Source organism: candidate division KSB1 bacterium (assembly GCA_034506255.1).
GTDB classification, from domain to species: Bacteria; Zhuqueibacterota; Zhuqueibacteria; order Zhuqueibacterales; family Zhuqueibacteraceae; genus Coneutiohabitans; species Coneutiohabitans thermophilus.
The window spans coordinates 217,501-275,171 of the sequence record JAPDPX010000009.1 but is presented as its reverse complement, the minus strand read 5'-3'; the positions used below and the strand labels follow the sequence as shown (position 1 = coordinate 275,171).

The 57,671-nt window shown below is 59.8% G+C and carries 36 protein-coding genes, 1 tRNA gene and 2 rRNA genes (2 of these 39 only partly in view); 14 read left to right on the top strand and 25 right to left on the bottom strand.

The window, feature by feature from the left end:
* A protein-coding gene (locus ONB52_18915; protein MDZ7418201.1) for a hypothetical protein crosses the window boundary here: on the top strand, window positions 1-789 show its 3' portion. It extends 291 nt beyond the left edge of the window; 789 of the gene's 1,080 nt are visible here — the last part of the coding sequence; the start codon falls outside the window, past its left edge; it ends in the stop codon at window positions 787-789.
* Window positions 790-831: 42 nt separating this feature from the next.
* On the top strand, window positions 832-1,188 hold the full coding sequence (locus tag ONB52_18910; GenBank protein MDZ7418200.1) for a hypothetical protein: 357 nt from the start codon (window positions 832-834) through the stop codon (window positions 1,186-1,188).
* Between the two features lie 127 nt (window positions 1,189-1,315).
* Here the strand turns inward: ONB52_18910 and ONB52_18905 are convergent, their stop codons facing one another.
* The 3 genes from ONB52_18905 to ONB52_18895 all read right to left on the bottom strand — a co-directional run bounded on the left by ONB52_18905 (window position 1,316) and on the right by ONB52_18895 (window position 5,625).
* Window positions 1,316-1,585 carry a hypothetical protein gene (locus ONB52_18905; protein ID MDZ7418199.1) on the bottom strand — a complete coding sequence of 90 codons (270 nt, stop codon included), beginning with the start codon at window positions 1,583-1,585 and terminating at the stop codon, window positions 1,316-1,318.
* 135 nt (window positions 1,586-1,720) lie between these two features.
* Window positions 1,721-4,483 (bottom strand): AAA family ATPase, encoded by a 2,763-nt coding sequence (locus tag ONB52_18900; GenBank protein MDZ7418198.1) that lies wholly within the window; start codon window positions 4,481-4,483, stop codon window positions 1,721-1,723.
* The gene (locus ONB52_18895) at window positions 4,480-5,625 is read right to left on the bottom strand and encodes a DNA repair exonuclease (GenBank protein MDZ7418197.1); all 1,146 of its coding nucleotides are present in this window, start codon (window positions 5,623-5,625) and stop codon (window positions 4,480-4,482) included. Before ONB52_18895 ends, ONB52_18900 begins: the two co-directional genes overlap by 4 nt.
* A gap of 41 nt (window positions 5,626-5,666) precedes the next feature.
* Between ONB52_18895 and ONB52_18890 the strand changes: the two genes are divergently transcribed.
* On the top strand, window positions 5,667-6,077 hold the full coding sequence (locus ONB52_18890) for a hypothetical protein (GenBank protein MDZ7418196.1): 411 nt from the start codon (window positions 5,667-5,669) through the stop codon (window positions 6,075-6,077).
* A 59-nt stretch (window positions 6,078-6,136) separates the two neighbouring features.
* Here ONB52_18890 and ONB52_18885 read toward each other — a convergent pair whose 3' ends face one another.
* The 3 genes from ONB52_18885 to ONB52_18875 all read right to left on the bottom strand — a co-directional run bounded on the left by ONB52_18885 (window position 6,137) and on the right by ONB52_18875 (window position 11,282).
* On the bottom strand, window positions 6,137-9,061 hold the full coding sequence (locus ONB52_18885; protein MDZ7418195.1) for an ATP-dependent helicase: 2,925 nt from the start codon (window positions 9,059-9,061) through the stop codon (window positions 6,137-6,139).
* Between the two features lie 145 nt (window positions 9,062-9,206).
* Complete coding sequence (locus ONB52_18880) at window positions 9,207-10,040, bottom strand: peptidoglycan DD-metalloendopeptidase family protein (protein MDZ7418194.1); 834 nt, start codon at window positions 10,038-10,040, stop codon at window positions 9,207-9,209.
* Window positions 10,041-10,424: 384 nt separating this feature from the next.
* A complete protein-coding gene (locus ONB52_18875; GenBank protein MDZ7418193.1) occupies window positions 10,425-11,282 on the bottom strand; it encodes a sigma-70 family RNA polymerase sigma factor in 858 nt (285 codons plus the stop codon).
* Between the two features lie 386 nt (window positions 11,283-11,668).
* On the opposite strand from ONB52_18875, the gene ONB52_18870 reads away from it, so the two are divergent.
* Window positions 11,669-12,739, top strand: coding sequence for a hypothetical protein (locus ONB52_18870; GenBank protein ID MDZ7418192.1), 1,071 nt, complete (start codon window positions 11,669-11,671; stop codon window positions 12,737-12,739).
* Here the strand turns inward: ONB52_18870 and rlmN are convergent.
* The 8 genes from rlmN to ONB52_18830 all read right to left on the bottom strand — a co-directional run bounded on the left by rlmN (window position 12,704) and on the right by ONB52_18830 (window position 22,152).
* Window positions 12,704-13,771: a 23S rRNA (adenine(2503)-C(2))-methyltransferase RlmN gene (gene rlmN / locus ONB52_18865; GenBank protein MDZ7418191.1), complete on the bottom strand. Its 1,068-nt coding sequence runs from the start codon at window positions 13,769-13,771 to the stop codon at window positions 12,704-12,706. The two genes, ONB52_18870 and rlmN, sit on opposite strands and share 36 nt — an antisense overlap.
* 394 nt (window positions 13,772-14,165) lie before the next feature.
* The gene (gene cdaA, locus ONB52_18860; protein ID MDZ7418190.1) at window positions 14,166-14,948 is read right to left on the bottom strand and encodes a diadenylate cyclase CdaA; all 783 of its coding nucleotides are present in this window, start codon (window positions 14,946-14,948) and stop codon (window positions 14,166-14,168) included.
* Between the two features lie 56 nt (window positions 14,949-15,004).
* Window positions 15,005-16,222: a dihydropteroate synthase gene (folP, locus tag ONB52_18855; protein ID MDZ7418189.1), complete on the bottom strand. Its 1,218-nt coding sequence runs from the start codon at window positions 16,220-16,222 to the stop codon at window positions 15,005-15,007.
* Window positions 16,219-17,775 (bottom strand): tetratricopeptide repeat protein, encoded by a 1,557-nt coding sequence (locus ONB52_18850; protein ID MDZ7418188.1) that lies wholly within the window; start codon window positions 17,773-17,775, stop codon window positions 16,219-16,221. The genes folP and ONB52_18850 overlap by 4 nt, the downstream gene beginning before the upstream one ends.
* A gap of 50 nt (window positions 17,776-17,825) precedes the next feature.
* Window positions 17,826-19,709, bottom strand: coding sequence for an ATP-dependent zinc metalloprotease FtsH (ftsH, locus tag ONB52_18845; GenBank protein ID MDZ7418187.1), 1,884 nt, complete (start codon window positions 19,707-19,709; stop codon window positions 17,826-17,828).
* Window positions 19,710-19,892: 183 nt separating this feature from the next.
* Complete coding sequence (hpt, locus tag ONB52_18840; GenBank protein ID MDZ7418186.1) at window positions 19,893-20,435, bottom strand: hypoxanthine phosphoribosyltransferase; 543 nt, start codon at window positions 20,433-20,435, stop codon at window positions 19,893-19,895.
* A 46-nt stretch (window positions 20,436-20,481) separates the two neighbouring features.
* Entirely contained in the window at window positions 20,482-21,915 is a 1,434-nt protein-coding gene (gene tilS, locus ONB52_18835) for a tRNA lysidine(34) synthetase TilS (protein ID MDZ7418185.1), read from the bottom strand.
* Between the two features lie 164 nt (window positions 21,916-22,079).
* A tRNA-Met gene (locus ONB52_18830) sits at window positions 22,080-22,152 on the bottom strand.
* 464 nt (window positions 22,153-22,616) lie between these two features.
* Between ONB52_18830 and ONB52_18825 the strand changes: the two genes are divergently transcribed.
* The 3 genes from ONB52_18825 to ONB52_18815 all read left to right on the top strand — a co-directional run bounded on the left by ONB52_18825 (window position 22,617) and on the right by ONB52_18815 (window position 25,333).
* Window positions 22,617-23,309, top strand: a complete 693-nt coding sequence (locus ONB52_18825) for a hypothetical protein (protein ID MDZ7418184.1) — start codon at window positions 22,617-22,619, stop codon at window positions 23,307-23,309.
* Window positions 23,248-24,522 (top strand): T9SS type A sorting domain-containing protein, encoded by a 1,275-nt coding sequence (locus ONB52_18820; GenBank protein MDZ7418183.1) that lies wholly within the window; start codon window positions 23,248-23,250, stop codon window positions 24,520-24,522. The genes ONB52_18825 and ONB52_18820 overlap by 62 nt, the downstream gene beginning before the upstream one ends.
* A 328-nt stretch (window positions 24,523-24,850) precedes the next feature.
* The gene (locus ONB52_18815) at window positions 24,851-25,333 is read left to right on the top strand and encodes a hypothetical protein (protein MDZ7418182.1); all 483 of its coding nucleotides are present in this window, start codon (window positions 24,851-24,853) and stop codon (window positions 25,331-25,333) included.
* Between the two features lie 82 nt (window positions 25,334-25,415).
* Here the strand turns inward: ONB52_18815 and ONB52_18810 are convergent, their stop codons facing one another.
* The gene (locus tag ONB52_18810; protein MDZ7418181.1) at window positions 25,416-26,498 is read right to left on the bottom strand and encodes a DUF2270 domain-containing protein; all 1,083 of its coding nucleotides are present in this window, start codon (window positions 26,496-26,498) and stop codon (window positions 25,416-25,418) included.
* An 890-nt stretch (window positions 26,499-27,388) separates the two neighbouring features.
* Between ONB52_18810 and ONB52_18805 the strand changes: the two genes are divergently transcribed.
* Together ONB52_18805 and ONB52_18800 are read left to right on the top strand one after the other, a co-directional pair.
* Window positions 27,389-28,426: a DUF3298 and DUF4163 domain-containing protein gene (locus ONB52_18805; GenBank protein MDZ7418180.1), complete on the top strand. Its 1,038-nt coding sequence runs from the start codon at window positions 27,389-27,391 to the stop codon at window positions 28,424-28,426.
* A 29-nt stretch (window positions 28,427-28,455) separates the two neighbouring features.
* Window positions 28,456-29,442 (top strand): cytochrome c, encoded by a 987-nt coding sequence (locus ONB52_18800; GenBank protein ID MDZ7418179.1) that lies wholly within the window; start codon window positions 28,456-28,458, stop codon window positions 29,440-29,442.
* 469 nt (window positions 29,443-29,911) lie between these two features.
* Here the strand turns inward: ONB52_18800 and ONB52_18795 are convergent, their stop codons facing one another.
* The 5 genes from ONB52_18795 to ONB52_18775 all read right to left on the bottom strand — a co-directional run bounded on the left by ONB52_18795 (window position 29,912) and on the right by ONB52_18775 (window position 37,346).
* Window positions 29,912-33,013 (bottom strand): efflux RND transporter permease subunit, encoded by a 3,102-nt coding sequence (locus ONB52_18795; protein ID MDZ7418178.1) that lies wholly within the window; start codon window positions 33,011-33,013, stop codon window positions 29,912-29,914.
* A gap of 234 nt (window positions 33,014-33,247) precedes the next feature.
* Entirely contained in the window at window positions 33,248-34,207 is a 960-nt protein-coding gene (locus ONB52_18790; protein MDZ7418177.1) for a ring-cleaving dioxygenase, read from the bottom strand.
* Between the two features lie 370 nt (window positions 34,208-34,577).
* Window positions 34,578-35,009, bottom strand: coding sequence for a DUF1573 domain-containing protein (locus ONB52_18785; protein MDZ7418176.1), 432 nt, complete (start codon window positions 35,007-35,009; stop codon window positions 34,578-34,580).
* Between the two features lie 177 nt (window positions 35,010-35,186).
* Window positions 35,187-36,086, bottom strand: a complete 900-nt coding sequence (locus tag ONB52_18780; protein MDZ7418175.1) for a hypothetical protein — start codon at window positions 36,084-36,086, stop codon at window positions 35,187-35,189.
* Window positions 36,087-36,251: 165 nt separating this feature from the next.
* Window positions 36,252-37,346: an efflux RND transporter periplasmic adaptor subunit gene (locus ONB52_18775; GenBank protein ID MDZ7418174.1), complete on the bottom strand. Its 1,095-nt coding sequence runs from the start codon at window positions 37,344-37,346 to the stop codon at window positions 36,252-36,254.
* Between the two features lie 570 nt (window positions 37,347-37,916).
* Between ONB52_18775 and ONB52_18770 the strand changes: the two genes are divergently transcribed.
* From ONB52_18770 to ONB52_18750, 5 genes are all read left to right on the top strand, one after another.
* Complete coding sequence (locus ONB52_18770; GenBank protein ID MDZ7418173.1) at window positions 37,917-39,146, top strand: DUF5666 domain-containing protein; 1,230 nt, start codon at window positions 37,917-37,919, stop codon at window positions 39,144-39,146.
* A gap of 609 nt (window positions 39,147-39,755) precedes the next feature.
* Entirely contained in the window at window positions 39,756-40,544 is a 789-nt protein-coding gene (locus tag ONB52_18765) for a glycosyltransferase family 2 protein (GenBank protein MDZ7418172.1), read from the top strand.
* 6 nt (window positions 40,545-40,550) lie between these two features.
* On the top strand, window positions 40,551-40,997 hold the full coding sequence (locus ONB52_18760) for a GtrA family protein (GenBank protein ID MDZ7418171.1): 447 nt from the start codon (window positions 40,551-40,553) through the stop codon (window positions 40,995-40,997).
* Between the two features lie 46 nt (window positions 40,998-41,043).
* Window positions 41,044-43,086, top strand: coding sequence for a hypothetical protein (locus ONB52_18755; GenBank protein ID MDZ7418170.1), 2,043 nt, complete (start codon window positions 41,044-41,046; stop codon window positions 43,084-43,086).
* Window positions 43,083-44,399 carry a phospholipid carrier-dependent glycosyltransferase gene (locus tag ONB52_18750; GenBank protein ID MDZ7418169.1) on the top strand — a complete coding sequence of 439 codons (1,317 nt, stop codon included), beginning with the start codon at window positions 43,083-43,085 and terminating at the stop codon, window positions 44,397-44,399. Before ONB52_18755 ends, ONB52_18750 begins: the two co-directional genes overlap by 4 nt.
* Window positions 44,400-44,523: 124 nt before the next feature.
* Here ONB52_18750 and ONB52_18745 read toward each other — a convergent pair whose 3' ends face one another.
* The 5 genes from ONB52_18745 to ONB52_18725 form a co-directional block, all read right to left on the bottom strand.
* A complete protein-coding gene (locus ONB52_18745) occupies window positions 44,524-53,799 on the bottom strand; it encodes a T9SS type A sorting domain-containing protein (protein ID MDZ7418168.1) in 9,276 nt (3,091 codons plus the stop codon).
* Between the two features lie 58 nt (window positions 53,800-53,857).
* Window positions 53,858-54,148: a hypothetical protein gene (locus ONB52_18740; protein MDZ7418167.1), complete on the bottom strand. Its 291-nt coding sequence runs from the start codon at window positions 54,146-54,148 to the stop codon at window positions 53,858-53,860.
* 191 nt (window positions 54,149-54,339) lie between these two features.
* On the bottom strand, window positions 54,340-56,148 hold the full coding sequence (locus tag ONB52_18735) for a protein kinase (GenBank protein MDZ7418166.1): 1,809 nt from the start codon (window positions 56,146-56,148) through the stop codon (window positions 54,340-54,342).
* Window positions 56,149-56,400: 252 nt separating this feature from the next.
* Window positions 56,401-56,517: ribosomal RNA gene (rrf, locus tag ONB52_18730) — 5S ribosomal RNA — on the bottom strand.
* A gap of 87 nt (window positions 56,518-56,604) precedes the next feature.
* Window positions 56,605-57,671 (bottom strand): 23S ribosomal RNA (locus ONB52_18725); it runs 1,939 nt beyond the window's last position.

Genomic DNA, 57,671 nt, shown 5'->3' with positions numbered 1-57,671 from the left:
GCCGGGGAGAACGGCACGACGGATGCCAGTGCACCCGCCCGCGCTGCGGTCGAACCGCTGCTCACCAACAAGACGCCGCTGGCAGAAATCGACTTGATCGAGGCCTCACCGCAGCGCACTGTGGCGACCTACGAAAGTTTGTCTTTGGTGTTTGTGAACGTCCTGCATCTGCTGGCGCCGGAGACGCGCGCCCTCTACCTGCTGACGGACATTCTCGGCGCCAGCGAGGCCCAGGCGGCAAGCGCCCTGCAGCTCAGCACCGAACAAACGCGGGAGCAGCTCACACTCGCACGCCAGACCATTCAGGCGGCGCAAAGCAAGCTGCCGCGCCATCCCCTCCTGCCCAACCATCCCCGGGTGGCGGGAATCATGCGCCGGCTGGCGCGCGCACTGGTGCAAACCAACCCCTTGCAACTCACGGACCTGCTGGATCAACAGGCCGCTCTGGTGATCCCGGCGATCGGCTCCTTTCACGGCCCGGAGGCCATCGCCGTGCAATTCAACCGCCTGTTCGAAGTCGGTCTGGCACCACATGCCACCACGGTCATCGAGGTCAACGGCCAGGCCGGTTTGCTGTGTTATCGCAAACGCCGGGAAAAGAGCGGCCTGCGTTTTTATCCCACCCTGGCTCTCGCGCTGATGATCACTCACACGCTGCCGGCAGGTTGCAAAATCGTTCGCATCGATATGATCACCGATCAAAAAGTCGTGCGCAAATTCGGCAAGCTCGTGCCCTATCGCAAGCCGGCCGCCCCCACCGCAGGTGGCAACGGCACAGCCAGCCCTTGAAACGACGGCGCGCTGGTGTCACGCAAACGCGGGGAGCCTGACATGAGGCAAACCACCAGGAATTACGTGCGCACAGTGGATCTTGGCCATCCGCCACGCCATCCCGACAAAGTCGAAGCAGAGTTGAACCACCTGCTTTCCGAAATCCGCGGCTCAAAGGAATATCGGGCATTGAAAATCGTGCACGGCTATGGCAGCCACGGCCGGGGCGGCGCGACCCGCGAAACCGTGCGGGATTGGGCCTATCGCTTCCAACGTCACTTCCGGGCCGTGATCTATGGCGAGGACTACAGCATCTTTGACGACGACACGCAGGAGATGCGGGAGGAATGCGGACAAATTGATGACCCCGATCTCGGCCAGGCCAATGCCGGCATTACCATTTTGTGGATCAAGTGACTGTCTCATCCTCCGTTTTTGTAATTCGCTTCTGTAAGATTCCCCTGCCAGGGCCGCTCTCCCTCGCCGAGACGCAGCGCAGGCGCCGCCATGCCGGGGAATCAACAAGCCCCTGCAATCATACAGGTTAAGAACAGGATTCCAAACCCCGCCGGGTGGCGCGCCCCTCTGGCGCAACACTGGCATGGCGGTTGCAATTCGAAAAGCCAAAGTGATTCTTGCCGCTGACAGGAGAGTTGGTGCAAGGGAACTTGGCATCCGGCTTAAAACCGTGGCTGTTAACCAAACGTGACATGACTTCCTCCTTACTGCGGAGAGCATGACGCTCGCCGCCCATCACGGTTGACCGGATGCTTTCTTTTTCGGCTTCATCGGAACGCCGTGTGGCGATTGACATAGATCTGGCTCCCCCTCACAGCCAAAAAGGCCTGAATCATCTGATTCGGGCCTTTTTATTTTGTCGGCGGGATGGAAAAGGACTGGCGGGCAGTCGCGGCCGCAGGCTGGCGCTGCACGCTCCGCGACAGAAGATTCAAATCGTGATGATGGCCTCCGCCCCATGACGGGCGCGGAAATAATTCACCACCTGAATATCCTTGGTGAAATAGAAAATCTGGTGGGATTCCGCCAGTTCGGCAAAGATCGCCAGCGCGGCGCGCAAGCGGCTTTCATCGGCGTGCGCCAGCGGATCATCGAGCAGGAGCGGCATGGTTTCACCGCTTTTGGCGAACAATGCAACCACTGCCGCGCGCAGCAGCAAATAGATCTGCTCGCGCGTGCCGAAACTCAACTTCTCGAGATCGACCGGTGCTTCATACTGGTTCGGCAGCACCCGCACCGCAAACGTGGAGGGATCGACCAGCGCGGTCATATATCTGCCCTTGGTCAGCCTTTGCACATGCTGGCTGAGGAACTCATTGAGACGCGGGGCAAAATCGCGATGCAGCCGCTGGGCGGCCTGCGTCAGGGTTTCATGGGCGAGTTCGAGGGCACGGCGGGCGCGTTCGAAACGGGCGACGTCGGCTTCGACCAGCGCGATTTCCTCCTCCAACTCCGCAAGCGGCGGCTGGCCCTGCAGCCGCGCCGCGATGCGCTCCCTGGTGGTTGCCATCAACTGCTGCAAATTGTTCCTTTCAGCCTGGAGACGCTCGCGCTTTTCACGCAGCGCCGTCAAACCCGCTGCTGAAACTTCCACCTCCCTGGCGGCGGCCGGCGGCAGCGTCGCGAGCTGCGCTTCGAGCTGGGCGATTTGCGCGTTGATGGCCTCGACGGTTTCGCCCTCGAGAATTTCCCGGCTGAGCGTGGCGGCCTGTTGTTCCTGCAGCCGCAGCGTCTCGAGATATTCGCGCTTCTGGCAGTTCGCCAGAAAGATTTGAAAAGCCTTTTCCCCCACCGGCTCGTCGATGTGGGCCAGTTGCAACAATTCCTCGAGCAGCCAGCGGGTTTTGGCGAGGTTGGCAGAGCTTTCCGCCTGCTGCTTCAAAAGCTCGTCACGGCGCTGGCGCAGCGCCCTGGCTTCGCTCCACAGACGGTGGCTCTCCTCGAGATTCTTCTCAGCCACCGGCAGGGAGTCCGGGCCGACATAACTGATGCCGAGTGCCGCCATCCAGGGCTGCAAGTCGTCCTCGATTTTTTTGCGTTCGAGTTCCAGCTTGTGATGAACCTGTTTGAAGCCGGCCAGCGCCTGATATTGGGCGCGGCGCTGGGCCAGATCGGCGACGGTTTCGATCCCGAAACGGAGCTGCAGGCTGTGAAACTCGTCACGATTGGCCATGTATTTTTCCTCGACGCTCACCAGGTTGAAATTGAGACTGCGGCTGCGGCTGTTCCATTGCACGTTGACCACGATCACGATGATCAAAATGATCACACTCAGGCCAAACACCAGCATGTTGGAAAAATCGAAACTGGTGCTGCTGGTGGAGACTGCGACATAGAGCATGCAAATGCCCGCCACCAATCCCGCAAAGGCCAGCACCCGGCGCCAATAGGCGACATTGCGATGAAACAGGTCGTGTTCTTTGCGAATTCGCGTGACTTCCTCGTCCGATTGTTGCACCCTGGTTTCCAGCGCCTTGTAGTTTTCCAGATCGCTGTCGCTCATGTTGGCGAGCGCCAGGCGGTCTTCCTCCTTCAATCCGGCGCGCGCCAGCGCCTGATCGGCATCGCTGGCGCGGTTGCCGGCTTCGATGGATTCGTGGTACTTGTCCTGCCAGCGCCGGCAAAGCACGCGAAAATCTTCGAGCGAGTGTTTCTCCCAGAGTTTTTCCAGCGGTTGCATCGCCTTGCTTTTTTCCGCCAGTGCCATCAGGCGCAATTCGACATCGTTGGCTTCGCCGGCGAGATTGGCCAGGTGGCGTTCGAGATAGAGGAATTCATCGCGCAGTTTGAAAAACTCCTCTTTGCGCTCCATGGGAAAATTCTCGAACAGCGCCAGCTCGGCGATTTCGGCGATGAGGCGGGCGCGCTGTTCCTCATTGCGCTGCCAGCGCTGCCGCCGCTGGCGCAGCAATTCCCTCCGGGTGAGCAGAAGCTGGCGATCCAGCACCGCGATTTGCGCATTCAGCTCGTCGAGATCGAGCGTGAGCCGCTCGATCTTCTCATAATCCTCCTGCACCGCACGTTGCATGGCCAGGCGCAGCGCGTGGGTTTCATGGAGATCTTCCAGGCGGGCACGCGCCATGGCGAGCAGCGTCTTTTGCGAGCGATCGCTGCCCAGTTCCCGCATCTTCAGCTCCAGGCGTTCGAGCGCGCGCTCCGCCGAGGTTTCCGTCACCGCGGAGTCGAGCAGCCGCAGAAGGGCATCCGATACGGCGGTGGACTCGCGCGCCTGCAGGTTGCGCAGCGCACCCTGCCCGATGCAGGCCGTGGCCAGAAAAACCTCGCGCGACATGCCGGCCTGCTTCTCCATAAAATCGACACGGCCATGCCGGCCGCGGCTGTAGCGGCTGGTGATGTCTTCGCCGGTGACCGCGTCGAACACCTGCGTGGTGACCTCGTCACCGGAGAAATCGCGCTGCACGATCAGCCGGGTGCCGTCCGCCAGTTGGTAATGCAGACTGCCGGCATAGTCGGTGCCGTTGCGCCAGGGTCGAAAACGGGCATGAGATTCGCGCTCGCGCGCCAGGGCACGCTGGTTGTCGTAAAAACCGTAGAGCAGGGCCACGATCGCCTGCTGCAAGGTCGACTTGCCCGCTTCATTCGGGCCAAAGATGACATTCATCTGCGGTTGAAAGTGAAAATCGCGGCTGCTCAAACAGCCGAATGCTTTGAGATGAAGTTCAATGAGTTTCATCGCAGGGTGATGTCATCATGTTCAAAGGCCTGCATGCCGTAGTCCAGCGCCTCCTGATAAAGGGCACGCTGCTCCGCTTCCTGCGCCTGCTCCAGCGCCGCCAGCATGTCGCGAATAAAGGCTCCGCGCACGGTGGGCTCGCTGGCGAGCGTGCTCAGGTCAATGGCGGGCCGGGTGTCGTTTTCCAGATAGAGGAAGCCGAAACTCTTTTCGACGCGCCGGGTGATCGCCTCAAGTTCCAGACGCAGGGACGCTGCCGCCTCACCGGTCAGACGCAGCCGCACGAGTTTGTCGCGATACTGCCCTTCGCCGGCGAGCACCAGAATCCGTTCGATGAGCTGATCGCGATGGCGGCAGCCGGTCACGCTCAACTCGAGCGTTGCGAAATGCAAGCGCGCCAGCGCGATGAATTCCAGCACCGGCTTTTGCGCCGCTTCCAAATGCACGAGCGTGACACCATGCTCGCCCGGCTCCTGAAAACCCAGCGGCTCCGGGCTGCCGGAGTAAACCGCGAGCACCCCCTCCTCCTGCACGACTTTGCGGGTGTGATAATGGCCGAGCAACGCCAGCGCAAAGCCGGCTCCCCGGATATCGTTGAGCGTCAGCGGCGCATGGCTGCGGCTGCCTTCAAAATTTGCCGGCGCCAGACTGGCATGCAGCAGGAGAATGGGAAGACGCCCGCTGGCCCCCGCCGGCATGACGAAACCGCTCAAAAAATTGTGGCGGTCGCTCGGGCTCAGGTGCGCCGCCGACCACAAGCTGTAAGGCCCCGTCAGGCGCCACTCGCTGAGCGCATGGCTGACGGCGATCCGCACATTTTCCGGCCAGCGCCCACGCTGATAAAGAGAGGCCGCATCCGCGGCATCGTGATTTCCCGGCGCGATGTACACGGGAATCGGCGCCAGGCGCTCGCATTCCTGCGCCAAAAAAGCCGCCGTATCGGGATTGAGCTTCTCGCGTTCGAACAAATCTCCCGCAATCGTCACGGCATTGACCTGGCGCTGCCTGGCGAGATCCACGATGGCACGCAGTGTTGAGCGCAACTGTTCGCGGCACTGGCGGGCGATCTCCGCAGGCAGCCGGCTCCCGGCAAACGCCGCATCGAGATGAAGGTCGGAAAAATGAAGAATGGTAAACGGCACGGGCGGCTCCACCTCAGGCTGGTAAACCTCCGAAAAAAACCGTGCAGCAAGTGCAAAAACCCGGGGAAAGAATAATCAATTTCTTTATGGAAGTAAAGCTTGAAATTGAGAGGCGGGCGATCAGCCACGCAGAGGTTCGACCTCATGGCTGTCAGGGGCCCGGCAGAGGAACCGGGGTCTGGCATCATGTTGAGAAATTCAGCGGAGATTTGTTCACACCGAATTTTGCAACCGGATTGATCCTCCTCGCGAGAAACGCCGCTTTGCGCGCGAGAGCCAACCACCCCCAGGGGCTGGTGCATGAAATTTTGCAGGCCGACGTGTTGAAGGTTGTTTGGTTTTCAGGCCAAATATCGGCAACAACCGGCGGCAATATTGGGGGGACTTTTGCAGGAAGAAGACAGCGATTATCCGGATGCCCGGTGTTTTTTGCAATGCAGGTTTTCTGTTGACGGTGTGACAATACAACCGGCACCAACTTTGTCAGCGATCCTTTGCGGTCCGCGGCCGATCAATTCTTCTCCGCCGCCGGGCAAATATCATTGAGCGCACAAAACGGACACGTGCCGGGGCCGGGCTTGGGGCGATAATTGCGCTGACGAATGCCCGCGGCGGCCTCCTGCACGTGTTCACGAATCGTGCGCAGGTAAAGCTCCTTGCGTGACACTTCGCCGAGCATGCCTGATTCGAGAAAGTACAGGCGCCAGCCGTCAACCGGCCGGCCAAATTGTTCCTCATAAGCCCAGGCATAGAGCCGCAACTGCCGGCTGTCCCTGGCGCGGTCGCGCGCTTCCTCCGCATCTGCCACGGCGGAGGATTTGAAATCGGTGATCACGATGCGGCCATCGGCGAGCTGGTCGATGCGATCCCAGCGCCCGCTGATGATGTTGTTTGCGAAAGTAAACTTGAACGGCGCTTCCACATAGAGCGGCCGCGCCGGGTCAGCCTCCTGCTGCGCGAAGAAACGGCGCACGGTCTCCTCGCCGGCGGCGAAACGCAACCGTTCGTGCTCGCGGCTCAGGTAACCGTGGCTGCGCCATTTCGCACGGTAGAGGGCCAGCAGTTCCTCGACGGTGACGCTTTCACGACGAAACCTGCGACGATTGTAAAACTGCACCACTTCGTGCAGCAGCCTGCCATAGATGATGGCATGATGCTCGGCCACCGGCACCTGCAGGACGTGAATGTATTTGTACTTCAGCGGGCAGGTGAGATAGTCATCGATTTTGCGTTGATCGAGATGCAACACCTGCTCCGGCGGGAGCGGACCGGCCGCCGCTGCCGGCGCGGCCTCGGGCAGGTCAAAGCGTGCCAGTGCTTCAAAGGGCGAGGGTTTGATCACGTCATCATCGGCGTGGGCATCATCCAGCGCCTCGCGCACGAAGCCGCTGACTTTGCGCAGACGCGAGCCGCCATAATCGCGGCTGCTGGTGAGATAAAGCTCGCTCTGTGCGCGGGTCATGCCGACATAAAACAGCCGGCGCTCCTCCTGCAGGTGAAAATCGCCTTCCGGCAAAATGTCCTTGATCACCCCCTCCGGCAATTCGATGGTGGAAGTGCGCGGCCTGGTGGGAAAACGCTCCTCCACCAGGCCCACCATGAACACCACCGGAAACTCCAGCCCCTTGGCTTTGTGCAGCGTCATCACTTGCACGGCGTCGGCATCGAGATCAGCGGGCGCCGTGCCGGGATCGTCGCCGTATTCCCGCAGCAGTTCAAGATGATTGACGAAGAAGGTCAAATCACCCGGGGTGGTGAAATACGCATAGTTCTGCACCGTTTGAAAGAACCTGGTGATGTTGCCGATCTTCTCGTCGGCAGCCACCGTTTCGCTGTGCGCCAGCCGGTGGAGATAGCCGGACTCCTTCAGAAAGGTGTAAAGCAGGGCATAGGCCGGCAGTTGGCGGGACATTTCGAGGTACTTCTCATTGTCGGCAAGCAGCTTCGCAGCGGTGGCCCTGCCTTCCTCCGACAAGGGTTGCTGCCACTCGAATTGTTCGGGAGTCTTGAAAATGTGCAGCAGGGGATGGTGCGTGGCGGCATGCACCTGCAGCGCGGCCTGCAGATCCTGCATGGGCATGGCGTAAATTTCGCTTTGCGCCAAATGGTAGAGATTCTGCGAATCCAGCGGGTTGGCGATGCTTTTGAGAAAGCAAATCAGCAGGCGCACTTCTTCCCGTTGATACAGGCCATAGCTTCCGGAAAAGCGGTGCGGCAACCCGGCCTCCTGCAAGGCGCGCAGGAAGGGGTCCGCGGCATTGTTGGAGCGCACCAGAATGCAAAAATCCTGCGGGCGTGCCACCCCGGACTGCACACGCGCGCGAATGTGCTGTGCCACCGCTGCCGCTTCGTTGCTGACGGTGTCGAAATGCCAGTGCACCACCGGCTGCCCGCCCGGCGCTTTGCCCGTCAGCTTTTTGTTGATCTGCTGCTTGACCTCGAGACGGTTGGGATCATTGTGGCGGATCAGACGGTAAGCGGTGTCGAGAATCGCCTGGGTCGAGCGGTAGTTTTGCGTGAGCACGACATGACGCGCGTGCGGATAGGTTTGGGTGAAATTGAGAATATTGCTGATCGCGGCACCGCGGAATTTGTAGATCGATTGATCGTCATCGGCAACCACAGTGAGATTCTGATGGGCGGCAGCCAGCTCCCGGACCAGTTGAAACTGCGCGTAGTTGGTGTCTTGAAATTCATCAACGAGAATGTAGCGGTAGCGCTCCTGCAGCCGGCGGCGAATGTCGGGATGCTCGCGCAGCAATTTCAGGGCGTAGATGATTTGATCGCCAAAGTCGGCACAGCCCGCCTGCAGCAGCAATTTCTGATAAACCTGATAGCAGCGGGCCAGCTCCTGTTGTTTTTCCGCGGCGCGGCGCGCCGCCGGGTCATCGACGGGTGTTTCGGCCAGCAGTTTTTCGGTGAAGGCGAGGTATTCTTCCGGCGAGACATCTTCATCTTTCAGGCGGCTGAAATGGCGCAGCAATTCCAGCAGGAATTTGGTGGGATTGCCCAGCGGCCGGTAATGATGCAGGGGGAGGTCAAAGAGATGCTCGCGGAGAAACAGGGCTTGTTCGGCGGGGCTGAGCAGCCGGAAATCGGGGTCCAGCCCGAGATCAACGGCGAACTCCCGCACCAGCCTGTCACCGAAGGCATGGAACGTCGAGATGGTGAAGCCGACCTCGCCATAGGGCACCAGTTCATCGACGCGGGATTCCATTTCCGCCGCGGCTTTTTCGGTGAAGGTGAGTGCGAGAATCTGCTCGGGCCGCGCGTGTTGTGCCGCCACCAGGTAGGCAATGCGCCGGGTGATGACGCGGGTCTTGCCCGTGCCTGCGCCGGCAATGATCACCAATGGGCCGTTGAGGTGCTCCACCGCCGCACGCTGTTGCGGGTTGAGGCAATCGAAGATGGCATCGAGTGAGAAATGGTGTGGCATTGCCCTCCGGCTGGGAAGCCTCGCGATGCAGGGCCGGGCCTGCCTTCAGGAGGTGCAGGGTTTGTTCTCTTGCAATCCAGGGGTCCGGGAACAAAAAAAGCGCACTTCCGGCTGCGGAAGGCGCTTGCTCTTCATCCCCACCGTGTCAGTTGAGGAAGAAGTTCTGCGGGTCGACCGGGGTGTCATCCTTGTGCACTTCGAAATGGAGATGAGGGCCGGTGGTGCGGCCGGTGTTGCCCACCAGGCCGATCACGTCCCAACGTTCGATGCGCTGCCCCTCCTTCACCCAGACTTCCGAGAGGTGCCCATAGAGCGTTTTGTAGCCATACCCGTGATCGATAATGACATGCCGGCCATAGCCCTGGCCCAAACTGTAGGTCGACTTGGCGGCGACAACCACACCGGCGGCGGCGGCATAGACTTCGGTTCCGATCTCTGCGGAGATGTCCACGCCATTGTGATGTTTCACGCGCTCGATGAAGGGATCCAGCCGCTTGCCGTATTTGTCGGTGATCCGACCGGCCTCCACGGGACGAATCGAGGGGGTGTGTTTGAGCTGGGCTCTATCGTTCGTGATTTTTTCTTTGACCTCTTTGTTGTTCTCGAAATGCAGCGCGATGCGGCGTTCCAGCTCGGCCAGCATTTGATTGACCCGGCGGGTTTCATTTCTCACGGCATCGGGCAGCAGATTCAAATCGACGTCGACATACGCGCCCGCCGCGCCGCCGGTGCCGGCCTTGCGCAGGTCGGGGTCCAGGCGGGGCAGCTCGGCATAAACGCGCAGGTCATCATCGTTCTGTTCGACCACCTGCATGCGGCTGTCCAACTCGGCGACTTTGGCGCTCATGTGCTGGAGCTGCTTGGTCAAGGCCTGATTGGTGCGGTTGAGTCTGGTGATGCTTTCGTCCTTGTAAAAATCGGTGAACAGTGCAATCGAAGAGCCGACCATCAGCAGCATCACGACGAATGATGAGAACATGATAGATATGATCCTCTTCCATGACAAATTAACCGTTCTGACTTCCGACCCCTGAAGCGAGAATAAGATCAGCTTAATCTTCTTATCGCCCATGATTCCCTTCCTCCGTGATTGGGGACGCTGCAGTGGACTTAAGTTGTCGGTAGCTCGGGGGTGCTGGTCGTGTTGTGGTTAAGAGTGATGCACATACTCCATTCCTCCCCGTACACCACGGGTTTCGCATGCTTCGAGAAACCATCCTAGTCTTGCTTTCTGAAATGTTTGTCCGTGCAACCAATTGAACGAGCCGAATCTCGCCCGTCAACACTCCACTGTCAACGGCAATTTTGCGCGGGAGGCTCTTCAGCCCGGCTGGCCGCGGTTCCTCGTCCTGAGGGCCGGCCATCAACCCAGATAACTGCGGAGCGGTTTGCTGCGTGAGGCGTGCCGGAGGCGTTTGATCGCCTTTTCCTTGATTTGCCGCACTCGCTCACGCGTCAATTTGAAAAGTTCGCCAATTTCTTCCAGGGTCAGCGGATGTTCACGTCCCAGGCCAAAGTAAAGCTTGACAACTTCCGCTTCACGTTCGGTCAGTGTCTCCAGCGCCCGTTCGACTTCAATGCGCAGCGACTCGCTCATGAGATTATTGTCCGGCGAGGGCATCTCCTCGTTTTCCAGCACGTCCAACAACCGGCTCTCCTCATCCTGATTGAAGGGCGCGTCGAGAGAGACATGCTTGCCGGAAATCTTCAAGGTGTCGGAAACTTCATAGGGCGTCATCTCCACCTTGTCGGCAATTTCGTGCGCGGAGGGCTCACGCTCGAACTCCTGTTCCAGGGAGCTCAGCGCCTTGCCGATTTTGTTGAGTGCGCCGACACGGTTGAGCGGGAGACGAACAACGCGGGACTGCTCCGCCAGCGCTTGCAGTATCGACTGCCGGATCCACCAAACCGCGTAGGAGATGAATTTAAAACCTCGCGTCTCATCAAAACGGCTCGCCGCCTTGATCAACCCAAGGTTCCCCTCATTGATCAAATCTCCCAACGAAAGGCCTTGATTTTGATATTGTTTGGCAACACTGACTACGAATCGCAGATTGGCCTTGGTAAGTTTTTCCAAGGCTTCTTCGTCACCCTTCTTAATGCGCTTGGCGAGCTCGATTTCGGCTTCGGGAGATAGTAGGGGAACTTCACTAATTTCCTGGAGGTACTTCTCGAGGGACTGATCCGTTCTGGAACGGTTCGCACCCGTGAGTCTCGCCACACTCCCTCCTTACAGATTGGGTGATGCGTCTCGTACTTGATGCGCAGTTATTTTTTTTACAAGCGCCGCAATCTACAAATTTTCAATTATTTTGTCAACAACTTCGTTGCTCGCGGCCTGTGGCGCGCTTCCCACACGCTGGCGCAGGGAACAGGCGCAATTGCGGCTCAAAAAATTCCGCTTTTTACCTTTCCGCACAGGCCTCGCTTGCTTTTATGTTAATTTCTGCTAGCTTTTTCACTCCCCAACCTGCCGTTGAATGCTGCAGTGGCGAAGCTTGTGTACCCGCATTGACTCTCACGCGGCTGCGGCCGGCTGGGTGGTCGCTCAGCAACGACCTTGCGGGAACATTTCGAGGGATCGCACCCCACATGACAGGATGCCTGTTGCAAAAAAATAATCTTTTCAAAGAACTTCTGTCGCGCGGGCTGGCCGCCGCGACCGTCTTGCTCACTTCCTTTTCTAGCTACCCGCAGGAGAAATGGCCTGCGGAAAGCGAGTCCCTGCTGCAAGCCTCGGTGCAGTACACCATCAATCAGGAATATGACCGGGCACTTGCCGCAATCGATCGCGCCATTGCGTTGGCCCCCCACCATCCCCTCGGCCATCTGTTCCGCGCCGCCACCTTGCAATCGATGATGCTCGATTATGAGGACAACAGTGAAGAGAAGGAATTTTACCGCAGCTTGAAAAAATGCCGGGAACTTGCTGAAAAACACCTCCGGCAGCGGCCCAATGACGCCGCCGCGCATTTCTTTCTCGGCAGCGCCTATGGCTATGAGTCCTTCCATGTCTCCAAGCATCGCCGCTATCTCGAAGCGTTTCACCATGGCCTGAAGACCATCCGCCATCTGGAGGCGGCCATTCGCCTGGATTCCACGCTTTATGATGCCTATCTCGGCATTGGCAGCTACAAGTACTATCGCAGCAAGCTCAGCAAGAAGCTTCCCGTGCCGCTCTTCTCCGACGAACGCGCAGCCGGCATTCACATGATCCGGCAGGCGATTGCCCACGGCCGCTATGCGCGCTATCCGGCGATGAATGGCCTCACCTGGATTCTGCTCGCCGAAGACCGCCCGCAGGAAGCCTATGCCCTGGCAGACTCCGCCTTGCGCCAGTTTCCCAACAGCCGTTTCTTCCTGTGGGGCGCGGCCGAATCCGCCGCACGCCTGGGCCGCCATGCCCAGGCCCTGGCGTTTTATCGGCAAATCATGACCACGCTGCAGCAGGAGCAGAAACTCTCCCCTTATCTCGAGGCCGTGTGTCGCACCAAAATGGCACGGGTCAATTTTCAGGCGGGGCAAACCGAGGCGGGTTGTAAGGAACTGGCAACGGCTTCCGGCTTGCATGTCCCCCATGATGACTGGCACAAGGACATTAAAAAGGAAATTGCGGACCTGCAGCCGCAGTGCATCAAGGCCTCAACCGCTTCCAACGGCCACTCGACCGGGCGCTGATCGAGCCGCCTTGGTCCAAAGCTGGCCGCAGGCGGCGTCTATATCATCCCCCTTACTCCAGCGCAGCGTCACCGGCGCGGTCAGGTCTTGCAACCGGCGATAAAAAGCCTCGATGCGCCCGGCAGGCGGCCGCTGGAAGCTTTCATCCACGGCATTGTAGGGAATCAAGTTGATCTTGCAGGGGATGCCGGCCACCAGTTTCTTCAGACGGTCGGCATCCTGCAGGCTGTCATTCACCCCGGCCAGCAGCACATACTCGAAGGTCACCCGCTGTTTTGCCTGCTGTGCATAATCCCGCGCGGCTGCCAGCAATTCCGCTATCGGATACTTGCGGTTGAGCGGCATCAACCGGTTTCTCACCTCGTCAGTTGTGGCATTGAGGGAGATGGCCAGCCGGAATTTGTGGCCCTCTGCGGTGAACTGCCGAATCCTGGGAATCAAGCCGCTGGTGGAAATTACAATGTGCCGCTGCCCGAGGTTCGGGCCTTCGGGATCGGCCATGAGCTGGCAGGCCTTGATTACGGCTTCATAGTTGTTGAACGGTTCCCCCATTCCCATCAACACCACATTGGTCACCTTTCTGCCACACACTCGTTGCGCCGTCAGCAATTGATTGATGATTTCCCCGGCGCTGAGATTGCGCAACAATCCCATTTTCCCGGTGGCGCAAAATGCGCAATCGATCGGGCATCCGACTTGCGAGGAGAGGCACAGGGTGTGGCGATCACCCTCGCTCATCATGACGCTCTCCACTTCCAGGCCATCCGCCAGGCGGAACAGCAACTTCTCCGCATCCCCCTTGCGGGAGAGCCTGCGTTGCACCACTTCGAGCGGCGCCAGTTCCGCGGTCTCTGCCAATCGTGCGCGCAACGCCAGCGAAAGGTTGGTCATCTCCGCGAAGCTCGTAGCGGAACGGCCATAGATCCATTGAAAGAGCTGGCGGCCACGAAAGGGTTTTTCACCCAGCGCAAGGCAAAAGGCGACCAACTCTTCCCGGCTCATGCCGAGCAGTTTTTGTCGGGTATTGATCATCTCGCAAAAACTGGGTCTCTGTCAGATTAAAAAGCACGGCGCCCCATAACGGCAAGCCGCGCGCAAAACGGACAATGACTTTATCCTCGCGCTTCCCGCCCGTGGGAAGCCTTCCCGGTATCGTTTCCTGCCTGCCGGGCAGCCGCTCCGGCCATTTCGCAACCACAACAAAGCTCGAGTCATGCCAACACCGCGTGCCTGCACCGCGAATGCATGCCGGCATGGACCGTGCTTGGACGCTCCTGCCTTATCCGCCAGGAACAGCGGGCGGCCGGGGATACCGGTCCAGAGTGCTTTGCCCGGCTGCCGTGCAAAGGCGAAAACGTTGCACGTCGGGACTCGCATTCCACCGTGCAGGGAATAGACCGTGGGGGCTTCCGCCTTCCCGCCGACTTCATTTCTTGGGCAGTACATGCAGCGAGGTCAGCAGGATATTTTCCAGCTCTTCCTCGCTCAAATCGGTGAGCAGATGTCCGTCTTTGGCGATGGAAATCTGCCCGGTTTCTTCGGAGGTAACGATCACCAAGGCATCGGATTCCTCCGACAATCCCAGAGCGGCGCGGTGGCGCGTGCCATAGCGCCGGTCGAGCATGTCACTTTGTGACAGCGGTAAAATCGCCTTGGCGGCGATGACTTCTTCGTTTTCGATGATGATGGCGCCGTCATGCAGCGGCGATTTGGGGCTGAAGAAGGCAAGCAGCACCGGCGCGGAAACCGCGGCCTGCAGCTTGATGCCGGTTTCCACCACTGCGCGAATGGCGTGGTTGCGCACAATGACGATGAGCGAACCGTGCCGCATGCGCGACAATTCCTGCACAGCGCGCACGATTTCATCGACCAGTTGCGAGCCGGTAACTTTGACGAAAAAGCGAATCAGCGGACTTTGACCGAGATGCACCAGCATGCGGCGCAGCTCCGGCTGAAACAGAATGACGAAAGCAATCAGCCAGATGGTCTCCAGCCGGCTGAAGATCCAGCTCAAACCGCTCATGCCCAAAATCTGCGCCAGCAGCGAGACGGTGAGGATGAGCAGCAGGCCCACCGCCATCTGCGCCGCCCGTGAACCCCGAATGAACAGATACAGGCGATACATCACGAAGCTGATCGCCAGGATGTCGAGCACATCCAGGAGCGTCACCCTCAGGAACGCGATATGGAAGAGTTCGAGGTCGGGCATAGACAGCCAGGTGATGAGGGCGGCAACTGTTGGGTGTTCAAATCAGCCGCCGGGGCTCATGTGGTATAGCCGAAGCGGCCCGCGATCAAGTCGGCAATGTGCACCACCCGTCGCATCTCTTCGACATCATGCACGCGCACCAGGTGGGCACCGTTTTTGACAGCGAGCGCCACCGCGGCGGCCGTGCCCTCCAGCCGTTGATCCGGCGGCAGATTCAGCACCGTGCCCACGAAGGATTTGCGCGAGGGACCGACGAGAATCGGGCAGCCCAATCCGTGAAACTCCGCCAGACGGCGCAAGATTTCAAAATTATGCTCGAGACGCTTGCCGAAGCCGATGCCGGGATCGATGATCAGGCGTTCCCGCGGAATGCCCGCCTGGAGGGCGGCCTCCACCCGCGCCTGGAGATGCAGGTAGATTTCATCGAGCAGATTTTCGTAGCTGGGGTCGGCTTGCATGTCCGCCGGCGTGCCCTTGATGTGCATCAAAACCGCCACGGCCTGGTGCCGGGCCACGGTCTCCGCCATTTGCGGGTCGAACAAAAAGCCACTGATGTCGTTGACGATCGCGGCGCCGGCTTTGAGCGCGGCTTCTGCCACCGCGGCTTTGTAGGTGTCAATGCTGAGAGGAATTTCCACTTGCTGGCTGAGGGCGGCAATCACCGGCAGCACCCGTTCCATCTCCTCTTCTGCCGGGACCGGCTCCGCGCCTTCACCGTAGACGCCGCGCGGCCGGGTGGATTCGCCACCGATATCGATGATGTCGGCACCGGCCGCGGCCATTTGCAGGCCGTGCGCGATCGCCTGCTCGTGGCTGCGATACCGGCCGCCGTCATAGAAGGAATCCGGCGTGCAATTCAGCACGCCCATAACCAGCGTCGGTCCGCCGGCGATCATGCTGCAGCACGGGCTGTCGATCACGAACTCGGTGCGGGTTTGATTATCCAGAAAGACGCGCAGCTCGGCTGCAAAGGCGGCTTCCTGGCTGGCGAATGTCTGCCGGCCCTGTGCCAACTCCCGCAGTTGCTCCTCATGCGAGAAGAGATAGGCGACCTTCGGGCCCGCGAGCCAGCAGGGCAGGTGGCGCAATGAAAAGGCCGAGAGCAGATTGGTGGCAAGCTCCTGCTCCCGGCTGATGATCTTCAGAACCCAGGGATGGCGGCGCGCCTGACGCGCGAATTCCTCGGCGCGCGGACCGCGCTCGCCCTTCAACTCGGCCTGCAAATCCGTTTCATGTTCGAGAAAGAGGCGGCGAATCGAATAGCTGGCCATCATTTTTTCTCGATTTTGTCGGGCAGCAGGTTTTCCGGCAGCTCGCCGCGCCGCAACAAAAGATTGTAAAGATGCTCACGCGCTTCGGCGGCAAACGTGTCGTGCTCCCCCGTGCTCAACCGGATGCGTTCGCGCAAATACTGGATCGCCCGGTCAATCTCCTGCCGTTTTTCATGGATGTAGGCGAGATAGAGCCGCGCGTCGGCGTGGTCATTCAGGCGCAGGGCGCGCTCGAAAAAACGAATGGCGTTGTCGTAATCTTCCTGGTTGTAGTAGGCGATGCCGAGGTTGTAGTAGGCGTCGGCATTGCGGGGATCCAGCTCGAGGATGTGCTGGTAGAGCGGCAGGGTTTGCAGCAGTTCATTGCGTGTCAGGTAAATGCGGCCCAGCATCATGAGCACCGGCAAATGATTGGGATTCAGGCGGCGATATTTCTCCAGCAGCGCAATTGCTTCCTCCCGGCGATTGGCGAGCAGAAGCTGGTTGGCCAGTGCAATCGCGGCTTCGGCGTCCAGCGGGTTGAGCGCCAGCGCCCGGGCACACAACTCCCGTTCGTCCTGGAATCCCAATTCTCTGATGCGGCTGACATGCAATTGGGCGAAGCTGAGATAGATCTTGCTGTCCAGCGAATCACAGGCACGGGCGCGACGCAGTGCCTGCTCGGCCTCGTTCCATTTTCTGGCATAAAGATAACACTGGCCCAGTGCCAGCCAGTTCTCGGCGCGCAGGCTGTCGCGCCGTACCGCCGCCAGCACGCGCGACAGCACCGGACGAAGCGTATCCAGCCAGGCGCGCTCGGACAGCCGCTGCCGCGCCAATTGATGCAGCATGCTGCGCGCGGCCAGCACCGTAAAGGCCGGAGTCAAACTGTCACTGGCGGCGAGAGCGCGGGCAGCCGGCAGGGCTTTCGCATAATCCCGGCGCAGAAAGTCGAGATACGCTTGATAGTAGCGCAAGTCTGCCGCAGGCACCATGACACTTTGCTGTGCCGGTGCGGCATCTGGTTCGGTGACTCCGACGGGCGTGAGTATTTTGGTTTTGATTTCAGCGAGCGCCGCAGGGACATTGCCGCCGGCGGAGGATCGCACTTGCAGCAGAGGCTGCGACCGGCCCGGCTCGTAGAGCTGCACTTCGAGCTGCAGCTCCCCATTCACATGCTCATAAAACCCGAAAGTGAGGTAATCGATGCCCAGCTCGCCGAGGAGACGCCTGAGATAAGCCGGTTGCCGCAGGGAATCGATTTCCGCAAGCTCAAAAAGAGATTCCACCGGCAGGACATGCAGGGCGCCGCTGCCAGTGCGGCGCAGTTGTGCGGCCAGCATGTCGGCGAACGCCAGGCCTTCCGCAGTCAGCGAAAGGGTGTCGCCCGCGCTGTGCAGCAAAGGCGCCAGCACCAGACGTTTTTCCACTTCCCCGAAGCGGCGGTGTTCACGCCAAGACAGGGCGACTTGCGCCGCCACGCCGGCCGCCAGGACCAATGAGGCAGCGACCAGAAATGCCCTGGTGCTGAGGGCATTGCTGTAGCGGTGAAGGTTCCACAGGACGAGCAACAGCACCCCACAACCAATGAGGAGGAAGAGTGTCCCCGTTGGCATCGACATGGCGGTCAGACTTTGGTGGCGGGTTGCGTCTGGGTGCTTTCACTCCCGGCGGTGGGACGGCCGTTGCCGGCCTCGTCGGCGTTCTCCAGGGGCGACTTGGCGCTGTTGAGCACCGCATCGATTTCCGCGCCGTCGAGCAGTTCCTTTTCCAACAGCGCGGTGGCGAGGGCGTGCAGTTGATGCACATTGTCACTGAGAATTTTGTGCGCCTTTTGCGAGGCTTCGATGACGATCCGCCTCACCTCTTCGTCGATTTTTTGCGCGGTCAGCTCGCTGTAATCGCGATGCTGGGCGATCTCGCGGCCCAGGAAGATTTCCTCCTGCTTTTTGCCGAACGCCAGGGGGCCCATGACATCGCTCATGCCCCAGTCGCATACCATGCGCCGCGCCAGCTCGGTGGCGCGCTCAATGTCGTTGCCGGCGCCGGTGGTGGTTTCTTTGAAGATGATCCTCTCGGCTTCCCGGCCGCCCATCAGATGAACCAGCAGCGCCTCGCAATAGCTCTTCGAGTAGTTGTGCTTTTCGTCCATCGGCAGGGAGGTGGTGAGGCCCAGCGCCCGGCCGCGGGGAATGATCGTGACTTTGTGAATGGGATCGGAGCCGGGGGTGTACTTCGCCACCAGCACATGCCCGGCTTCATGATAGGCGGTGATGCGCTTTTCCTTTTCGCTGATCAACAGACTGCGGCGTTCGGCGCCCATCAACACGCGGTCTTTGGCCTCTTCCAGGTCGCGCATGTCGACGAGATTTTTGTTCTTGCGCGCGGCCAGCAATGCCGCTTCATTGACCAGGTTGGCCAGATCCGCACCCGAGAAACCCGGCGTGCCCTTGGCCAGCACGCTCAGGTCCACGTTGTCGGCCAGGGCAATTTTCTTGGTGTGTACTTTCAAAATGCCTTCGCGGCCGCGCACATCCGGCCGGTCAACCACGATCTGGCGGTCGAAGCGCCCGGGCCGCAGCAGCGCCTGATCGAGCACGTCCGGGCGGTTGGTGGCGGCGATGAGGATCACGCCTTCATTGGAATCGAAGCCGTCCATTTCCACCAGCAATTGATTGAGCGTCTGCTCGCGCTCGTCGTGCCCGCCGCCCAGGCCGGCGCCGCGATGGCGGCCGACCGCGTCGATCTCATCGATGAAAATAATGCAGGGGGCGTTGCGCTGGCCCTGCTCGAACAAATCGCGCACGCGCGAGGCCCCGACCCCGACGAACATTTCGACGAAATCGGCGCCCGACATGCTGAAGAACGGCACCCCGGCTTCGCCGGCCACGGCTTTGGCGAGCAGCGTCTTGCCGGTTCCGGGCGGGCCGAGCAGCAGCGCACCTTTGGGGATCTTGCCGCCCAGGCGCTGAAACTTTTCTGGATCGCGCAGGAACTCGATGATCTCGCGCAGTTCCTGTTTGGCTTCATCCGCGCCGGCAACGTCGTCAAAGGTCACCTTCGGCCGGTTGTTGCTGGCCAGCCGCGCCCGCGAGCGGCCAAAGGTGAAGATGCTCTTGGTGCCGGCGCCCTGCATGCGGCGCAGCAGGAAAAGCCAGAAAAAGGCGACCAGCACCCAGGGCAGCAGATTCAGGAAGTAATTCCACCACTCCACGGTCTTGGGCCGCACGTCGACTTCAATGTTGTATTTCGAATTCCAGGCGCTCACGGTCTCGAAGGAGAGCTCGCGCGGCAGAAAAACTTTGATGTTGGTGTATTGCCGGGCCTCATCAACCGCCAGTTGCATGGGGGCGCGCAACTGCCCCTGAATCTCATCGCTGCGGATCACCACCTTTTGCAGCTTCTGCCCCTCCAGCAGCTCGATAAACTGGCTGAAAGTGACCTGCTTTTCCTCCGGCTCCTGCCGCTCCCAACTGAGGGTAATCCAGATTGCCAGCAGCAAAACCGCCAGCCAAAAGGTCAGGGTGCGTGAGGCCCGTGCCCACTGGAAGTTGTTGTTGTCATCCCGCCGCGGTGGCGGCGCGGGGCGTTTCCGCTTGGACGAGTTGTTCGGGCTCTCTTTTTTCTTACTGTTCTTGTTCATCAGATCCAGAAGCGTTTAAGGTGAAAGAAAAGGGCTGGGGGCCTGCCCGCGTCAGTCCATGGTGTAGATTTCACGAAGATTGCGGAACTTCTGAGCATAGTCCAAACCGTAACCCACGACGAAGCGTGTGGGGATGTGAAATCCGACATAGTCACAATGATAATCCACCTGCTTGCCGCCATCCTTGACCAGCAGCGAAACGAACCGCAGCGAGGCCGGCCGCATCTCGCGCAGCCTGCGGTCAAGATAGGTAACCGACAGGCCCGAGTCAATGATGTCCTCCACCACGATCACGTGGCGGCCCTCGATATGGCAATCGATGTCTTTTTTTACTTTGACAACGCCGGAGGATTTCATGGCTTCGCCGTAGCTGGAGATTTTGATGAAGTCAACCTCGCAGTCGATGGTGATTGCCTTCATCAAGTCGGCCATGAACATGAAAGAACCGTTGAGTACGCCGATGAACACCGGGCATTTGCCAGCATAATCGGCGGACAGCTGACGGCCGAGCTCCTGCACTTTGCTCTCGATCTCCTGGGCGGACAGCAACACCTGGTAGTGGCCTTGATAAAAACGGGCGGTTTGCTCAGTCACTCATTTTCCTCCCGGGGAAAATCGCCGTGCGCGCCCTGGCTGCGCCTCACTGCCGCTCGGCTTCGAGATGCAGCACAGTCGTGGTCGTCGCGTCGATCTTGAAGCGTTCATCCAGCCGGTAGCCGCACACCCAGATGATGCCCGTGTCGCACGCCACCACCGGAATGTGACGGCGCTGATGCCGTGTCACTTTCTGGTCAATGAGGAAATCCGACAGCTTTTTGAAACCGGCCATGCCCAACGGTCGAAAGCGGTCGCCCGCTTGCGGGAAACGCACGATCAAATCGCCGCTCACCGCGGCCGCATCAATCCACTGGGAGTGGGCCGTTACGTGCTTGCGCCAATCCGGCGGGAGGTGGTGCCGCGAAATGGTGATCACCATTCCCGCCTCTGGAACCGGGCAGCGCGTTCCGATTTCGAGCAAACGCGGGGGTACCACAGGATGGATTCGGCTGAAGGCAACCTCGGTCTGCGCGACAACGACCTCGACCTTGCTCCGCCAGAGGTAACGGCGTGACCCGCGGAGCGGACGAACCCGGGCCGCGTCAATGAGGGAGAGAATGCGATCGGTCTCGTCGAACGTCAAATCGCAGCGCGACTCCGTGAGCTGCTGCATCACACCCCGCACGACGTACGCTTGAATCGAGCGAAAATACTTCCAAAATTGTTGAAGATCAAGGACTATTTTCCCCGGCATGCGACTGTGCACCGCCTGCTGCAATGCCTGGCGCGCTTGTTCCTGCAAATCCGCTTCTGTTTGTGCAGCAATGGCCGCCAGCCGCAGCAAACTCTCATCCACGGCGGGTTGGAAACGCGTGCGCAACAACGGGATCAACTCATGACGCAGACGGTTGCGCAGGAAAGTGGGATCGCTGTTGCTGGCATCTTCCCGCCAACGCAGGCCCCGCTCCCGGGCGTAGTCCTGCAGCTCGCGGCGCGAGAACGACAACAGCGGCCGCAACACGATGACCCCACCTTCCGGGGAGGGCCGCCGCATGGCCATGCCGGCAAGCCCTGCCAGCCCGGTGCCGCGCAGCACATGCGCCAGGATCGTCTCGACTTGATCGTCACGGGTGTGCGCGGTCACCACCGCCTGACACTCCGCCTGCCGGCAGAGCGCGGCGAGTGCGCGGTAACGCAACTTACGAGCGGCGGCTTCGAGGCTCAAATGCTGCTCCCGCGCAAACTCCCGCACCTCGACTTTTTGGATCAAAAACGGCAGGTGGCAGTCCCGCGCGAGTGCTTCGACAAACAAGGCATCGGCATCTGCCTCCGCCCCGCGCAACTGATGATGCACATGGCCGATGGCAAGGGTCAACTCCCATTCACCAGCGAGCGCACAGAACAAATCCACCATCACCCGCGAATCCAGCCCGCCGGATACCGCCAGCAACAGCCGGGCACCGCGGGGCGCAAAAGCTTGTTGCTCCCAATGCTGGCGGAACCGCCACCATAAGCCTTGCACTGCCGGTTTTGCCATGGGATCATACCTCGTTGCTGCCGCCATGTCGGCGGGAGGGTTGGAGCCTGGCATGGGGAATGACAAAAAGGCCCGCTGCTTTTCCTCCCGGACACGACGAGCCGGCACCAAAAAAATAATCCCGACTTTTCACACAGGAACCGTCGGGATCTGGCTGCTTGAAGTAGCGGCGGAGGGACTTGAACCCCCGACCTACGGATTATGATTCCGCTGCTCTACCGACTGAGCTACACCGCCTTTTTTCAAACAGCCTCTAATCTAAAAATGTCACCACGAAACGCAAGACCTTTTTCCGCGCCACGGCCCACTCTGCTCCGTCTGGTTCCGGCCGAACAATCGCCGCGAACGTTTTTTAATTCAGACTTAATTTGAAGATCATTTTCGCTTGCTTTGCCGGAGATAAATTTCTGCTCACTTCGAGGCGGAGGCTTTCAGGGTAGTATTGCTTACCTCGGCACTCCTCCCGGGTGCGGACTCGTGCAGTCATCCATCTCACAGGCGAAAATTTAGAACGCAGACCTGCGGTCTGCAGGTCTGCCGGGCCGCATGCCTGCGCTCCAAAATTTTCGCAAGTGTGATCCTTCTTCCAAAATCAGAGAAAACCGTGTCCGGCAACCCTGCTCAGGCGCCCACGCGTGGCCTGTCAGCCGGGGCTTGCCCAATTCCCTGGTGCATCATCACACATGCGAGAGGAGCAACTCATGAGGAAGTTACACCAACGAAGTGTCGTCCTTTCACAAGCACTGCAGCGCTGCTTTGTCTTCTCCTGCGCCTTCGCCGTGCTGGCCGGCGAGCTGGCACAGGCGCAAAGCATTCAGTTACGACCGCTCAGCACCAAAACCACCGGCGTCTTTAATCAGAGTGCATCCGAGATCAGTGCTTATGACGAGGACAGCCGACGGCTGTTCGTAGTCAATGCCCGGGCCGGCCGCCTCGATGTCCTTGACATCAGTAATCCCGCGGCGCCGGTCGAGCTCGCCCCCATCGAGCTTTCGTCGTATGGCCCGGTGGTCAACAGCGTGGCGGTGGACGACGGCCTGGTGGCGGTGGCGGTCGAGAACGCTGTGAAAACGGCGCCTGGCAAGGTCGTTTTCTTCGATGTCGCGGGAACATTTCTGGGGGAGGTGACGGTCGGCGCGCTGCCTGACATGTTGACTTTCACGCCCAACGGCAAATGGCTCCTGGTGGCCAATGAGGGTGAGCCCAGCGACGACTACAGTGTCGATCCGGAAGGATCGATCAGCATCATCGAGGTCTCCCGGCGCGGGAAATGTATAACCCAGGCCGGGGTGCGCACCGCCGATTTCACCGCCTTCAACGACAAACAACTCGATGCCAGCATTCGCATTTTCGGGCCGCACGCCTCGGTGGCACAGGATCTGGAACCGGAATAATATCGCGGTCTCCGCAAACTCGAAATATGCCTGGGTCACGCTGCAGGAGAACAATGCACTCGCCCTGGTGGACATCAAACAGGCGAAGGTCATTGAACTCATCGGCCTGGGTTTCAAAGATCACCGTGCTCCCGGCAACGGCCTGGATGCCAGTGATCGCGACAACCGAATCAACATTGCCAACTGGCCGGTGTTCGGCATGTATCAGCCGGATGCCATTGCACGCTACAACGTCAAGGGCATTCCCCTGCTGGTTACCGCCAATGAAGGCGACGCGCGCGTCTATGACGGTTTCGATGAAGAAAAACGCGTTGGCAGTGTGACGCTGGATGCCGCCGCCTTTCCGCAGGCGGCGACGCTCAAACAAAATGCCAACCTCGGCCGTTTGAAAATCACCAGCACGCTGGGCGACACCGACCAAGACGGCGATTACGACGCGCTGTACTCCTTCGGCGCACGCTCTTTCTCCATCTGGACACCCGACGGCCATCTCATCCATGACAGCGGTGATCAGATCGAACAAATTACCGCGGCCGCCTTTCCCGACTTCTTCAATTGCAGCAACAGCAACAACACCCGCGACGACCGCAGCGATGACAAGGGGCCGGAGCCGGAAGGGCTGGCCATCGGCAAAGCCTACGGTCGCACCTATGTCTTCCTCGGCCTGGAGCGCATCGGCGGGGTCATGGTGTTCGACATCAGCAACCCGCGGTGTGTCAGCTTCGAGCAGTATTACAATCTGCGCGATTTTTCACAAACGCCCGGACCCAGCAGCGGCGGCGATCTCGGACCGGAGGGGTTGCAGTTCATTTCCGAAGATGACAGCCCGACCTGCAAGCCCCTGCTGGTGGTCACGAACGAGGTCAGCGGCTCGACCACCATCTACGAGATCACCCGCGGCCTGGACAAACAGGCCGAACCGCAGGATGAAATGACGGCTCTGCCCCGACAGTTCGCCCTGTATCAAAACTATCCCAACCCTTTCAATCCGGGCACAACCATTCGCTACAGCCTGCCGGAAGCGGCGAAGGTGACGATCAAGGTTTTTGCCCTCACCGGGGCCGAGGTCGCCACGCTGGTGGACGACTGGCGTCCGGCAGGCAGTCACGAGGTCATTTTCAATGCCAGCCGGCTGGCGAGTGGCGTTTATTTCTACCGTCTGGCCGTGAATGACAACATCTGGCAGGTGCGGCAGCTCACCTTGACCAAGTGAGTCACCGCCGCGGTCAGAGGCTGCAACCCGCCGCGCCTCCTGGCAATGCCTGTCCCTGGCACGCTGCCAACATCTCCCATCGCACAACTCCCTCTCTCCCGCTCCGCGCAGAACCCGGGCTGCGCGGAGTTTTTTTTCATACCAGCCGTCGTTTTGAATCCTGCTTTTTGTTTGATATATTTTTCACGTTCCTTTATGAGCCGCCGGCCGGCAATCGAAGAGAGATGCTGTCTTCACCGCATTTGGGGGGATGAAACATCGTTGCCCGTGCCTTGCGGCACCGGCCGGAAAAGGGCTGGTGGTTGGATGATAAAAGAAAAAAGTGGGCTTGATGACTGCAACAGGCAAGATGATCTGCTCGTGGTGCCGGCCGCTTCTGTGGGGGATGGTTGCGCTCAATGGTCTCGCCTGCGGCATTTCGCAACGTGAGCCCGCCACGCCCGGCGATGACTTCACCATCATCTGGGGTACCGGCGGGGGCTTCACGGGATTTGCCGACGGCTTCATTCTGCACAGCGATGGCAAAATGGAGCGCTGGTCAGGGCAATATTTTCGCCGGGAAAAAATCCGGCCGCTGGGCGTGATCGACACGGCACATCTCGACTCGCTGCGCCGCACGCTTGCGAGACACGATCTGAGAGATTTGCATTACCAGGAAACCGGCAACCTGACCACGCGCATGTGGTGCATCATCCGCACAGATACCACCATCTTCTCCTGGAATGGCGTCGAACCCGGTGCCGAAGTGCCGGCTGCGATCAGAGAAGTGTACAGCAGCCTGACACGCGCGGCGGCCGCGCAGCAGCATTGAAGCGGCCGCAATTGCCTTTTCCAGCTGTGACTGATACTCCCGGCCGCCAGGCCCCGCGCCCCGCCGCACACCGCCTGCCGCCTCACGCTTCCAATGTTTGAAAACCGCGTCCCATCACTTCGTGCGCCGGCATGACGATGACGAAAGCTTCCGGATCCTCGGCCTTGACCATGGCTTTCAGGCCCGGCATTTCACTCACGGTGGTGGCGACCAGGAGCACTTCGCGCTGCTGTTTGGTGTGCATGCCCGTGCCGTGCAATTCGGTCACGCCGCGCTTCAAATCCTGCATAATGCGGCCGGCAATGACTTCCGGCCGGTTGGAGATGATCAGGCATAGCAGTTGTTGGCGCTTGCGCGGCCGCGGCCGGTCGCCGTGATGGTTGGCCTCCTTCTCACCGTTGTCCTTGACTTCCATGGCTTGCCACAGCGCCGTCAACACCGGATAGTCGCTGGCCTTGGGCAGCACTTCACCGGAGGCCTGCTGCAAACCCACGGTGGCGAAACCAACGAGAAACAGCAGGCCGTTGTAGACCAGGCCGATTGTCAGAATGACCCAGCCGGAAATCGGGCCAATGTCCAGCCGCGCGATGAATTCCGGCCAGGAGCTGGCGGCCACGGGGTGAATGTAACACTTCAGCAGCCAGGCAAAGCCGAGCACCAGGAAGATCCAGACGTAGTTGCGGCGGAAGCGCCGGCCAAAGGCCTCCCACATGCTGATGGGAAATTCCGGCTCGCGCAGGGTGGTTGCCAGACTCTCGGCCCAGTCGGCTTGGGGCGCAAACGGCGGGGCGATCATGGCGGCGAAGAAATCGGTTTCCATCAGGCGTGTGCGGTAGGCCGACAGCTCGTAATAGCGGTAGCGCCGTGCCTCGATCCACAAAAAGAGAGTGACCAGCAGCGTGTTCAGGATGAGCACGCCGTAATGATGGTCGGGCGCGGAGAGGGCGAAGGAAATCGCGGCGCTGGAAGCCAGGACGGCCCAGTTTGTGGTGTTGTCCAGGCGCTGCCGCCAGACGTTGGAGCGTTGTATCTCGGCACGATAGTAATGCACCATCGCGGTGTTGAATTCTCCCGGCCGCATGCGATAGCCGCGATACGTCCACACCGGTTCGCGCGCTTCGGCATCTTCGTTGATTTTTTTCCCGGCAGAATCATTCATGTTCATGTGAGTCCCTTCCTGAATACGCTTGGAACATAAGCAAGGGAATGGCCAATTGCAACTGGGGGAAGGGGGCAAGCATTGACGGTGACGGCGAGAACTGCCGGCAAATGTTGCTCCTTGCGACAATCAGTGTTTGTTTGAGAAGAGTCCAGCCCTGGCTGGACCAAGGCTTTTGCAGGGTTTTCCAGATCGAACTTTCAGGTATCCCACAGCTCAGCCGGGGGCGGATCCAGTTCGTGAAGCATCTGGGCATGGTCTTGGACAAGCGGAAGACTCGTGCCTTTCGGGCAGCACTGAAATTCTCCAACAGAGGGAGGCAACCCAGCCGATAGAAGTGCAACCACTGGGTTCTTTCCATCTGTTGGAGAAAAAATTGAAATCGTATTCAAAGCTTGACGAGCCAGTCGCAGTTTTCCGACAATCAGCAGTCATCTGGTCACTAAAGAGTAAACTCGTTGAAAAAAGCAAAGATTTGTTCGGTGTCTGCTTTCTCGGCCCGTATTGATGCGGATTTGGTGTCAATTCTGCAAATCTCCGGCTTTTTCCACTGTGGGCGATATAACTCACCCAGAGACGCAAAGCCAAAAAGATTTCCCAATCATTTCTTGCCGGCAATCATGAAGGACAAAACTCGAATCTTTTCTTTGCGTGGCTTTGCATCTTTGTGGCCGCTTTTGCCTTTTTGGGTTCCGGCTCGTTCGGGCTGGGTATCGCAGTCGTCAAACGAAGCCGGAGAGGTGGCCCCCTCCCAAAAGTCACCTTGACTCTCTCCGTCACCGACACTATTTTGTCATAAGAACTGCGGATCAACGTCAAGCCGTTCGAAGCTGCACGGAGATGAGATGGACTCGACTCAACCGCGAATGACCTTCAAAACTTCAGATTGCAGAATCATGATTCACTCCTCAGGCCCATTGTCCTGCGCGCGCATACGTTTCTTTACGCTGCTCGCCCTGCTGTGCGCTGCGCCGCTGGCAGCACGGCCGGCTTTCCGCGGTTATTACACCGGCATGCTGGGCGGCCGCTTCGCGATTCAAATGGATCTTACCATCGATTCCAGCGCGGTGATTACGGGAAATTACTTCTATGAGTCCGTGGGTGAGCGTCTGCATTTGCAGGGACGGCTCGGCACGCCCACGCTGCTGGAGGAATTGGACGCCGACGAAAACATCACCGGCCGCTTCGCCGGCAGCCTGGCACCACCCTATGCGGTGTTCGAGGGCACCTGGACCAGCGCGGACGGCACCAAATCGCTGCCCTTCACCCTGTCGCGCGTCGCCGAATACCACTACTACAGCACCGCCGACGAACTCATTCAGGCGGAGGCCGCTTTTCCACGTTTTTTGGGCAAGGCACCGGCCCTGCAGCAGCTCAACACACGAATGCACACCCAGGCCATGGTGGCGCACGGCCAGTTCGTGCATGACAGCAATGAGATGCTCGCCGGGGAAGAGATGATTGGCGGCATGAGCTTTGGCTACAGCCATGACTGCAGCATCATGTATTATTCGGAGGATTTGATCAGCCTGCTCGTCACCGAATGGTCTTTCACCGGCGGCGCGCACGGCAACACCTCCTATGCCGCAACCAACTACTGGCTGCACGACGGCCGCTGGCAGACGCTGGCACTGGCGGATTTGTTTCTGCCCGATGCGGACTATCTGGCAGCCCTGACGCGGCAGTGCCGCCAAAGCCTGCAGGCACAGGGCGCGGCCTGGGTGCAACAGGGCGAGATGCAAGCGTTCACCGCGGAAGATCTGCAGGTATTCAATGTGATGCCCCGGGCCCTGCTCTTCACTTTCGCACCATACCAAGTCGGTCCCTATGCGCAGGGCACCTTTCAAGTGCGTGTGCCTTATCACCAGCTCGGGGGGATTCTCAATCCCGCCGGCCCGCTGCAGCGACGGCTCTTTTACAAACCACCGCAGTAGAAACGACCTTTATTCGCAGGAGAATTTTGATGAAGAAATTCTTCCGGGTTTTGCTCGGGGTGATCGCGGCCATTCTGGTGCTGATTGCCGGCGGCCTGATCTACGTGACCATCAGCCTGCCCGATGTGGGCGAGGCACCCAATCTTGAAATCGCCGCCACACCCGAGCTGATTGCGCGCGGCCGGTATCTTGCCAATCACGTGACGGTCTGCATTGATTGCCACTCGCAACGCGATTTCAGCTTCTACTCCGGGCCGGTGGTGCCGGGCACCGAAGGCCGGGGCGGCGAGGAAATGGTGGAGACGATCGGCAAGCTGCGCGTGCCCAATATCACGCCGGCGGCGCTCGGCAACTGGACCGATGGTGAGATCGCACGCGCCATCGCGGCCGGGGTCGGGAAAAACGGCGAGGCGCTCTTTCCAATGATGCCTTATCCGATTTACAACGAGCTGGCAGAGGAGGATCTGCATGCCATCATCGCCTACCTGCGCACGCTGCCGCTCATTGCCAACGACGTGCCGCGCAGCCAACTCAACTTTCCCATGAATCTCATCGTGCGCACCATTCCCAAATCCTATGTGCCCAAGCCACGGCCGCCGGCCGGTGACACGCTGGCCCACGGCAAATATCTCAACATCGTGTCCGGCTGCCATTTCTGCCACACGCCGGTGGATGACAAAGGCGGCGCTTTACCGGGCATGGACTTCGCCGGCGGCCAGGAATTTCGCCTGCCCGGCGGCGCCGTGGTACGCACCGCCAACCTCACCCCGGAAAACGACACCGGCATCGGCGGCTGGGATGAAACCTACTTTGTCAATCGCTTCAAAGAATACGCCGACTCCGCGGCCACCCGCATTGCGGTGGCGCCCGGTGGCGAAAACACCGTGATGCCCTGGACCATGTACGCCGGCATGACGGAGGATGACTTGCGCGCCATCTACCGCTACTTGCGCACGGTCAAGCCGGTGATTCATCAAGTCGAAAAGCATCCCCAACCCCAGACTACTGAAGAGTAACTCCCGCTGTGCGGCACCGAAAAACCGGTTTCGATCACTGCCTCACATTCCTCCAATAAAAAAGTGACCAGCCCCCCACCACAGGGGGGACTGGTCACTTGTCAGCAAACCGCAAGAAGCAACGGCCGGGGCAGTGCGCCTTCCGTTCAAGCCAAATGCCCTCTGAGTTGACAAGGAAAGAGGAAACCACTTGGCATTATTTTTTTACCTGCTTTCCCGCCCGGAAGGCAGGGTTGCCATGGACTGTGATTTTGTGGTGCAGGAATCCCGATGCTTGTCATCCCCGCAACGCGCTTTGCCTATCACTGTCGGCAAGCGCTCTACCACCCGACGGTGGCAGCACACAACCGGCACGCAAACGGTCAATGCCCGGGGCTTGGGCGGGAAGCTTGACTGAAGTCACTGCATCGGGTCGAAACAACAGAAAAAGCAACCGCGACAGGAGAGGATTCCCGCGCTGAGCCGCCACTCAGGCTTCGACTCCTTCAATCCGCGCGGAGGTGGCAATCCCGGCGCGCGCCCGCGGGCGATGAAACTCCCTGGAGAAATAGGAATAGATGGCGGGAATCACATACAGCGTCAAGCCGCTGGCGAAGATCATGCCGCCGACCACGGCGATACCCATCGACACGCGGCTCTCCGAACCGGCACCCCACCCCATGGCAATCGGCAGGATGCCCAGGATGGTTGACAAGCTCGTCATCAAAATCGGGCGAAAGCGTGCCACCGCCGCGCTTTGCACCGCTTCCAAGACAGAGAGGCCGGCGGCTTTGCGCTGGTTGGCAAACTCCACAATCAAGATGCCGTTCTTGGTGACCAGGCCGATGAGCATGATCTGGCCGATTTGGCTGAAGATGTTGAGAGTTTGATTGAAATACCACAGCGAGAACAGCGCACCGGCCACCGCCAGCGGCACGGTGAACATGATGATGAACGGATCGCGGAAACTCTCGAACTGGGCCGCCAGAATGAGATAGGTCAGCACCAGCGCCAAAATGAAAACGAAGATCAGGCTGGAGGAGCTCTCGGCGAAATCACGCGCGGCGCCGGCGAGCGTGGTGCGAAAAGATTCGTCCAAAACCTTGGCAGCGATTTCATCCATGGCCTGGATGCCGTCGCCCAGGGTGTAGCCGGGCGCCAGCGCGGCGGACACCGTGGCTGCAATATAGCGGTTGAAGCGGTAGAGCTGGGGGGGATTGGATTGCTCGTAGGTTTTGACCAGGTTGTCGAGCTGCACCAGTTCGCCCCGGTTGTTGCGCACGAAAATCGACGTCAGATCCACCGGTTCATCGCGATGGGGACGGGTGAGCTGGCCGAGCACCTGGTACTGCTTGCCGTCTTTGATGAAATAGCCGTAGCGCGCATCACTCAAAGTGAGCTGCAGCGTCTGCGCCACCTCGCGCACCGACACGCCGAGTGCGCGGGCGCGGTCGCGATCGATCGCAATCACCAGCTCCGGCTTGTTGAATTTCAAATTCAGGTCCACTGCGCTGAAAGCCGGATGCGCGCTGGCCTGCTCCATGAATTTGGGCAGCACCTCCTTGAGCTTGGCAAAGTTCGGTGCCTGGATGACGTATTGCACCGGCAGGCCGAAACGCGCCATGCCGCTGCCGACCGCGATGGTTTGCTCCTGATTGACAATGGTGCGCGCCTCGTTCAAATTTCGCACGGCGCGCGACATGGCCTCGGCAATTTCCTGCTGCGAGCGCCGGCGTTGTTCCGGCGGCACCAGGGTCACCGTGGTGTTGCCGGCATTCGCGCCACCCGCCCAGCCGGAAGTGTTGGCGATCACCGCCTCGGCTTCCGGCACTTCCCGGCGCACCAGTTCGATGAGACTGTCCATGTACTTGTCCATGCGCTCGAACGAAGTGCCTTCCGGGGCGGTGGAAATCATGCGAAAGCGGCTGCGATCTTCCATCGGCGCCAGTTCCTGCGGCAGAAGCGTTCCGAACAGCCACACCATGCCCGCGGCCAACGCAATGGCGACGAAACCGAGGCCGCGCCGGCGCATAAACGCGGCCAGGGAGCGTTCATAAGCGCCGCTCAATCTTTCAAAGAACGGCTCGGTTCTGCGGTAAAACCAGTTGTGATGGGGGTGCGCTTCGATCATGCGGCCGCTCAACATCGGCGTAAGTGTGAGTGCGACAAACGCCGAGATCGCCACCGAACCACCGATCACAATGCCGAATTCTTTGAACAGCCGGCCGGTCAGCCCCTGCAAAAAAACGATGGGCATGAACACCGCGATGAGCGCGACCGTGGTCGAGATGATGGCAAAATAGACCTCCCGGGACCCTTTGACCGCTGCTTCGAGGGGGGGCATGCCGTCTTCGATTTTCGCATAGATGTTTTCCAGCACCACGATGGCGTCATCCACCACCAGGCCGATGGCCAGCACCAGCCCCAGCAGGGTGAGCACGTTGATGGAGAAGCCGGCAAGATACATGATGAAGAAGGCGCCGACCAGCGAGATGGGGACGGCAAACACGGGGATCAGCGTGGTGCGCCAGTCGCGCAGGAAGAGGAAAATGATCAACACCACCAAACCGAAGGCGCTGAAAATGGTCTCCTTCACTTCGGCAATCGACCGGCGAATGTACTGCGTGGTATCCCAGCCGAGACTCAGGGTAATTTCATCGCCCAAATCATCCTTGATCGCATCGAGACGGCGGAAAAACTCATCGGCAATCGCGATGTGATTGGAACCGGGTTGCGGCACCACCGCCACCGCCACGCGCGGACCGGCCAGGCCCTTCGAGACCTGCCGCAAATTCTCCGGCGCCAGCTCGGCATAGCCGATGTCGCTGAAACGCACCAGCCGGCCGTCCTGCTCGCGGATGATGAGGTTGTTGAATTCCTCCGGCCTTTCCAGGCGGCTCAAAGTGCGCACGGTCAATTCCACATCGTTGCCTTCGATGCGGCCGGCGGGCAGCTCGAGGTTTTCATTGTTGAGGGCAGTGCGCACATCCAGCGGGGTGACCTGATAGGCGGCAAGTTTGGCGGGATCCATCCACAGGCGCATGGCGTAACGTTTTTCGCCGAAGATGCGCACCTCGGCCACGCCGGGGATGGTTTGCAGCCGCTCTTTGAAGGTCTTGTCGGCAAGCTCGCTCAATTGCAGCAGACTGCGCGTGTTGCTGCTGATGTTCATCACGATGATGGGAAAGGCATCGGCATCGGCTTTGGAGACCACCGGCGGATCGGCGTCGGGCGGCAAACTGCCCACCGCGCCGGCGACTTTGTCGCGCACATCGTTGGCCGCCGTCTCCAAATCCACCCCGAGATCGAATTCGATCGTGATGCTGCTGCGGCCCTCGCGGCTGGTGGAGTTGATCGTGCGAATCCCGGGCACGGCGCTAATGTCCTCCTCGAGAATCGCGGTGATCTGGGATTCGATCACCTCGGCGTTGGCGCCGGGATACGAAGTATCGACGGTAATGACGGCCGGATCGACATTGGGGTATTCCCGCACGCCGAGGTAGGTGAAACCGATCACGCCGAAAAGAACGATGATGATCGACATCACCCACGTCAGCACCGGACGATGGATGCAGGTGGCGGAGAGACTCATTGCATTTCCTCGAGTGACTTCAAGAAAGGTTCATCTTGAAGATTGAAGAGTGTGGCATTGCAACCTGCGGCGTTTGCACCCCCGCAACACAAACACCATCCCCTCGGGGCAAAACCCGCAAAACGTGAAGCGCCGGCGGCAAAGCGCTGCGGCGAATGCAGACAACAGGATGGCAGGGATGCGGCGGCGTATTGCACCAGCGCCGGCTGCAACAGCATGCGAAGGCGGCCGGCATTACCGCCCCCCTTCCAACTTCGGCATCTCCAACCGCGGCAGCGCGGCCTCGATCTGCGGCCGCTGCGGCTCCAGCCAGGGCGGCAGAATCAATTGCTCACCCAGGCGCTCCATGTCCTCATCGCGATCGAAACCGGGGCCATCGGTGGCCAGTTCGAACAGCACGCCGCCCGGCTCGCGAAAATAAACCGACTTGAACCAGAAACGGTCGATCTGCCCGGTGGGGAAAAGGCCCGCTTCGAGAAGCACCGCCCGCATTGTCATTTCTTCGGCGGAATCCTGCATGCGCCACGCAACATGGTGCACGGCCCCGGTTCCCCAGCGGCCGCGATTCTCCCGCGGCAATTCTTTCACCTCGATCATTTTACCCGAGCCGCCGCCTTCGACGCCGTAACGCGACCAGCCGTTCTCAGTGCCCAGCAGTGAGAAGCCCATGCAGGTGGTGAGCGTCTCTGCCGTCGGCGCGAGGCGGCGTTCCCACAGCCGCACGGTGTGCATGCCGCGCACTTGGTGCTCCTCCGGAACCGGGCTTTTTCCCCAGGGCACAAACGCGCGCAGATCATCGGTTTCCACCAGGGCAAGCGGCAAACCATGCGGATCTTTGAAGGGCAGCGTGGTTTCGCCGAAGCGTGTTTCAACCGCGCCGTATGGCACGCCCGTTTTGTCGAAACGTGCACGCCAATATTTCAAGCTTCCCTTTGGAACAGCGAAAGGTACTTCGACGATCAAATCCGTGCCCGCTCGTCCGGGCCCCATGCCCGGCCAGGGGAAAAAAGTGAGATCGGTTCCCGGTGTGCCGGCGCCGTCGGCATAAAACAGATGATAGGTGTCGGGAACATCCTGGTTGACGCTCTTCTTCACCAGGCGCAGTCCCATGACGCCGACGTAGAAGTTCAAATTCTCCTGCGCGTCACCGGCGATGGCGGTGAGATGATGAATACCGTGAACGGTGTGTTTCATGGGTTGGTGCGTCGCCTCGTTCCACCTTGCAGCCGTTTGCGGGCGCAGGGAATGAACCGCGTATCCCGGCTTTCGGCGGGAATCCACCCCGGCCGGGGATGGCCTCTGCATCGGATGAGTCCTTCCCGCTCGGGGGAGGATTCCCGTCGCATGACAAATTTTTATAGCAGCCCTTCAGGGTCGGTGCCTGAAGGCACCACTACGATAGTTGATTGTCATCATGAGAGCTGCCGCACGCGGCATGGCAAATTACCACGAAAATGCCGTAGCGCAGGCTTCCAGCCTGCCTGCAGACAAGATGTCTGCGCGACATTTTCATCGTGATGGGTGTGCAAATGCACATGGCAATTACCCTGAAAGGGGCAAATGATTATTGCTTGCTCTCCCCGGTTTTTTCTGCCGCGACGACGCCATGAATAGAAATGCTGCGTTGTGGCGCCGTGACGTCGTTGGAAAAAACATAAACCGTTTTGTATACCCGGCCGCTGCTGTGACCGGTGCTGTAAGTCACTTCGATCTGGCCCTCTTTCTGGGGTGGAATGATTTTCGAGCTCTCCGCCGCGGTGCAGCCGCAGGAGGTTTTCACCTGGGTGATTTTGAGCGTGTCGCTGCCGACATTTTTGAATTTGAAAATGTGTTTCACCGTGGTGTTTTGCGCCGCCGAGCCAAAGTCGTAACTCGTTTCGACAAACTCGATTTTGGCTCCCCTGACCGTTTTGGTGCTGTCCTGGGCAAGGGCGGAATTGACGGACAGTAGCACGGCCACAGCCGTGACAAGGTTGAAAAGAGATTTGAGCAACATTCGAACATCTCCTCGTTTGAACTTATTCCTTATGGGAAAGACCCAAGTAAATGTCTGACGGAGCGGCGAGGTCATGGGGCAGCAAACTTTTTCATGGAGGCGCGAAACTGGCAATCACACAAGCCTCCTGCCAAACAACGACGCCGACTCGCGGCCGGGGATTCTGACTTGTCCCAATCATGGCAAGTTGGCCGGGACGGTATCACCGAAGGCCGCCAGCAAATGCGCGGCAAACCCCTCATCCCAGCGGGCTTTCACTTTGCCATCCTGCAGCCAGTAAAGGCGCGGCGGGCTGCCGCCGATCAGATTGAAAAACTCCTCCGCGGAGATGAGATGATAGGGAAACGCTGCCTGGGTTTTTCCGGCAAAGGCGGCAACCGCCGCTTCATTTTCGCTGAACATCAGCACGTAGATGGGGGGCAACTTTGCGTTTTTTGCCGCGAGTGCGCCCAGCTCACGTGCGGTTTCCTGGCAATGCTCGCACTCCGCGTTGAACACCGCCACCAGTTTGTCGCCGCTGGTCAAGTCGACACGGCCGGCCTTCTCAAATTGCACGTATTTCGCAAAGGTTGTGTCGTAATTGCGGCGCACCGGTGCCAGCACGAACACAACCGCGAGGCTCGCAACCGCCAGGCCGGCGGGAAAAAGGATTTGCCGCTTTTCCGCCCGCGTGATTTTGAACAGCCACAGACTCAGGCCGAGCAGCACGACATTTTTGACCAGGGATTCCGCCGAAGACATCGGGAGCAGCTTGCCGAAGCAGCCGCAGTCGGAGGTCTGTTCGCCCAGAGTCAATTGATAACCCTGCAGCGCCGAAAAGGCAACCAGGGTGGCGATTACCAAAGGCAGAGTCACGCGTTTTACATGATACGGGAACAACAGGGCCAGCCCGAGAAACAACTCGCCGGCAATCACCAGCCGTGCGGGATAAGCCGCCTGCTCACGCGTGGCCAGCAGGCCTTGTTCGACGATGGCAATTTCAAACAAGCCGGTGTCCCGCAGTTTCGAGATGGCCGAAAACAGGAAAACGCCGGCCAGCAACATCCGCAAAGTGATTGCGCATCTCGCAGCCGTCATACGATACCATCAGAACGGTGATTGTGCACACGCGCTCAAACACCAGCGGCGCCGCCGGCCAGTCATCTGGCGGAGTGACGACGCGCACGCCACAGGAGAACCGGGCGGGCAGCAGAGGGGATTGCGTTGTCTTCTGCACCGCGGCGCGGGAGTCTGCCCGCGTTCTCAGTTTGCACTTGCAGACCCACTCTCTGCCGGCCGCACCGCCATGCCCGGCCGCAACTGCAAAATGCCGGAGGTGATCAATGTGTCGCCCGGCTGCACGCCGTCGGTGATTTCAACGCGCTCATCCGTGCGGGTGCCGATTGTCACACTGCGGGACTCGGCCCTGCCGTTCTTGTACAAAAACACGCGATGCCCCTTCAGCTCCGGAATCACGGCAAAGGCGGGCACCATGAGCGTTTCCTTTTCGCGCAGGACAACTTCGACATTGGCGAAGGCCCCCGGCAGCAAAACGCCGTCGGGATTGGGGCTGAGGGCGCGCAGGTGCATGGTGTGCGTCGCCGGGTCGATTTTTGCCTCCTGTGCGTAAATGGTCCCCTCAAACTTCTGCGTGCTGCCCTGCACGCTGAAACTGATCGGGGCACCGATTGTGATCTGGCCGGCATATTTCTCCGGCACGGTGAAGTCGATTTTGACGGGATGATTGTCCTGCAGGGTGGTGATGACGGAAGCCGGCGAAATATAACTGCCTTCGCTCACCCGGCGCAGGCCGATGCTGCCGGCGAACGGGGCGCGAATCTCCGTCTTTGCGATTTGTGCGGTGATGAGCTGAATTTCGGCTTTCACAATGTTCAATTCGTTCACGGCATTGTCATAGTTTTCCCGGCTGGTCAGATTTTTCTCGAACAACTGGCGCTGGCGCTCGGCCTCCTGCTCGGCAATGGCCTGGCGAAACCGGGCACGCGCCAGTTGCGCCTGCAGCTCGGTGTCATTGATTTTGAGCAGCAGCTCGCCTTTGTTCACCCGCGCGCCCTCCCGGAAATAAATCTTCTCGATCTTGCCGGCGATTTCACTGCGGATCTCGACTTCTTCGTTCGCGAGAATCGTTCCAACGGTCTGAACCCGGTCGCCCATGCGCTCGGCATGAATGATCTCCATGCGCACCGGCAGGCGACTGTCGCGTGCGGCGTCCACACTGCCGTTGCTGCCACCGCCCCGGTTGCGACCCTGTGATCCGACCAGCTTGGGCAGCGTCAGGGCTGCCAGCAGTGCAGAACCTGCCAGCAACCACCAAACTCTTTTCTGTTTCTTGTTCATTGACAATGCTCCCGTTGGAATTGTTTGTGATAATAGAATAATTTTCCATTAGAAACAACTTTTGTCTAACGACTGGAGAAAAGACCCCATGTCAGCCTCACCGCCCTATTGCAACCTGCACGAAATTATTCTCCCCAAACTGAACTGCGACTCATACCAGTAAAAGTCATTGGCAAGGAGAGCAATAGAAGAGGAAGGCAATAGGCATGGTTTGGAAATCCCAAAGCCCTCTTCGACAGGCCATGATCCTTGCTGTCTCGGCGAGATTCCTCCCGGCCCACAAGCCGAGCTGTTCGACATGACTTGCAAAGATTGCACATTCTGCGGCGAACCCGCTGGGCAAAAAATGCACACAATTCCCTGCCGGCAAACACGCCAGAAGAGTTTGCTCATTCCAAAACATGGGCTTGGCAATGTCTTGCCACACTGGCATATTCTTCGCACTGCGAACAGCCCGGCCCCCTGCGAGTGATACGGATGGCGAGTGCAAACTGCCTTAGGAAACGGCACTCCAGGTGACGAGCTTCATCCTTGTTTCCATTCACTCTTTAAAACCCAAGGAGATCTTGCATGCACAAATTTTCCACCTCAGAGTGGCGGGTGGCGGTGGTGGCAATTGTGCTGTTACTGGCGACACTGCTCGGTGGCTGCGGTAAAACACCTACCGATGCTGAGCTCACTGGCGGCAGTGAGTTGAACAAACTGGCCGCGATACAATCAACTCCCTCTCCTACTCCCAGTCCCTCGCCCACGACAACACCAGCGCCAGGAGCGACGCTTCCCTTTGAGACATTCTGTGTTCGGGAGGCGAAAGTGGAATGGAAGCGCGATGCCGGCGATCAGCGCTTCGAAGTTGAAGGCCTGCTGTTGCCTGCTGGCTTACTCATTTCGCTGCGTGATTCCTCGGTCACGGTGGTGTTCGGCGACCTCAGCGTCACCATTGCCGGCAGTTCCTTCGTGCGTGACGACGACAACGACGGTTTCAAGTTCAAGAACCAACAGGCCGGCATCACGGAGATTGAATTCAAAGATGACGGACGATACGAAATCGAAGGGCGTGGTTTGAGCCTGGGCGGCATGAACCTCCGGGAGCCAGTACTGTTCGCCTTGCAAATTGGCAGCCGCCGCGGTGAATTCAAAATCCCCTTCGATAGTCGTGATCGGTTCAAGAATCCCAATCCCTGTCCTAGGCCCACGGCAAGCCCGAGCCCCTCACCTACCGTGAGTCCGTCACCCGAGCCCACGGTCAGTCCGAGCCCCTCACCTACCGTGAGTCCCTCGCCCGAGCCCACGGTCAGCCCGAGCCCCTCACCTACCGTGAGTCCCTCGCCCGAGCCCACGGTCAGTCCGAGCCCCTCACCAACCGTGAGTCCCTCGCCCGAGCCCACGGTCAGCCCGAGCCCCTCACCAACCGTGAGTCCCTCGCCCGAGCCCACGGTCAGCCCGAGCCCCTCACCTACCGTGAGTCCCTCGCCCGAGCCCACGGTCAGTCCGAGCCCCTCACCAACCGCGAGTCCGTCACCCGAGCCCACGGCAAGCCCGAGCCCCTCACCTACCGTGAGTCCGTCACCCGAGCTGCATCTTGAAGGAGCAATTCAGGCATTGGTGATTCGCGGTGCTTACGATGGTGAAGTGACGGTCAAAGGAGTAAAATTTATCGTTACACAAAACACCCGTCTGCAGGATGAAGAGGGCGGAAGTGTAGCCTTGCATGCTTTTGTAGTTGGCGAGGAAGTGGATGCGTGGGGCACACCGGCGGTTCAAGGCGTGAGCCAGGCCTCAAAAATTCGCAAAGATTAGTCCAGGCAAAGATTTCCCGCGTGCAAACCAAAGCCGGCTGGAAGTCTGCCTTACAGGTGTCTTTGAGTTTTGGTGGTTTTTGCCGGGAAACATTGCCACAGGTGGCAACGACTCACAATCGTTGCCACCTTCATCTCGATGAACAGCCCGCAGTCATAAGAAGCATCGAGGAGAAAAGCAGTATCATGGCGGTGCTGTTCTTGTGGTCGTGGGCAACGGCTTGCAGCGATTTGCCTTCTGCACCGGGTGCGTTCCCTCACCGGGCGTGAGTTCCAGCCCGTCGCCGTTGGTGAGACTGAGCCCCCATCCCTCTCCGGGGTTGGAGTTGGAAAGGTTCATGCAAGCACTGGTGGTTGCACCAACAGAGAGGTGACGGCGCAGGAAGCAAGTTTGTCGTTCCCGGCAGCACACGGTGGCAGGATGCCAACGGCAATACCATCACATTGAGCACATTGGGTAAATTTATTGCGGGTGAGCAAGTGCAAGCGAGCGGCACATCGGCGGTCAACAAAGTCAGCACTGCCAGCGACGTTCGCAAGAGGTAAACTCGACAATGGAGCGGTTGGCAGAAGGTGGCTGCCGGCCGATCATGCTTTCAGGGAGAGCGACATGGCTTTCAGCAAGGGAATGAACAGGAGCGGGCGGTTGCGGGTGGAGGTGGTGGTTCCCGTTTACAATGAGGAGCGGGATTTGCCCCGCAGTCTCAGCCGTTTGCAGGCGTTTCTGCAGGAAAATTGTGACTATGACTGGCAGATCACGATCGCGGACAATGCTTCGACCGATGGCACGCCTGAAGTGGGCCAGGAGCTGGCGACGCGACACGAGCGGGTGCGTTATGTGCGCCTCCCCCTCAAGGGACGTGGCCGTGCGCTGCGCCATGTCTGGCTGGCGAGCGAAGCCGATATCGTGAGCTACATGGACGTCGATCTCGCCACCGATCTGAGTTGTTTTCTGCCGTTGCTCGAACGGCTGGTGCGTGGTGAGGCCGAGATTGCCATTGGTTCGCGGTATCAACGAGGCGCGCGGGTAACGCGCGGCTGGAAACGGGAATTGTTTTCACGTGGCTACATGCTGCTGCTCAAGATGTTTTTTGGTTGCAGCTTCAGTGATGCCCAATGCGGCTTCAAAGCCGCGACCCGGCGGGCAGTACAGACACTGGTACCGTTGGTGGAGAATCAGGGCTGGTTCTTCGATGCCGAGCTGCTGCTGCTGGCGGAACACTACGGTTTCACCATTGCCGAAGTCCCGGTCATCTGGACTGATGACCCCGATTCGCGGGTGAAAATGGTACCGACTATTTCCGAACATTTCATTGGTTTGCTGCGCATGCGGCTGGCGTTCAGCACCGGCTTTGCCGCCGTGCCCGCCGCCAATCCGGTCAGTGAAGTTTATGCGTGAGTCAGCATGAACCCCGTCCGCCAACTGTTGCATTTTGCCGGCGTGGGAGTGCTCAACTCCTTGATCGACGCCTTGCTGTACCTGCTGTTAACGCGCGCCACGGACCTGGCACCGCTGCCAGCCAGCGCCCTTTCCTTTTTGACCGGTAGTGTCAACAGTTTCTTGTTGAACAAACGCTTCACCTTTGTTGATGAGACCGGTGGCGCTGAAATGGCACGACAGTATGTGCGGTTCTTTTGTGTGACGCTCCTGGTGCTGGGTGTGCATCAGCTCAGCCTCCTATGGTGGTATCATCTGCTCGCGCTGCCGGATGTCTTCGCCAAAGCCTGCGGCATGGCCGCCGGTGTGCTGCTGGGTTTTCGTCTCAACCGAAACTGGGTGTTCGGTTTGAAGTTGCCGATGCGCCAGCGGCGGCACCTGCCACTGCCCTCCCTGCCTGCCGGACAACAATAACGCAGAAGGCCACAAATCCTTTTCTGTTCTTTCCGGAGCGTCATCAATGGATTTTGCACTGACCGGGGATTCCGTCCTCGAAAACCTGCGCTTCATGGCTGTGCTGATCGTGCCGCTGGTGCTGGGCCTGGCACTCAGCCTGCGCCTACGTGGCGCCTTTTTCTTGGGAGAGCGGCTGCTGCTGGCCATGGTTTTCGGCCTGGTCGCTTTTACCAAGGCGACGTTTCTCGTGGCATTGGTGTTGGGGGTTCGCAGCGCCGTCGTCCTTGGCGTGCAAACTGTGATGCTGCTGACGGCGGTGCTCTTGCTGGCACACCGGCGCAAGCCTGCCACCGGTCGGAAACGCATTGCGCCCGCCCTGCCGGCAAAGCGACTGTCAAAAGTCGATCGTGTCGGCCTGGCCGTATTCGCCGGCAGTCTCATTCTTTTTTGGATACTTGCCGCCCGCTTGATCCTCTGGCAAAACGGCGGCCTGGCCACCGGCTATCTCGATGCCTGGGGTGACCTGCCGCTGCATCTGAGCATGATCACAGTTTTTTTGAATGCGGGCCCGTTGCCCTTGCGCAGTAGCATCCTGGCAGGCGAGCCGTTGACCTACCCCTTTCTCGCTGATTTCTTCAGTGCGGCCCTGATGCGGTTGGGGATGCCACTCGAACAGGCTGTGGAGTTGCCGGCGGCATGGCTCAACAGTGTCATGCTCACGCTGCTGTACTATCTTGGCTATCGGCTGGTGCGCCATCGCGGCGCCGCGGCTTTGGCAGTCGGCTTGTTGTTGCTCGCTGGCGGTTTGGGCTTCTTGTGGTTCTTGTCCGATCTTTTCTATGCGCCCAAACCGATATGGGAATTTTTGCAACACCTGCCGCGGCGCTACACCAACATCAGTGCGTTGAACATTCATTGGGTCAATCCGGTACTGGCTCATCTGCTGCCGCAGCGTTCTTTCCTTTTCGGCTTCCCCATGGGGCTGGCGGTGATTTTGCTGTGGTGGCAAGCCGCCGGACGGCGGCCGCAAATGGCAATGGCAGCCGGCGTCCTGACCGGTTTGCTGCCATTGTTTCACACCCACACTTTCCTGACAGCGATGTTGCTGGCGGCGATGTTTGCCGGGTTGGCCGTGCTGCAGCGTCGCTGGCAGCATGTGAAATACTGGTTGCAATTTACTGCCACCGCTTTGCTGATTGCCGCCCCCGCACTGTGGTTTCTGCTTTCTTCGCAGGTTTCACGGCAAATCATCCGCTGGCATCCCGGCTGGATGGCAGAGGGGGAAAATTGGCTTTGGTTTTGGTTGAAAAATACCAGCGTCTTCATCCCGGTGTTGCTGGCCGCGTTGCTGGCGGCGCGCGGGCTGCGTGTGCGGCGGCGCGCACTGGCCTTCTATCTGCCGTTCGGCCTGCTGTTCATGGTGGGGAATCTATTTCTGTTTTCCGTGTTTGCTTATGACACCAACAAGGTTCTGATTTTCTGGTTCCTGCTTTCGCTGCCGCTGGTGGCACGCGTGTTGATGGCCTTGTGGCAGGCGAAATCCTGGTGGTTGCACGGTTTTGTCTTTCGCACGCTGTTGCTGGCCCTCACCCTTTCCGGCGCACTCAATTTGGCACACGAATTCCAAAACAATGGCTGGCTGGAATTGTCGGCGGAGGAGGTGCAGCTCGCGCAACAATTGCGCCTCCGCACCAAGCCGGAAGCCGTCTTTTTGACGGCGCCGATTCACAACCACCTGCTCACTCTGGCGGGGCGTGCCGTGGTGCTCGGCTATCCCGGTCATGTCATGTCGCACGGGCTGCCGGTGAGCGCGGCGCAACAGAAGGTGGCCGCACTCTACCGCGGCGACAGCACAGCAGAGTCCACACTGCTTTCCGCCGGTGTCGATTACATTGTCTGCGGCCCCAACGAGCATCACCGCTATGGCGAGGTTTGTAAACGGCTCGACCGCCGGTTTCCGCTCGTGGCGCAAACAGAAAACTACCGCGTTTACCAAGTGACGCCGGCTGGGGCGGCCATGAGTGCCCTGTTTGACGCCCAGAAAGGTCATCGAGGCTCGTGGCCTGCTGCCCTCCCCCTCCGCACAAATGGGGAGGACGGAAAATGAAATTCAGCTTATTCAGGCAGGCCGGCTGGCAGCGCATCACAGCCGCCTTGCAGCAGCGCCCGGATTATTGGTTGCAGCTTTCCCTGTTGCTGCCGGCAGCCTTCACCCGCTTATGGCGCCTCGACACGCCCGCGACAATGGTTTTCGACGAAGTGTATTTTCCGGTGTTCGCCAACAATTATCTCGAGCGAACCGCCTTTTTCGATGCGCATCCTCCCTTGGGAAAATATTTGATCGCGCTCGGTATCCGTTTTTTCGGCAACGTGCCGCTGGGCTGGCGGATCATGGAGGCACTGTTCGGCATCGCGGTGATCTTGTTGATCTATCGCCTGACGCTGCAACTGTTCGCCGACCGGCGGGCGGCCATGCTCGCGGGACTGTTCGCCATTGCGGACGGCGTGTTGCTAGTGGAATCACGCACCGGCCTGATCAACATTTTCGCGGTGTTCTTTTGCCTGCTGGCTTACCGGCTTTTTCTGCAGGCGGGCAGCGAACAGCCGCGACAACCACGCTGGCTTTACCTGCTGGGCAGCGGCATGGCCATGGGAGCTGCCACGGCGGTCAAATGGATTGGGGCCGCAAGTTTCGCCGTCATCTTCCTCATCTTCCTACTGGCCAAGGCCCGGCAGCAATGGCCATGCTTGGCAGCACGACTGCCCGGCAGCGGCCTGCTGTCACGGCTGGCGGGCATTCACCCCGACGTCTTCCTGCTCACCTGTGTGGTCATGCCGGCGCTGGTCTATTCTGCCAGTTTTCTGATTCATCTGCAGCAGAATGACCAGCACCACTTCTTCGAGCTGCACCGTCAAATGTTCGGCTATCATGCCCACCTGCAGGCCGGACATGGCTACGCCTCACCCTGGTGGAGCTGGCCGCTGCTGCAACGGCCGGTGAATTATTTCTGGCAGGTGGCTGCCACCGGCCAAACCACCACCATTTTGCTGCTCGGCAATCCCGCCTTATGGTGGCTGGCGCTGGCCGGGGTGGGCGCCGGCTTGTGGCAGGCGGTGGTGCACCGTCATTTTGGAGCCGCGTTCGCCGTGCTGGCGCTGGCGCTGCATTATCTGCCCTTCGCCCTGATCTCACGCGCAAGCTTCTTGTATCATTTCATGGGAGCCCTGCCCTTCTCCATCATGTTGCTCGCCGCTCTGCTGGTGCGACTGTGGCAGCGGGGGGGATTGCCGCGTGAGCTGGCAGCCATGGCCGTGCTGGCGGTCGTGTTGTGCGCACTTTACTTCTTTCCTCTCTGGACGGCCCAGCCCCTTCCGCTCGGCGCCTTTTATCAACGCATGTGGCTGCGCAGTTGGATTTAACCGAGCATCCTCTGCCAGTGGCAGACGGACAACCGGCCTTCCTTCTCCTCCAACAAAAAAGGCGGGCCTCCTGAAAAAGCAAGCCCGCCGGTTATGCTCTTGCTCCGTTCTTGCAAGCACAAAGCTACTTGATCATCTGCATACTGCCGGTGAAGACTTTACCGTCGAGTGCCAGGCGATAAAAGTAGATGCCGCTGGCCGCCGGCCGGCCGGTCTTGTCACGGCCATTCCAGCGCACTTCATGCACGCCGGCCGGCATGTCCTTGTTGACCAGCATGCGCACCAGCTCGCCGCGCAGATTGAAAATCTGCAAGCGCACACTGCGGTTCTGCGACAGCACGAAACGAATGGTGGTTTCGGGATTGAAGGGGTTGGGATAACATTGCACCCCTTCCACCAGGGGCGCGTCGGCCACCTCCGCCGCGGGCGCCCCAAACTTGGCGGTGCCCCCGATGAGTTGATTATACCAAATTGCGTCCGCGCTGAGGTTGGCGGCGGCCACCATCAGACCCGTCGTGTTGGTGAATGGCTCTGCCGGCGCGCTGAGGTGGTCGAAGTCATCACTGCCATTGGCGAACAGCACACTGACCGGCTGCGTTTCCAACGTTGACTCGGAACCGAGGCTGCACATTTTGTATTCGCCACGCGCAGGGGCCGTGGTACGAATGCCCATGACATAAAGGCGATTGTTGCTGGCGTCGATGGCCAGTGCCGGGCTGCGCCACTGCTGGCTGCCATTGGCAGTATTGACTTTAAATTTGCTCCACGTGCCGCCAGTGGCCCGCACGTAGAGGGTGTTGGCGGGATCCGCACCGCTGGCGTTGCTGTTGGCGGTCAGCACATACACGCGGCCGTCGGGCGCCGCCATCGCCGAGAGACCGGCCTCGGCGCGCTCATTGCCAAAGAAAGTCAGCGCGCTGCTTTCATCACTCCAGGTGCCGGCGGCGGCATTGTCATCGTGTTTCAAAAAACCATAGGCGGTGCCGCCGTCCGCCGTCAACATGCCATAAAAGACCCCGACATAATTGACGCCACCGGCGTTGAACCGCACGGCATCGACCATGCCACGGTTGCCACTGATGCCGGACTTGAGCGTGAGGGTGCCCGACCAGGTGGTGCCATTGTCGGTGGATTGCCGCGCCTCGAGGCTGCCGGCATTGACACGGAATACCCAAAGATGGCCATTACTGGCGCGCACCAAACACAGTGGCCGCGGCTCGTCATCATGTGTGAAGCCGCTGAGCGTTGTCGACGATTGCACCGCCCATGTGCCGCTGTTGTAACCCACCCGGCCGAAGAGCGAGCCGGTATCCAGCGAGGCCAGTCCGAAAAAGCGATTGTTGGGGGAATCCGGCACAATATCGATGCGGGAGTTCTGGTTGTACTCGATCAGGAGGTTGCGCGTCCAGTTGCCTCCGGCATATTTCCACAGATACCAATCATTCACCGTACGATCATAAGCCGCCAGCCACCACATGCCGTCGTGGTGGAAGAGTTTGCTTTGATTGGAGGCCTCAAACAAACCCATGGTGTTGGCGTGCACCAGCGCGCCGGCATTGCCCCCTGGTGGGGCCACCAGCGTGTAGGATGGCGAGGTTGCGTCAACCGGCTGGCTGCTGGTTTGGACCTGCAGCGTGTAGGAGCCGGCGACAGCCGGGTTGACGATCCCGGCGCCCTGCGCGAACTGCACGGTGACACTTGCGCCAGCGGCCAGCGAATTCGGCACAGTCACCACTGCCCGCCGTGTTGCCGGCGTGGTGGTGACATTGGCGGCGTTTACCCCGTTGACGGTAACGCTGCTCACGGCCATGCTCGCCGGAACCGTGGTGCCCGCCGGCCAGGTGATCGTGATCGTGCTGCTGCCGCCGGTCAATGCACCCTGACTGCCCAGCGTGAGGGGAATCGTATAACCCGCTACACGGCTGACAGTGTCGGGCAGCACCGTGATGTTACTGACAGTCACCGGCACCGGCGCCTGCAGGTTGTAATTCGGTGAGGTGGCCTGAACCGGTTGTGCACTCGTCTTGACCTGCAGCGTGTAGGCGCCTGGCGTGCCGGGATTGACAATGCCGGCGGCGGCTGTCACCTCCAGCGTGACGCTGGCATTCGCCGCCAGATTCGCGGGCACCGTCACCACGGCAAAGCGGCCGGCGGTGTTGGTGGCAACATTGACCGCCGCGATGCCATTCACCGTGATCGCACTGCTGGCAATCGCGGCCGGCACCGTGGTGTTGGCGGGCCAGGTCACCGTGATCGTGCCGGCACCGCCACCCAAGCTGCCCGCGCTGCCCAAGGTGATGCCAATCGTGTAGGCCGCCGTCACGCTGGTGGTGGCGGGATTGACCGTCACACTGTTGACGGTCACCGGACTGGGTGGCGGCGCCGGGCCGAGATTGAGCAGGTTGTAATAAAGCTGCTGCTCGGAATCATTCTCGATCGCAATCATCACGCCGCTGCCGCTGGTGTGATTGTGCTGCGCCACCGAGGGATTGACAAAGTAGTTGTTGCTGCCTTCGAAGATCGTCACACTGCTGGCGGTTTCGAGGTCGCCCTCACTGCCAAGCGCGGCTTTCTTGTAATAGCCGCGGCGCTCGCTGCCTTCCGGCGCGCCGATGGCATAGAGGAAATTGTTGCTCTGGTCGATGGCGAGCGCCGGCCGCGTCCAGCCGCCGCCGCGATTGACCGCGAACAACTGCCACGTGCCGGAGGGCGAGCGCTTGTACAGGCCGTTGTCGACGATCGAAGCGCCACCGCCGTCGGTTTTGGTGATGAGATAGACCGTGCCGTTGCCGGCCACTGCCATATTGATGTGATCATCGGAACGCGTGCCGCTGTAGGGCGGCAAGCTGCCGCTCTCATCCGTCCATGCCGTCGAACTGCTGCCATCGCTGTGACGCAGGAAACCGACAATCGAGTTGGTGGTGGAATTTTCCGAATAGCACACGCCCATGTAGTGGTTGCCGCCGCTGGCAAAGGCATGGCAGTCGGTGAGCGCGGTGTTGTTCAGACCGCTTTTGAGCACGATTACGCCCGACCAGCTCGTCCCCTCATTGGTGGAAACGATGCCCTCCAGTTGATTGCTGTTGACGCGGAAGGCCCACAGCTCGCCGTTGTCGGCGCGCGAGAAGCTGATGGAATATTCGCCGCTGTGGGTGAAATGCGTGATGTTCACCGGATAGCCGGCATCCTTGCTCCACGCGCCGCCGCTGTAGCTCAGCCGCAAAAATTGCGACTTCGTGCCGCCGGAGACGAAAATGTAGAGTTTGTTGGCCGCACTGTTCAGGAAACAATCCGGCCGGTAGGTTTTGGTGTCGGCAATCACCAGCCCCTGATCAACCCAGTTGCTGCCATCGAATTTCCACAACTTCCATTTGTTCTCACTCTTTTTCAAGCCTGCCAGCCACCACTTGCCATCATGGTAGAAAACGCGGCTTTGATGCGGTTTGTCAAAATCGCCGCCAGTGCCCGCGATGGCCGTGCCGGTCCCGGAGGGCGGCGGATTGGGTGAGGGATCGATGGTATAGCCGGGCGAAGCGGCGTCGCCGGTCTGCTTGCTGGTGTGCACCAGCAGGGAATAATCTCCGCTGGTGCCGGGATTCAAGATCGCCGCCGCCGTGGTGAAGACAAGATTGACGCTGGCATTATTGGCGAGGGTATTGGGCACGGTGACCGTGGCCTGCCGTGTCGTGCTGTTGCTGCTCACCGCCGCGGCATTCACACCGTTCACCGTCACACTGCCGGTGGAGATGCTGCCCGGCACGCTCGTGCCTTCCGGCCAGGTGACGGTAATCGTGCCACTGCCGCCGGTCAGCCCGCCATAGGCTCCCAGCGTGATCGGAATGGTGTAACCCGCCACTTCGCCGGCAATCGTGGGATTGACCGTGACATTGCCGACCACCACCGGCGGTTGCGTGGTGATTGCATAAGCCGGCGAGTTGGCGGGCGAATCCTGCCGGCTGGTGAAAACGGACAGCGTGTGGTTTCCAGCGGCAGGATTGATCACGCCCGCGGCCGCGGTGAACAACAGCGTGACACTGGCGCCATTGGCAAGCGTGGCCGGAACTGTGACCATGGCGCGGCGCTGCGCGGGGTTGGTGCTCACTGCGCTGGCGGAAGTGCCATTCACCTTGACCTCAGCCGGCGCCATGCTGGCGGGCACCGTCGTGCCGGCCGGCCACTCCACCGTAATCACACCGCTGCCGCCGGTCAAGCCGCCATAGGCACCGAGCGTGAGCGGGATGGTGTACTCCGCGGCTTCGCCGGCATAGTTGGGATTGACCGTGACCGCGCTCACCGCGACGGGCGGTTGCGCTTCGATGAGATACACAGGAGAAGTTGCAATCGAATCCTGCTTGCTGGTCGTGACCTGCAGCGTGTAATTGCCCGTGGTCGTGGGATTCACGATGTTCGCGGCTGTGGCGAAAGCCAGTGTCACACTGGCACTGCCCGCCAGTGTCGCAGGAACGGTTACGGTGGCGCGGCGCTGCGAGGATTCTGAGGTCACCGCCTGAGCAGCAATGCCATTGACCGTGACATTGGCCGCGTTGATGCCCGCCGGCACACTGGTATTATTGGGCCAGGTTACCGTGATCGTGCCACTGCCACCCGTCAGGCCGCCATGCGGACCGAGTGTGAGAGGTATGCTGTAAGCTGCCGCCTCGCCTTTGTAGCTTGGCGTCACACTGATGGCATTCACCACCACCGGCGGTTGCGCGATGATTTGATAAAGCGGTGAGCTGGCGCTGTTGGTCTGCGCGCTGGTGAACACCACGAGTGAATAGCTGCCCGCCGCCGGGTTGGTCACGCCCGCGGCCGCGGCAAAGACCAGGGTGACACCGGCATTGCCGGCCAAAGTCGCCGGCACCGTCACCACCACACGGCGCTGCAGCGAATCGGCGGCCACCGCATGGGCAGCCACGCCATTGACCGTCACATTGGCCGCGGCGATTGTCGCGGGCACTGTGGTGCCGGCCGGCCAAGTCACAGTGATCGTACCGCTGCCACCGGCCAGCCCGCCATTCACACCCAGGGTCAAAGGAATCGCGTATGCCGCCGCCGCAAAGGCCCGGTTGGGATTGACTGTGACATTGCCAATCGCCACCGGCGTGCTGTCCGTCAAGGTATAAGCCGGTGAGGTGGCCGGCGGCGTCTGCTGGCTGGTGAAAACTTGCAGCGTATAGTTGCCGCTCAGCGCGGGATTGATGAGGTGGGCGGCAGCGGTGAAGACCAGGGAAACGGTGTCATTACCCGCCAGGCTGGCCGGCACGGTCACCACTGCTCGACGCTGCAGCGAATCAGCCGCCACCGCCTGGGCAGCCACACCATTGACCGTCACACTGCTGGCGGCCATTGCTGCCGGCACGATCGTGCCTTCCGGCCAGGTGACGGTGATCGTGCCCGCGCCACCGCTCAACGCCCCTTCACTGCCAAGGATGACGGGAATGGTATATGCCGCCACCGCAGCAACCTGGGTGGGCGCAACCGTTATCGCATTGACGGTCACCGGCTGCGGTTCATTGATGTTGTAACTCGGAGAAGTTGCCGGCGAGGGTTGCGCGCTGCTGAACGCTTGCAGCGTGTAGCTGCCAGCCGCCGGGTTCACCAGCCCCGCACCCAATGCAAAAACCAGGCTGACGCTGCTGCCACCATTCAATGTCGTGGGCACGGTAACAGTGACGCGGCGCTGGCTCGCTTCGGAAGTCACCCCTGCTGCGGCCACGCCGTTGACGGTCACTTGCGCGGTCGACATGCTGGACGGCACCGTCGTCCCTGCCGGCCACGTGATGGTCAGCGTGCCGAGGCCGCCCGCGAGCGCACCCGTGCTGCCCAGCGTGAGATTGATGCTGTAGGCAGCCGTCAGGCCGGCCGTTGCGGGAGAAACAGTTACACTGTTGATGGTGAGCGGCCCTGCCGGCGGCGTGCCGAGCGCGAGCAAATTGTACCAGTTCTCGAGCGCGCTTTCGTTCTCCATCACCGCCAGCAGACCGGTGGCGCTGGTGTGATTATGCGGTGCCAGCGAGGGATGATCAAAATCGACCCCGGCCTTGACAAACAAATCCACCGTCGTCGCATTCTCAAAATCACTCTCGCTGCCATAGGCCGCTTTCTTAAACACACCGCGCTCATGCGTGCCATCATGACCGATGAGATACACATAGTGATTGCTCTCGTCCAGGGCGATCGCCGGCGACGACCATCCGCTGCCCCGATTGACGACAAAACTCTGCCAACTGCCACTGGGCGTGCGCTTGTAAAGGCCGTTGTAAACCCCGGTGCTGCCGCTGCCGTCGGTCTTGGTCACCAAATAAACGGTGCCATCGTCGGAAACGGCCATGGCAACCTGATCATCTGCGTTGGTGCCGGCGAAGGAGGTCAGTTGCGCGCTTTCGTCGCTCCAGGTCGTGCTGGCGTGACCATCCTGATGCCGCAGGAAACCGTAAACCGCACCGGGCACCGCATCTTCACCATAAGCAACCCCGATGTAATTCACGCCCCCGGTGGTAAACGGCAGACAGTCGACCATGCCGGTGCTGGCATGCAAACCGGCCTTCACCACGAAAATAGCCGACCAGTTCAAACCTTCATTGGTCGAATAGGTCGCACGCAGCGCACTCTCGCCGATGCCAAACACCCAAAGCTCGCCGTTGCGCGCACGTGTGAAACACAGCGGATTGCCACCGCTGTGGCGGGCACCGGGAACATTGGCCGGATAACCGGCATCGATGGCCCAGCCACCACCGCCATAAGTGAGCCGGAGAAACCGTGATTGGGTGGTGTGCGACAGCAGCACGTAAAGACGATTGTTGGCACCGTCCAGAAAACAATCCGGTCGATCAATATTGGAGTTGGACAATTCGAGTCGAACCGTCCAGGTCGTGTCCACCAACTGCCACAGCTTCCAGCGCTGATCGGACTTGTTGAGCGCGATCAGCCACCAGGAGCCGGCATGATGAAACACGCGGTTTTGATTGGGCCGCGCCAGACCGTCGCCACTGCCGACCACTGGTCGTGCCACCCCTGTCGAGGACTTGATTTCATAAGCCGGCGAGACCCCATCCACAACCTGTGCGCTGGTGTGTACCGTCAACGTGTACTGGCCAGCATTGGCGGGGTTGATTAGTCCAGCACTGGCATCAAAAACGACAGTCGCCAGCGATCCCCCGGCCAGCGTTGCAGCCACTGTGATCGTGGCTTGCTGCTGTGCCGGATCAGTGATCACTGCAGCGACCGGCTGGCCGTTGATCGTTACCGCGCTGCTGTTGATGGTGGCGGGAAGTCCGGTGCCGGCTGGCCAGGTGACAGTGATCCTGCCATGATTGGCCAGCAAACCCCCGCCGGTCGAGAGAGTAATGGGAATGGTGTAGGCCGCCACTTCACTCACGCTATCAGGGCTCACGGTGACTGCCGAGACTGTCACGGCCGGCCCGGCCTCAATGGCATAAGGCGGCGAGGCCTGCGCGCTGCCCTCGCTGGAAGTCCACACCTCCAGCGTGAAGCTGTCTGTGACTGCCGGATTATGCAAACCAGCGGGCGCCAGAAACTCCACGGCCACATTGCCGCCGCCCGTGAGATCCTGGGGAACGGTAATCGTTGCCTGCCGCAAACTGCTGTCGCTCCCGGCCGCGGCCGCAGCCACGCCGTTGATGAGCACATTGCTCGCGGTAATTGCAGCGGGCACGGCCGTACCCGCCGGCCATCTGACGGTGATCGTGCCGCTGCCGGCGGTCAGTGCGCCCGCGCTTCCCAACGTCAATGGGATGGTATAACCCGCCGCCGCCTGCGTGTAATTCGGTGTTACTGTGACATCTCCCACCAGCAATGGCGAGTTAATATTGTAAGCCGGTGAGCTGGCGGACAGTGGCTGCGCACTGGTGGCAAGCGTCAGCGTATAGCTGCCCGGAGTCGCGGGATTGATGATCCCGGCCGCGGCCGCGAAGACCAGCGACACCTCGCTGCTACCCGGCACGGTTGCCGCGACGGTCACCACTGCCTGACGGGCAGCAGGATTGGTTGTCACTGCACTGGCGGCTACACCGTTGACCGTAACCTGGGCTGCGGAGATTGCCGCCGGCACGGTCGTGCCGGCCGGCCAAGTCACAGTGATCGTGCCGCTGCCGGCTGCCAAATTTCCGGAAGGGCTGGTGCTGAAAGCGATGGTATATTCTCCTGCCACGGCGGTGGTTGGCGGATTGACATTCACCTCGTCGACCACCACCGGTGCACTGCCGGCGCTGATATCGAGCTTGTTGAACCAAATGTCATTGGCGGTGGTGTTGTCTGCGGTGATCAGAAGATCCGTGCCCGAATTCAGCAAACCGCCGGGCACGCTCAAATCACTGAATGCCTGCGTGCCGTTCGCCAGGGCCGTCTGGATGGTGGCGCTGGTGAGCGTATGTTCCTGGCCAATCAGGGCCGTCTTGTATTCCACAATACTGCTGCTGGCATTGCGGCCGAAGAGATACAACCGGCCGTTCTCGCCGTCGATCGTGATTGCAGGCGAGTGCCAGGCCACGCCGGAGCCGACGGTATTGACCACAAAAGCCGACCAGATGCCGCTCGCATTTCGTTTATAAAGAGTGTTGCGTGGATCGGCACTGGCACCACCGGTTGTGCGCACAAACATATAAACATTGTTTGTGCCATCCACCGCCAGGCACACGTTGTTCTGCGCGTTCTCGCTGCCGAGAGGCATCACCTGCGCCGACTCATCCGTCCACACGCTGTCCGGATCGCCATCGCGATGCCGGAAGAACCCGAAGCGCCGCGTGCCGCTGCCGGATTCTCCGTAGCCCACGCCAACATAATTTTCACCGGCTGCCGTGAAGGCAACGGCATCGGTGGTGCCCTTGGGATCGTTGAGACTCGCCTTGATGGTGATCACATTGCTCCAGCTCACCCCCGCATCGGAAGAGCGCTTCGCCTGCAGCCGGTTGCTGTCAATGCGAAAAATCCACAGATCACCGTTCTTCGACTGGACCATGCTGACGGGGTTGCTGTGATCGGCGTTGACAAAATCGGTGAATGTCTTTTTGGGAAAGCCGGAATCGATCGCCCAGGTGCCGGCGGAGTAGGTGTAGCGCCGCAGCTTGGGCTGGGTGTGATGCGAGAAGAACAGATAGAGCCGGTTTTGTGCGGCATTGAGCACCACGTCGGGCAGATAACTCGTGCTCTTTTCGAGCTTGTTCGTCCGGCTCCAGGAGGTGCCGTTGTATTTCCAGAGGTACCAGGCGGCCTGGACCTCATGAAAGGCCAGCGCCCACCAAAAGCCGTCGTGATAGAAGACCTTGCTTTGATTCGATTTTTTGTACTCCGCGGTGGTCGTGGTCGCAAGCGGTGCACCAGTCTGCGCCAGACTGCGGCCACCGCAGAAGGGAAGCAGCAGCAGACTCGCAAGCGTCACCTGAAGAAACCGATGACATCCTGAACAACGAAACATAGCTATGACCCTTTGTCTTCATTCACTGTGTTCTAACAGCATGCCGGGGCATGCTGTTCATTCCCCCTTGGCGGCACAGCCGGACAATCAGCACCCCCCGGCAAACCGGCAGCATCACATGACCGAAAGTCCAAATCCGGAATGGCGACCGATTGCCGGTGTCGAAGCAAAACCATTCCATTGAGCTGAACGGATCGAGGCTCGAGGCGAGGTCCACACGGTTGTTGATAGAATTGATCATGCCCTCCCCAACAGGGGATTCGAGCCGTGGCTTTGGCAGGTGGATATCATCGACCGGCCATGCTTTCGACATGGCGCTCCTGATCAGGAGGTGATCATTACGGCAGCTGGAGGTTGGCAATCCAAATTGACATCAAGGCAGCATGATTCTTCTCGCAAAGTTGCTTGTATATCTGCGATTGTACTTGCGGCGTGATGCGATTGCGTAAGTGCGGCGGGGGCCAAGAAGGCGGGCGGGGAAGTGAACAGGCGGGAGCGGCAGCGTTACTCTCTCTTCATTTGAATGACAATGGGCTGGTATTCACCACCGCGCACGCTGACTTTTTTGGAAGGTTCCGCCATCACAAAACCAAAACTGCGGACTGTGACTTCGTAATCGCCGATGAGCACGTGCTGGCGTGAGCCATCCGGCTTCCAATCGACTTGATGTCCATTCAAAAAGACGGCACCAAACACCGGATCCCCGGCCTCATCGAATGCTTGCACACTGATCTCACCCAACAAATCAATGTCAAATTCCTGCGATTTCTCCGCCTTGACCACAAGGTGACGGCTGATGGCGGGGTGGGGAGCCAGCCGGAATTGCAGCTCATGCGGGCCGGGCGCAACCGGGACTGTGATCACGCCGCTGGCGGGTTTGCCGATGCTGGTGCCATCGAGAAAAATCTCGCTCGGCGGCCGGGAGGTGATGCGCAGCGCCACGGTCGTCACCACCGGCCGCTCCGCTGCCGGCGTCAATGCCGCCGACAGTATGGCCGTCCCCCCCTTCTCAATGGTCACGACCTCACGCCACACCTGAAAACCCGGCAGGTGCAAAGTCACGTGGTAACGCCCCGGCGGCAGGCTGTCGAAACGCGCGGGTGTTCGCCGCTTTTGGCTGATGCCGTCGATTTCAATCATCGCACCTTCCGGGGTACTCTTGACCTCGAGCCGGCCGGCCCTCGCGGTGAGTCCTGCCGGCCGGCTCACGGCTGCTTGTGGGCGAGTCGGTTCCGAGGCTGGCTGCGGCGGCCGCGATTCCGGTTGGGGTACACGCAGGAAAGTGAGCAATGCGATAACCAAAGTGGCAGCCGCAATTCCGACGAACGAGAGAGTGGGCCAAAGCCGCCGGCTGGAACTCGCGGGACGCGCCGGCGCCGGGGCCGCAGCAGCGGGGGGCTCCATTGGCACTGACACGGGAGTCGTTGCGGGCCGGGGTGACACAGGCAGGGTTGGCTGGGAATAGATCAGACCGGGCTGGCTTGGCTGCCTGGGGAACTCCGCGAGTGCCAGCAGCACTTCTGACGCAGTTTGATAGCGGTGCGCCGGCGATTTTTCGAGCAATTTGAGAATCAGCGTTTCGAGCCCGGGCGGCAAGTCCGGGTTGAGTGTCCGGGGACTGACTGGCGCCACGTTGACGTGTTGATGGCAAACGCTCATCAAATCGCCCTTGAAGGGCGGGGAGCCGGTGGCGCATTCAAACAGCAAGACGCCCAACGCGTAAAGATCGGAGCGGGGGTCCAAAGGCTTGCCACGAATCTGCTCCGGCGACATGTAAGTGGGCGTGCCGATGACGTTGTCGCCCACGGTCAAACGCGCCAGTTCATCGCCACGCACCAGACCAAAATCGGACAGCACAGCATTGTGACTCTGATCGAGCATGACGTTTTCCGGCTTGAGATCGCGATGGACGAAATTATTGACCACGGTTTGCGCGTAGGCCAGTGCGGCAGCAAGCTGGTTGGCGATTTGAAAGATGATATCGACGGGCAGGGGGCGATTGGGATGCAGAAGACTGCGCAGAGTGCGCGGCAGGAAGTTCATGACGTAGTAATGTACCAGCCCTTCCTGACCGTGGTCGAAAATCTTGATGATGTTGGGATGATCAAAACGGGCGACAGCCGCCGCTTCCTGATGAAAGCGCTTGACCAGACTTTCATCGCGGCTCGAGGTTTCATTGAGCACCTTGACCGCGACGTCACGATTCAAATTAATCTGGCGGCCGCGGTAGACTTCCGCGAACGCGCCTTTGCCATAAAGTTCGAGAATTTCGTAGCGACCGCTGCCGAGAATGCGGCCGACAAGCGAAGCCATGTGTGCCACCTGAGATTAGCGGGGACTCCCACGCCGGCCGGGGCATGGGAGGGTTTCAGTTCATGCTGAGAGGGCAACACTGGTTGACGCGGCGCTTTGTTGATGAAGAGGAGGCGCATACGTCACCTGGCGGAAATAGGAAAAACGCAGGCAAAATGCAACAGAATTGTCATCCTGCAGTGTCATGGGCTTGGGTGGGACAGCAAGAGACAAAAAAGGCCTTCCTAATTTTCATCGGGAAGGCCATATAATTTCCGGCAACGACCTACTCTTCCACCTCGTCACCAAGGCAGTACCATCGGCGCTGGAGGGCTTAACGACTCTGTTCGGAATGGGAAGAGGTGTTGCCCCTCCGCCAAAGTCACCGGAATTTTTTTGCGATATAGATCAATGAGCGTATGCTGTTACAGCAGTTGGTGAAAACCAGAAATAACCTTTCGTTGCGGATGAAAAAAATTGGTTAAGCCGCACGGCTGATTAGTACCACTCGGCTGAAAACGTTGCCGTTCTTGCACCTGTGGCCTATCGACCTCGTCATCTGCGAGGAGCCTTCAGCGTCGCCGAAGCGACAGGGGAAATCTCATCTTGGGAAGGGTTTCGCGCTTAGATGCCTTCAGCGCTTATCCCATCCGGACACAGCTACCCAGCGATGCCACTGGCGTGACAACTGGTATACTGGAGGTCCGTCCACTCCGGTCCTCTCGTACTAGGAGCAGCATCCCTCAAATTTCCTACGCCCACAACAGATAGGGACCGAACTGTCTCACGACGTTCTAAACCCAGCTCACGTACCGCTTTAATTGGCGAACAGCCAAACCCTTGGGACCTTCTCCAGCCCCAGGATGCGATGAGCCGACATCGAGGTGCCAAACCGGGCCGTCGATGTGAACTCTTGGGCCCGATAAGCCTGTTATCCCCAGAGTACCTTTTATCCGTTGAGCGACGGCATTTCCATACACGACCGCCGGATCACTAGCCCCTGCTTTCGCACCTGCTCGACCTGTTAGTCTCACAGTTAAGCTCCCTTATGCGCTTACACTCTACGCATGATTGCCGACCATGCTGAGGGAACCTTTGGGCGCCTCCGTTACCGTTTGGGAGGCGACCGCCCCAGTCAAACTACCCACCTAGCAGGGTCTCTGCACCCGATCAGGGTGCCAGGTTAGTGTCTCAATATAGCAAGGGTGGTATTTCAAGGTTGACTCCCCGACGGCTGGCGCCGCCGGATCGACGTCTCCCACCTATCCTACACATGCAATACCGAAACACAGTGCTAAGCTATAGTAAAGGTTCATGGGGTCTTTCCGTCCCGTTGTGGGAAACCGGCATCTTCACCGGTACTACAATTTCGCCGAGCCTCTGGTTGAGACAGCGCCCAAGTCGTTACACCATTCGTGCAGGTCGGAACTTACCCGACAAGGAATTTCGCTACCTTAGGACCGTTATAGTTACGGCCGCCGTTTACTGGGGCTTCGATTCAAAGCTTCGCCTTGCGGCTAACCTCTCCTCTTAACCTTCCAGCA

Bases quoted from the DNA above. Each gene is read 5' to 3' on its own strand.
- ONB52_18910 (MDZ7418200.1), top strand. From the start codon at position 832: ATGAGGCAAACCACCAGGAATTACGTGCGCACAGTGGATCTTGGCCAT.
- ONB52_18905 (MDZ7418199.1), bottom strand. From the start codon at position 1,585: ATGTCAATCGCCACACGGCGTTCCGATGAAGCCGAAAAAGAAAGCATC.
- ONB52_18900 (MDZ7418198.1), bottom strand. From the start codon at position 4,483: ATGAAACTCATTGAACTTCATCTCAAAGCATTCGGCTGTTTGAGCAGC.
- ONB52_18885 (MDZ7418195.1), bottom strand. From the start codon at position 9,061: ATGCCACACCATTTCTCACTCGATGCCATCTTCGATTGCCTCAACCCG.
- ONB52_18880 (MDZ7418194.1), bottom strand. From the start codon at position 10,040: ATGTTCTCATCATTCGTCGTGATGCTGCTGATGGTCGGCTCTTCGATT.
- rlmN (MDZ7418191.1), bottom strand. From the start codon at position 13,771: ATGATCAATACCCGACAAAAACTGCTCGGCATGAGCCGGGAAGAGTTG.
- cdaA (MDZ7418190.1), bottom strand. From the start codon at position 14,948: ATGCCCGACCTCGAACTCTTCCATATCGCGTTCCTGAGGGTGACGCTC.
- folP (MDZ7418189.1), bottom strand. From the start codon at position 16,222: ATGATGGCCAGCTATTCGATTCGCCGCCTCTTTCTCGAACATGAAACG.
- tilS (MDZ7418185.1), bottom strand. From the start codon at position 21,915: ATGGCAAAACCGGCAGTGCAAGGCTTATGGTGGCGGTTCCGCCAGCAT.
- ONB52_18825 (MDZ7418184.1), top strand. From the start codon at position 22,617: ATGAGGAAGTTACACCAACGAAGTGTCGTCCTTTCACAAGCACTGCAG.
- ONB52_18820 (MDZ7418183.1), top strand. From the start codon at position 23,248: ATGCCAGCATTCGCATTTTCGGGCCGCACGCCTCGGTGGCACAGGATC.
- ONB52_18810 (MDZ7418181.1), bottom strand. From the start codon at position 26,498: ATGAACATGAATGATTCTGCCGGGAAAAAAATCAACGAAGATGCCGAA.
- ONB52_18805 (MDZ7418180.1), top strand. From the start codon at position 27,389: ATGATTCACTCCTCAGGCCCATTGTCCTGCGCGCGCATACGTTTCTTT.
- ONB52_18800 (MDZ7418179.1), top strand. From the start codon at position 28,456: ATGAAGAAATTCTTCCGGGTTTTGCTCGGGGTGATCGCGGCCATTCTG.
- ONB52_18795 (MDZ7418178.1), bottom strand. From the start codon at position 33,013: ATGAGTCTCTCCGCCACCTGCATCCATCGTCCGGTGCTGACGTGGGTG.
- ONB52_18790 (MDZ7418177.1), bottom strand. From the start codon at position 34,207: ATGAAACACACCGTTCACGGTATTCATCATCTCACCGCCATCGCCGGT.
- ONB52_18785 (MDZ7418176.1), bottom strand. From the start codon at position 35,009: ATGTTGCTCAAATCTCTTTTCAACCTTGTCACGGCTGTGGCCGTGCTA.
- ONB52_18780 (MDZ7418175.1), bottom strand. From the start codon at position 36,086: ATGACGGCTGCGAGATGCGCAATCACTTTGCGGATGTTGCTGGCCGGC.
- ONB52_18775 (MDZ7418174.1), bottom strand. From the start codon at position 37,346: ATGAACAAGAAACAGAAAAGAGTTTGGTGGTTGCTGGCAGGTTCTGCA.
- ONB52_18770 (MDZ7418173.1), top strand. From the start codon at position 37,917: ATGCACAAATTTTCCACCTCAGAGTGGCGGGTGGCGGTGGTGGCAATT.
- ONB52_18765 (MDZ7418172.1), top strand. From the start codon at position 39,756: ATGGCTTTCAGCAAGGGAATGAACAGGAGCGGGCGGTTGCGGGTGGAG.
- ONB52_18760 (MDZ7418171.1), top strand. From the start codon at position 40,551: ATGAACCCCGTCCGCCAACTGTTGCATTTTGCCGGCGTGGGAGTGCTC.
- ONB52_18755 (MDZ7418170.1), top strand. From the start codon at position 41,044: ATGGATTTTGCACTGACCGGGGATTCCGTCCTCGAAAACCTGCGCTTC.
- ONB52_18750 (MDZ7418169.1), top strand. From the start codon at position 43,083: ATGAAATTCAGCTTATTCAGGCAGGCCGGCTGGCAGCGCATCACAGCC.
- ONB52_18740 (MDZ7418167.1), bottom strand. From the start codon at position 54,148: ATGTCGAAAGCATGGCCGGTCGATGATATCCACCTGCCAAAGCCACGG.
- ONB52_18735 (MDZ7418166.1), bottom strand. From the start codon at position 56,148: ATGGCTTCGCTTGTCGGCCGCATTCTCGGCAGCGGTCGCTACGAAATT.